The organism is Sporosarcina highlanderae (assembly GCF_030433715.1).
In the GTDB taxonomy this organism is placed as follows: domain Bacteria; phylum Bacillota; class Bacilli; order Bacillales_A; family Planococcaceae; genus Sporosarcina; species Sporosarcina highlanderae.
On the sequence record NZ_JAROCC010000003.1, the window covers coordinates 230,687 to 288,357 of the forward strand.

A 57,671-nucleotide genomic window follows, 5' to 3' on the forward strand; every position below is an offset into this window, starting at 1 on the left:
AGCTGTCATCGGTATTGGATACTCAGAAATAAAAGACCGTTTTGAAAGTTTTTTGGATCGTTATGATTACGGAGCTTCGACTACAGGAAACGAAAATGAGACAACCATACGTGTCAACGGAAAATCCGCGCATGCGATGGAGCCCAACAACGGTGTGAATGCTGCGATTGTCCTTGTATCCTTCTTGAATGAAATTTTCACAGAAGGTGCATCAAAGGATTTTACACAATTCCTTGTGGATGCATTTGGAAATGAAACGCGTGGACGTTACCTTGGCCTTGATTTTAACGATGAAATTTCGGGTGATACGACTTTGAATGCTGGCATCGTCTCTTATACTCCTGAAGAAGGAGGACGGGTTAATGTAAGCATGCGGTATTCGGTTACGTATCCGTTTGAAGAGAAAGTTAGTAATTGCAATGAACGGTTAAAGGATGCACCTTTTGAATTAGAGGTCAAATCCAATTCGAAACCGCATCATGTGGATGCAAATGATCCGTTCATTAAAACTTTGCAGGATGTTTATACGACTTATACTGGTGAAGAGGCGGAGCTTTTATCAATCGGTGGCGGTACGTACGCCCGTGTGTTAGATAAAGGAGTCGCTTTCGGAATGCTTTTCCCGGGTAGGGATGATGTCGCCCACCAAGCGGACGAATATGTATATATAGAGGACCTTATAAAAGCGACAGCTATTTACGCGGCGGCAATTAGCCGTTTAGCGTCAGATGAGGAAGGGGAAAGTTGATGATACACTTTATTGACGGGCAGTTTTTAGCAAAGGATAGTTTAACTATTTCTATTGATGACAGAGGTTATTATTTCGGAGATGGTGTTTACGAAGTCGTAAAAGTATATGATGGTGAGTTATATACGGCAGAAGAACATTTTGAGCGCCTGTCTCAAAGTGCAACAAAAGTTAAAATGACCATCCCTTATTCAGAACAGCAGTTAATCGATATTGCCAAGGAATTAGTTAAAGTAAATGGAATCGTGACAGGACATATTTATATGCAAGTGACCCGCGGTGTTTCTTCAAGGGTCCATCAGTTCCCGAACCCTGAAGTTGCTCCGGTAGTAACGGCGTATGCAGTTCATAATCAAAGGCCCATGAAAACTATCGAAAACGGAGTAGGGACAATATTTGTTGACGATATAAGATGGCTCCGTTGTGACATAAAAAGTTTGAACTTGTTGGGGAGTGTCCTTGCGAAGCAAGAAGCTTTTGAGGCGAACTGCGCGGAAGCGATTCTCGTCCGTGACGGAATAGTGACGGAAGGGTCTTCAACCAATATGTTTGGTATCAAAGATGGTATTGTTTACACACATCCTGCTTCGAATCTCATTTTAAATGGGATTACGCGCCGGGTTGTATTAAGACTATGCGAAGAAAATGGAATACCTGTCGAAGAGAAAGCATTTGCCCCCGAGGAAGCTCTCGCGATGGATGAATTTTTCATGACTTCAACGACAGCCGAAGTTACCCCAGTTATCACGATTGATGGAAAAGCGATAGGGTCCGGCGTCCCTGGGCCGTTAACGAAGAAATTGCAGGAGGCTTTTGCTCGTCAGATTCCTGTTTCTGTAGCAGGAGAATGATAATTGTTGATTGATTGGAGTTGATGGAATTGGCGCAGCTCGTCAAACTGCTTGATTATGTATCCCGGTATGAAAATGATTTATCACATTATCCGACACAATATATCAGGTTGAAAAAATCGCAGTGGGAGAGGATGAAAGTCCAGTGGGAAAACGGTGCGAATTTTTCGGAGCGGCAAGAAATTCCTCATGTGGATGAAGAGCAGCTTGAAGAGGGGAAATGGTTTACCCCTCTTTTAAGTTTGTTTGGTAAGAGAAAGGAAAGGGAATTTGAACCTGAGGAAGAGGATGCCGGAACGGATGAAAGTAATGAATTGGATATGTTTGGATTCAACCCAAACGTCCTTTCAAGCCCGGGTAATCTTGAACATCTTCGGAAGCTGTTCTTAGATCAGCTATTTCATTTTCAATTAAAATGGGCAAGCTCAACATTACGACATAGCTCTCACTTAGATGCAAGGTTCATGAAAGATACTTTGCTTAGGAGCTTCACACAACAGCTTCCCGATAGTTTTCTGCTATTCTATTATCCGATCCTCCAAGTGAAAAAAGCCCCGGTTGAAGTGGATGTTATCTTGGTAACACCGCTTGAATGCCTGTGCATCACAGTTGTCGAACAAGAAGATATTGCGGCTTTTGTTGCAAGTGGAGATCGGTTTTGGGCGAAAAAGGTTGGTACAAAGGAATCTAGAATTCTTAATCCACTTATCGGACTTAATCGAATGGAAAAAATCATTTCAGGAATTTTCGCGACTCAGGGAATTGACTTCCCTATTAAAAAAATCGTGATTTCGCGGAACGGCTATATCGATTACCCAGGAACCCCGTTTGATATAACTATCATAGACCGCAGAACGTATAATGAATGGTTCACTTCTCTCCAGAAGTCCACCTTTCCAATGAAGTTCAACCAATTCAAAGCGGCACAATCTATCTTGGATAATGTACAGACTACCGCTTTCAGCAGATTGGATTCAATGTATGAAAATGATAATAACGAATAGAAAAGAGTGTAAATAAATGAGGCTTCGCAATAAACCATGGGCAAAAGATTTCATGGAAGAACATCCGGATATCCTGATCAATGAAGATGAAGAAGTAGTGAGGGATTGGAAGGGAATATTTAACAATGAAAACCCGATTCATGTAGAAGTAGGAACAGGAAAAGGGCAATTCATCATCGGAATGGCATTAGCAAATCCAGAGATCAATTACATTGGAATCGAACATTTTGACAATGTCATCGTATCTGCGTTGGAAAAGGCCATTGAGGCGGGAAAACCTTCGAATCTTCGACTACTGCGAGGAAATGGCGCCCATATGGAGGAGTTATTTAAACAAGGAGAATTGGATCGTATCTATTTGAATTTTTCAGATCCATGGCCAAAAACCCGACATGCCAAAAGGAGACTTACTCATGAATCATTCTTGGCAAGATATGAAAGAGCTTTAAAGAAAAAAGGTGAAATCCATTTCAAAACGGATAATCGCAAGCTATTCGAATACTCGCTTGTATCTATATCGGCATACGGCATGATTCTTCAGGAGGTCTCCTTGGATTTACACGTGGAAATGCCTGAAGACAATATCATGACGGAGTACGAAGAAAAGTTTTCTGCAAAGGGACAACCAATCTACAGGTTGGAGGCAATGTTTAACAATTAGACAAGTGACAAAAGGGGGATGTTTTTTTGGATACATATACATTTCACGGTATGAAAATAACTTGGCTCGATGGCGGTGTGAACTTTCTTGACGGGGGTACCATGTTTGGGGTGGTGCCTAAGGCTTTATGGTCCCGGAAGTATGAAGTGGATGAGAATAACTTGATAGAGCTAAGAACCGATCCCATTTTGATAAGCTATGAAGGAAAAAACATCCTGATAGACAGCGGAATTGGTAAAGGGAAACTATCTGATAAGATGAAGCGTAATCTTGGGGTGCATGAAGAGACGAAGGTGGAAGAAAGCCTATCGCAACTTGGATTAAAGGTAGAGGATATCGATATCATCCTTATGACGCATCTTCATAACGACCATGCTGCTGGTTTGACCGGCTATGTAGATAATGAGCTTGTTTCGATTTTTCCGAACGCTGAAATTCATGTCTCTGAAGTCGAATGGAAGGAAATGAGGAATCCCAATATCCGCTCAAGGAACACATACTGGAAAGAGAATTGGGAACCTGTCCAGCATCAAGTGAAAACGTTTAAAGAACGATTAACGATAATGCCTAACATTGAAATGATCCATACGGGAGGACATAGTGACGGTCATAGCATTATTAAACTGACTCAAAACGATGAAACGATCCTTCATATGGGAGATATCATGCCTACACATGCGCATAGCAATCCACTTTGGGTGCTTGCGTATGATGACTACCCAATGACGTCAATCTTTGCAAAGGAGAAATTGATGAAAGAAGGATTAGCGAACGGTTATCGATTCATCTTTTATCATGACGCAGTTTACCGCCTTGTCCAATGGGATGAAAGCGGAAAAGAAATTACAGAATCGATTGCAAGGACGAGATAATAAAACCGTCACACTAAAAAACGTGTGACGGTATTTTTCACTTCTTTTTTTACTTCTGAACCAATTCAACAACAGTACCTGTCTCTGCATTCGCTGCAAATTCAAATTGTTCAAGTTCGCCATTTCGAATACGTGAAATACCGCCTCTGTATACTTCCATCGATAAAACATTGTTTGTAAATGGTTCTGGCTTCATCACAATCCAAGACCCATCAATTGGACCCTCTTTTTTGAAGGCTTCCTTCACATCACTCAAGACACGTTCTGCCGGAGTTTTCGGGTTCAACTTTTCGAATGCCTGATTGACAATTAATCCAGCAGCTACACCTGTTAAGACCCCTGACAAGAAATCCTTTACTTTCATCGTTTGAAACCCCCTCAATCAATCTCATTCAATCTCACCCAAGTGTACCATATTTTAATGATGTTTTTAAATTCGTTATGAAGGGATATGTGAATTTCGTTGTCGTGAAATTAATTCGAAAAGCTAAATATTCGGGATGGATAGTTTTTGACTCCTGCATTATACTTAAAGGAGTACATATTGAAATGGGGGAAGCTCTTTATGAACAACGAAACGTTAACAATGTTTAAAACACTAACCGAACTACCGGGAGCACCGGGGAATGAACATATGGTTCGTGCCTATATGCGTGAAGAACTTGGGAAGTACTCTGATGAACTAATTCAAGACAATCTTGGAGGAATATTCGGTGTCCGTAAAGGCCCGGAAGACGGTCCAAGAATTATGGTAGCAGGGCATATGGACGAAGTCGGATTTATGGTGTCGTCCATTACAGATAATGGAATGCTTCGTTTCCAACCGCTTGGTGGCTGGTGGAGTCAGGTGCTACTTGCGCAACGGGTTCAAATCATTACTGATGCTGGCCCAGTTGTCGGTGTCATCGGCTCAATTCCACCTCATTTGCTTAGCGATGAAGTTCGAAACAAGCCGATGGATATTAAAAATATGCTTATTGACATCGGTGCTGATGATAAAGCCGATGCAATCAAAATCGGTATTCGTCCAGGACAGCAAATTGTTCCAATCTGCCCATTTACACCGATGGCAAACGAAAAGAAAATTTTAGCGAAAGCATGGGATAATCGCTATGGCTGCGGTCTATCGATCGAACTTTTAAAAGAAGTTCATGGCGAAAAATTGCCGAACACGCTCTACTCAGGTGCGAACGTAATGGAAGAAGTCGGCCTTCGTGGTGCTCAAGCTGCAGCGCGGATGATCAACCCTGATCTATTCTTCGCATTGGATGCAAGCCCTGCGAACGACGCTTCTGGCAATAAAAATGAATTCGGCCAACTTGGAAAGGGTACACTTCTACGTATTTTTGACCGTTCGATGGTGACACATCGTGGAATGAGAGAGTTCATTCTCGATACGGCTGAAACGCATAAAATCCCTTACCAGTACTTTATTTCCCAAGGTGGAACAGATGCTGGCCAAGTACACGTTTCAAACGAAGGCGTACCAAGTGCCGTAATCGGAATTTGTTCACGCTATATCCACACAGCTGCATCGATCATCCACACTGATGACTACGCGGCCGCAAAAGAACTTCTTGTAAAACTCGTCAAAGCATGCGATAAAACAACTGTTGAGACAATTAAGAGTAACGTTTGATAATATACCTAAAGACCATCCTTCATTACGAGGATGGTCTTTCGTTTAAACTCTCGTTAAATCCCACAAGCACTCAATTAATCGTACATAGAGAGGAGTAACAGCATGAAATTCATCATTGGGTCAACGAACCAAGCTAAAGTCAAAGCGGCTCGCACAATCATTGATAAACACTTTATAGGTAGTGAACTCCACGAGGTGAAAGTACCTTCAGGAGTAAAAGATCAACCATTTGGAGATGAAGAAACACGGACAGGAGCATTAAATCGAGCGACAAATGCAGCAATGGAACAAGAAGGTGCAATTGGAGTCGGTCTCGAAGGCGGCGTCCGAATGGTAGAGAACGAAATGTTCCTCTGCAACTGGGGCGCACTTGTTTTACCTTCAGGAGAAAAATTCACAGCCGCAGGAGCACAAATCCCATTACCTGAAAGCATTGCCGCTGAATTACATAAGGGACGAGAATTAGGAGTTGTGGTCGACGAATACTTCCAAGCAAGCGGCATCCGCCACAGCGAAGGCGCAATCGGCATGTTCACAGCCCAAGCGGTAACCCGCGACCAACTCTTCGAACACATCATGCAATTATTAATAGGCCAATTAAAATTTCACCAAACAAATTGAATCGAAGGTGTGAACTACTATATTTGCATATAGCGAGTATTATCTTTAAAATAGAAATCGGCTATTTAATTAGATTGGAGGAAGCCGGATGTTCCGTTTATGGAAATTCCTATTCCTGACACTACTTTCGATAACAGTACTTAGCGCTTGTGGAAAAACGCTTGAAGAACAGGCTGCGGACGGAATTGCTGCGGCTAAAACTGCTTTCGAATTAAACGACAAAGTTGTAAATGATGAAGTCGAAGATATTTCATTATATAAGCCAGCCGGTTTTACGATTTCAAAGAGTTCCAATGGACAAAATATTATTATGAAAAAAGGCGATGAGACATTTCTTCTTTTCATCAATCCTAATGAAAAAAAAGATAGCCGCCTATTCTACGACCTAATGGAACGAAACGACCAATCAGTCCATTTTGAGAAAGTATTCACTGATGATGGCTATTTCAGCTTTGCATCTGTTCTGAAAAAAGGCGAAGATCAAGTCGAACTCATTACAAGTGTCGGTGGGATTAAGATGACAACAATTACGAAGAAAAAGAACATAGAAAGCAATATGGCCCATATGATGGAAATTGTACGTTCCATCGAACAAGGTCAGCGATAATTTCATAACTTAGGCGGTCACACGGCGCAATATGAAGCGACGAGCGGCCGCTTGTTTTTAGAAAGGATGAGGAACATGAATTCTTCAAAGTTAGTGGAGCTGTTGAAAGAACGTCTTCCATCTGAAAACTTGCAATGGCGTTTTGACAGAAAAACAGATAAAGTCCGTTTAGAACACCTTGTATTGAAAAAAGGTATGGATATTTCATTGCCGGAAATTTTGGCGAAATACGAGACGAAAAAAGAAACAGCCATTAATGAAGTGATTTACACCATTAAAGAAACGTTTAATGCAATGGAACTAGAACAGTCGGAAGGCTTCAAAAAAGAAGGCGCGATTTACCCGGTTATCCGTTCAACCTCTTTTCCAAAAACGTCCAAGGCCGGAGATCGATTCATCGTGAAGGACCATACGGCTGAAACAAGAATCTTTTATGCATTGGATTTGGGGACGACATATCGGCTTATAGATGAAACAATGTTGGACGCCCTCGGCATGTCAGAACATGAAATAATGGAATCTGCACTGTTCAAAGTAAGATCATTGCCAACTAATATGAAAAAAGATGAAGTGGCCGGTAATATTTTTTACTTTGTTAATAACAATGATGGTTATGACGCAAGCCGAATATTGAACCAGGCTTTTTTGAAAGAGATGGAAGAGGAAATTGAAGGGCATATGACAGTATCTGTCCCCCATCAAGACGTACTAATCATCGGCGACATTAGAAACGACACAGGTTATGATGTGCTTGCACAAATGACAATGCAGTTCTTCACAGTAGGGGCAGTTCCAGTCACATCATTGTCTTTCATTTATGAAGCTGGTAAATTAGAACCAATCTTTATAATGGCAAAAAATCGGGTCGCGAGAAAGGAAAGAAAAAAGAAATGAATATCTTTTACAATCGAAAAAGTGTTGGGGACGTTCTTCTTGTACAATTGACGACTGATCGTCCAAAGGAAACAGAAATAACAACTGTCAATGAAATCACGTTAATAAAAGACGCAACTTCAAAAGAAATCGTTGCATTCAACGTTTTCAATGCTTCAAACTATGTGGAGATCAAATCAAATGGACAAGTTGAAACGACAGAGGAAATTGTCAGCAAGTTGAACGATGCATTAAAATCCAATGGTGTAGAATTGGAATTGGATGTGGACTTTTCTCCGAAATTTGTGGTCGGTTATGTAATGGAGAAGGATAAGCATCCAAATGCCGATAAATTAAGTGTTTGCACAGTGGATGTTGGAAGCGAAAAACTCCAAATCGTCTGCGGCGCACCAAATGTCGATGCGGGTCAAAAAGTGGTCGTGGCAAAAGTAGGAGCTGTAATGCCTTCTGGTATGGTGATTCGCGACGCGGAGTTAAGAGGAATTGCTTCATCGGGTATGATTTGTTCTGCAAAAGAACTTAATCTTTTAGATGCGCCTACTGAAAAAGGAATCTTGGTCCTTCCCGAGGACTCTCGCATCGGTGAGCCATTCACTATCTAACTTTTAGTAGTTGGCAGTCATTCCAATTAACTAACCGTCAACATCAGTCCAACGTACTGTGAAAAACAGTACGTTTTTCTTATTTTGGCCCTCCAATTGATTTAAACGGTAAAAACCTGCTAAAATAGAATGATCGACTTGAAAAGAGTGATAGTATTGACTTGGTTTAAAAAACTTATGAACAGATTAATTGATTCGGAAAAAGATGAAAGTAATGAAGATACATATACTATGGATAGTGATGTTGATGATAAAGAGGAAGACTTGATTGATAAACCTGTTTTTCGATTTCCAATCATAACTGATGCTGAAATCTATGGTTGGGAACCAGATTCTGATAATGCAAGAAAGGAAACAGAAAAACTGGTAACAATATTGGATGATGAAGAGGATTTCACGCCTGTTCCTTTGTATAAAAATGAAAGATGGCCAGGTGAAAAAGAAACAGGGAATATTTATAGGGCAACATCATCATCGAAGTACAATTCGAATCCAATGAATGAACCCAAATTGAATCTTGCAAACACAACCGACAAAAAAGAAGATAGTAGTTTGACTGTACGAAAGCAAAATAAGCGTCCATTCACACCAACACAAGTTCCCTCACCTGTGTACGGCTTTATGAAACAAGGTCAACGGATGGAAAGTATAAGTAAAGTTGAGGTTGTCGATACGAATCTATCCTCAAATAAAACAGTGGTCGAAAAAAATGAACCGAATTTGGATGAAAACATACAGGTTACTGCTAAACTTGACCGCATTGATTCAGAAAATCATGCACATACTTCCAATAATGATATTCAAATAAGTGTACGTAGTCGTAGTGATTTACCGGAGCTTAGTGACAGTGACGAAAAAGTTGAGAAATCAATAGATGATAATGACCATTTGCGGGAACATCAAGAAACTATTGTTTCAAACGTAAAAGACACTGTTGTTGATGGTGCAAGTGAAGCAATTGAAGCAAATGAAATTAATGTCAGTGATGAACCAACTTCTGAGCTTGAATCTATTGAAACAGAAGAACCAATTGAAACAGAAGACCCAATTGCACCTCAAGGAATTTCAGAGTCAGAAGAAAAGCCACGGGAAAAAGAACGAATTGTCCCTTTCAATGTATTGATGTTGAAAAATGATAAACAGAAGCTAATGGAACGTAAAACAAATGAAAGTGTTCAAAATAAGGAAATAGAGATTGTTCGTAACAATAATGAGCAGGAAATTAATATGGATGAAGAAATGAATCCTCCCTATTATGCACTTCCGTCTAAAGATTACCTTATTCAACCTGAAGCGCATATCGAGGATACCGAATGGCTTCAGGCTCAGTCGACTAAACTCGAAGAGGCACTTTCCTACTTTTCCATTCAAGCCAACGTTATCGAAGCAGTGCAAGGTCCCACAGTAACGAGATTTGAATTGACGGTCGGACATGGAACGAAAGTAAGTAAAGTCCGAAATCTAACCGACGATTTGAAATTAGCTCTTGCAGCTGAGGATATCCGTATCCAGGCACCAATCCCTGGAACCAGCTCGATTGGTATTGAAATTCCAAACCGAAAGCCAAGGGCAGTCAGAATTTCAGAGGTAATAGAAACAAAAAGATTTCAAGAGTCTGAATCGCCTTTGGAAGCAGTACTTGGACTTAGCCTAACTGGGGAACCGGTTACGCTTGACCTTCGCAAAATGCCGCATGGAATGATAGCGGGGGCGACAGGGTCTGGTAAATCGGTATGCATAAATTCCATACTGATAAGTTTACTGTATAAATCTTCACCGACCGATTTGAAAATGCTTTTGATTGACCCTAAAATGGTTGAACTTGCACCATTTAACGGTATTCCTCATTTAATTAGCCCTGTAATAACAGATGTTAAGGCGGCTACTGCTGCTTTGAAATGGGCTGTTGGGGAAATGGAAAGACGGTATGAATTATTTGCCCATGTTGGAGCAAGAAATATTGAACGATACAACGACATGGTCGAAAAGGATCGTAAATTTTCGCTTAAACTTCCATACTTGCTAATCGTAATTGACGAGCTCGCAGACTTGATGATGATGGCGCCAGCGGATGTTGAAGTTTCAATAGGTAGGATAACTCAAAAGGCAAGAGCCTGCGGTATCCATCTAATCATCGCAACACAACGGCCATCCGTTGATGTCATTACTGGTACAATCAAGGCGAATGTACCGACGCGAATTGCATTTTCAGTTTCATCCCAAATTGATTCCCGGACAATCATTGATACGCCTGGGGCGGAAAGGCTTTTAGGAAAAGGTGACATGCTCTATCTTGGAAATGGCCAATCATCTGCGGTCCGATTACAAGGTACATTTGTCACGGATGCCGAAATTGAACGTATAATAGAACACGTTCAGAACGAGGCGGATCCTGATTACCTATTTGGTCAGGATGATCTTTTAGCCAATTCAATTGAAGAAGAGGAATCCGACCCACTATTTGCAGATGCATGCCTTTTCATTATAAATCAAGGAAGTGCGTCGACATCCCTGTTGCAACGGAACTTTAGCATTGGCTACAACCGTGCTGCAAAATTGATGGACCGCATGGAAGAATTAGGTTTCATCTCCGAGCAAAAGGGAAGTAAACCACGTGATGTGTTTTTAACGGAAAACGAATTCGAGCAATACCTTAATAGAACTGATAAATCCTTGGAAATTTTTTAGAACCTTGGATTTACAATGAAGGAACAGAAACGATCTCGGGAGGTTACAATATGACATTGTTCCATTTTACGGGAATCAAAGGATCAGGGATGAGCTCCCTTGCACAGATTCTTCATGATTCCTCTCATGCTGTACAAGGTTCGGATATAGAGAAGTATTTCTTTCCGGAAGACCCATTGCATGAAAGAAAAATTACGATTTTACCTTTCGATGAAAATAATATTGATTACGGAATGACTGTAATTGCTGGTAATGCTTACCCGGATAGTCATCCCGAAATTGCAAAAGCCCGTGAAATGGGTGTTGAGGTAATCCGCTATCATGAATTCTTAGCTGAATATATGAAAAAATTCATTTCAATCGGTATAGCCGGCTCTCACGGAAAGACGTCGACAACTGGACTATTGGCCCATGTTTTGTCAGGGAATGCCCCTACCTCCTATCTAATTGGTGACGGCACGGGGAAAGGTGTCGAAAATAGTACGTATTTCGCATTTGAAGCTTGCGAATACAAACGTCATTTCCTTGCTTATGAACCAGATTACGCCATCATGACAAATATTGACTTTGACCATCCAGATTATTTTAAAGACCTTGATGACGTCATGGACGCTTTTGGAGAAATGGCAAAGCATGTGAAAAAGGCAATTATCGCTTGTGGGGATGACATCCATTTACAACAAATACAAGCGAATGTCCCTGTAGTTTACTACGGCTTTGATGAAGGAAATGATTTCTCTGCAAAAAATATTAAAAAATCCGAAAAGGGTAGTACTTTTGATGTGTATGTAAGAAATGAGTTTTACGAGACATTCACAATAGCATTACCTGGAGACCATGCGATCTTAAATGCACTTGGTGTCATTGCTCTTTGCCATTATGAAGGAATTGCAGTTTTAGGTATTAAGGAAAGACTTGCAACCTTTAATGGAGTGAAAAGGCGCTTTTCTGTAACGGAATCTCATGGAAGGGTTATTGTAGATGACTATGCACATCATCCAACTGAGATAAAAGCAACATTGCAATCCGCAAGGCAGAAATACCCGGGCAAGGAAATTATTGCGATATTCCAGCCCCATACATTCACACGAACCGCGGCATTACTCCAACAATTTGCCGATAGCTTACAGACAGCGGATCATGTGTATTTATGTGATATTTTTGGTTCTGCACGTGAGCAATCCGGAAATTTATCCATTAATGATTTAGTTGATAAAGTTCCTGGAGCCAAGCATATAACTTTAGAGAATATTGATGCACTCGATGTGCATGGGAATGCGGTTTATCTATTCATGGGCGCTGGTGATATTCAAAAGTATATGAATACTTTCACTGAACATACTGAAAAAGAGGAAACAGCCTGATCCCGATGGGTCGGCTGTTTTTATTTTATTTCTTTCAAGAAAAATAAAGGGAATTTGAGAAATATGTCGAAAAAGGTAAAGAGGGCTGAGTTTATTTACCTACTTTAAAGGGTAGAAATTATTTATGTATGTATATCGGAAGGAGGAAATACCATGCAAGTGTTATTGTATATTGCAGCCTTCGTCGCTGCAGTGGCTTTTTTGATTTTATGTATCAGCCTGGCGATGACATTAGGGTCATTAAAAAGGACATTACGAAGCGTTTCAGAAACTATGGATGGCTTAACAAATCAATTGGAGGGTATTACATCGGAGACAACTGAACTTCTTCATAAGACAAATGCCCTTGCGGAAGATATTCAGCAGAAAGCCGAGAAACTGAACACTGTTGTCGATGCAGTAAAAGGGGTGGGCGATTCCGTCAGTAACCTGAACAGCTCAGTTCACCGTATTACGAACTCAATTACTGTTGAAGCTGAAAAGAACAGTGATAAAATAGCCCAAGCTGTACAATGGGGCAATGTTGCTTTTGGAATCATCGGTAAAGTGAAGGAAATGAAAGAAGAAAGATCATCAGGTTGGACAGTCTATAAAGCGGATTCAAAACAAAAAAGACTGCCAAGCCCAAAAGGCAGTAATTGAATAAAGGCTCAGTGAGCATAACAGGAATTTATTGTTAACATTAATAAGAAAAATATTTGGGAGGAATTCAAATGACTGAACATAAGCCGAACTATAAGGACTCACAAAACCACCAATACTATGGTAATCAGGAATATAAAAACACTTTCGGAGAACCATCACATCTACCTGTAAATTATTCTTATCGCTCCAATACAGATGATTTTTATGACGATGATAATTCAGGAGCAGGAAGCTTCCTCCTTGGCGCATTGGTTGGTGGAGTAATTGGTGCAGCTGCAGCATTATTCCTTGCACCTAAAACCGGTAAAGAGATGCGGGATGATTTTTCTGAACAAGCCGTGCAAATTAAAAACAAAAGTATTGAATTAAGTGCGGTTGCAAAGGATAAAGCAAACGAGATCTCTTCTGTCGCAAAAGAGAAGACAGACGAATTAGCGAAAACAATCCAAGAGCAATCAGGTCAAATTGTTGATAAAGTAAAATCGATGACAAATAAAACATCCGTTCCGATGCATGATGGCACAGCCTCATCAGAAGGCGAAGAGCCAATTGAGTTTGTTGATAACAAAACCGATGAAAACAAGGAATCAGCTGAACATCAATCAACAAATAATAGCGGTGTTGCGTATGATAATAGCGAAAATTTCGGTGAAGAAAAGAATGTAAATCAAAATCATATCTCAGTTGAAAAAGAAAAATGATCTATAATTATTAAAACGTAGAGGGGATTTTAGTATTCCCCTCTATTTTTTCGTCAAAAACCGTGAATTAGTGACAATTTACAGAAATGACGTGACATTTCAAATGCTTTTCATTATACTTGGACTATTATATAAAAATGCAGCATAGAATTCCCTTTTAAATAGGGACTGATGTGTTCGGGGAGGAGACAGAATGATGAGACAAAATGAGTTGGATGAACTGCGCAGACAGGTAGATGGACTGAATAACCAAATACTGGACTTGATCAATGAACGTACAGCTGTTGTACAGGAAATTGGCAGAGTCAAGGAGAAGCAAGGTGTTAACAGATATGATCCAGTTCGTGAGAGAGAGATGTTAAACGCATTAGTCCAATCAAACAAAGGTCCGATCCCGAATGGAGTTTTAGAACAGATTTTCAAAGGAATTTTCATGTCAGCTTTAGAAATACAGGAAGACGAGCAACGTAATGCTCTGTTAGTTTCACGTAAAAGGAAACCCGAGGATACGATTGTAAATGTAAACGGCGAGGAAGTTGGTACCGGTTCACCTACTTTCGTATTTGGACCTTGTGCTGTAGAATCATATGAGCAGGTTTTGGCAGTCGCTCAATCCATTAAATCCAAGGGATTGAAGATGCTTAGAGGCGGGGCATATAAACCGCGAACTTCCCCTTACGACTTCCAAGGTCTCGGTCTTGAAGGATTGAAAATCTTAAAGCGGGTATCAGATGAAACGGGATTGTCAATTGTAACAGAAATCATCACTCCATCTCATTTGGAAGAGGCTTTGGATTATATTGACGTTATTCAAATAGGTGCCCGTAACATGCAGAACTTCGAATTATTGAAGGAAGCGGGAATGGCGAATAAGCCAGTTCTATTGAAGCGTGGATTAGCTGCAACGATTGATGAATTCATCAATGCGGCCGAATATATCATTTCCAAAGGGAATAGCCAAATTATGCTATGTGAACGTGGTATCCGTACGTATGAACGTGCGACACGTAATACATTGGACATTTCAGCTGTTCCGATTTTAAAACAAGAAACCCATTTACCGGTGTTCGTGGATGTTACCCATTCAACGGGAAGGAAGGACTTGTTACTTCCAACCGCAAAAGCGGCAATTGCCGTAGGTGCCGATGGGGTCATGGCAGAAGTGCATCCTGATCCGGCAGTTGCATTATCCGATGCAGCACAGCAAATGGATATTAAACAGTTCGACGAGTTCTATGCAGAGCTACAAAGGTTTATGAATACGCACCAAACTATTTGATAAGTGAAAGTGCATTAAAAACTTTCTGTGAAAAGCGCCGGACCTTTTAAGGTTCCGGTGCTTTGATTATAATAGGAGTAAGCGAATACATAATTAGAATGAAGGGAAGGAGATTCGATAATGTCTGTAACAATTTATGATGTAGCCCGAGAAGCGAATGTTTCTATGGCGACAGTATCTCGTGTTGTAAACGGCAACCAAAATGTTAAGCCGGCAACACGTAAAAAGGTGTTAGATTGCATCGAGCGTCTCGGTTATCGTCCAAACGCTGTAGCGAGGGGACTCGCCAGTAAAAAAACAACTACTATTGGAGTCATCGTCCCGGATATTTCGAAAAGCTATTATGCGGAACTTTCACGGGGGATTGCAGATGTTGCCACGATGTATGAATACAATATTATCCTATCCAATTCGGATAAACGTCCTCAAAGGGAAGTTGAACTTTTTGAAGATCACCTTGGTAAACAAGTCGATGGGGTAATATTCATGAGCGACTCACTTTCTGAAGAAATCCGGAAAGAAATGGCGACCGCAAATGTTCCAATTGTATTGGCTGGTACACTTGACGCGGGTACTAATTTGCCTACAGTGAACATCGATCACGAAGAGGCGGCCTACCAAGCTGTTAAGAAATTGATTGAAAATGGACATGAACGAATTGTACACGTGTCTGGACCTCTTTCCAGGGATATCAATCGTCTTTGTAAGAAGGTGGGTTACGAAAAAGCGTTGAAGGAAGCTAATTTGCCGATCATTGATGACTTTTTCATTGAAACAGATAATACGTACGATGATGCTTACGAGAAATGGAAGCTTATTCGCGATTTAGAGGAGAAGCCAACAGGGATTTTCGCAGGTAATGATGAAATTGCTGTAGGGATTTTGAATGGGCTGAGGGATGATGGTCTTTCGGTGCCTGATGATATGGAGGTAATTTGTTTCCAGCATACTCTGTTGACAAGGGTAGTGAGACCGCAGCTGTCTGCAGTTATTGTCCCGTTATATGATTTAGGGGCGGTTTCGATGCGGTTGTTGACGAAGTTGATGAATGGTGAAGAGGTTGAAGATGTAGGTGTTATTTTGCCTTATCATATGGAGGAGCGTCAATCGACTAAGTGATAAAAGCTGTTCTGGGAATAAATCCGGAACAGCTTTTGTTTATTTAACTATGGAAATAAAAACTGTTGTTGATTTGCGCTTCAGACGGCACGCTTTCCGGAGGGCGTGCGGTGAACCAACCCGTTCGCTTCGCTACCGTTGGTTGTTTCACCTGTCCCGCTGATCCTCCCGGAGTCGGCCGTCTTCCGCTCCAATCAACAAAAACGCCAAATAATAATAAAACCTATATACCAAGTCAAAGGAGAAATGAGTAACCCCTATTTGTTCCGAATTATATGTAGTGCTTTGTTAAGCATTTGGGTGTTTTTTTCGGTTATTTCGGCCTTTCTTGGAATGGGTTCGTATAATGGGTTTGGGTCTTGCCATGTTTTGATGAATGGGACAGGGGATTGGTCCTGCCAAGCAGTGAGCCACTCATCGGGTAGATTTCCGGTTGGGATTGGAATTTGTTTCATGGATAGCCATATATGTGACCATGCTCTTGGCACGACTCGCCATATATCGTATCCGCCACCACCCACGGCAATCCATCGGCCTTCACAATAACGCTCCGCAATTTCTCTTGCAATCCTTGGTATTTGTTCAAAGCTTTTCATTGTTCCATATAAATGTGTTAATGGATCAAAGTAATGCGCATCGGCGCCGTTTTGTGTCAAGATGACATCGGGTTTGAAAAAGGCTGCTACTTCTTCGATAGCGGTTTTATAAATTTCAAGAAAAGATTCATCTTCAGTGAATGCATCAATTGGGAAGTTGAAAGATGTCCCGTACCCTTTACCATTCCCGCGTTCCGTTATGCTACCGGTACCGGGAAAAAGATATCTACCGGTTTCGTGGATGGAAAGTGTGCAAACGTCAGGGTCATCATAAAAAGTCCATTGCACACCGTCACCATGGTGAGCATCGGTATCGATATAAAGGACCCTTGCCCCGTATTTCTTTTGCATATATTTGATAGCAACCGAGCTGTCATTATAGACGCAAAAACCTGATGCTTTTCCACTGAAACCATGATGAAGTCCGCCGCCAAGATTCACTGCATATCTTGATCTGCCTTCCATCACTTCATCGACAGCTGTCAACGTTCCCCCGACAAGCATCGCGCTTGCTTCGTGCATATTTGGAAAGATGGGAGTGTCTTCCGTGCCGATTCCGTATACAGAGCCGACCTCATTGCTGACTTGTCCCTTTCCAGCCCTTTTTACAATGTCAATAAATCTTGAGTCATGCACCAGAAGGAGCTCTTCGTCTGTTGCAATTCTTGGAGTAATAATCTCATCATCGGTGATAGCGTTTATCTTCTTTAAAAGGTCCAGGGTTAGTACAATCCTTTTTTGATTGAACGGGTGTGTTTCAGAAAATGAATATCCAAGTTGTTTTTCAGAAAAGATAAATACGGCTTCTTTTTTCATAGGTCAATGCCGGGAACATTCGGCCATAAGACTTCAAATCCACTATTGCGTAATCCTTTGATTACATTTAGCGGATTCATCGTTCTAAGGCGAATAACAAGAATTTTATTATCCTCATTTTCCTTGTCTGGATAAACAAGAACACTTTGGACATTCAATTTATGTTGATAAAACACTTTGGATACTTCATATAGGATGCCTGGTATATTGGGTACACGAACTTCGATTTGAGAGCCTGGTTGATGGGCACCGGTCAACTCAATATATTTATACAGAAGATCGGTTTCTGTTAAGATTCCGACCAACTTGTTATTGGATACTATTGGAAGGCAACCGATTTGATTATCATAAAAGACGACCGCTGCTTCCTCCACGAAATCCATTGGGTGGCCGATGATTGGATTGCTTGTCATTATTTCGGATAATGGCTTTTTGTAAACGGTTACATCTGTCGTGTCAGAATAAAGGGAAGGTAACACTTCCTTTAAATCTCGATCCGTTATGATGCCAAGCAACTCTTTTGTCTCGGAAACGATGGGCAAATGCCGGATTTTCTTTTCCTGCATGATGGACAAAGCATCTTTGACGGTGTGATGTGGTGAAAGGGCAATTACATCCCTCTTCATTATTTCTTCAATAAGCATTTTTTGACTACCCCCTGTCAGTACATGAAACGATTCATAAAACGTAAACTATCGAACTGCTGGATTGATGCCTGATCGACCCTTTTTCCGATCTTGGCCATTAAGCAATTGGCTGGATGCGAACTTATCTCGGGATCATCCGTTGCATAGTATACCAAGCCGCCGTGATTCATCATTTTTTCCATCACTTTTCGATATTCCCATACATTCAGTTTTGTTCCTTTTAAATCCCAGTGCCAATAGTACTCGGTTGTCAGGATTATATAGTCTTCCATTGCATCATCCATCATGGACACTTCAAGTAGTGCCTTCCCTACCCCACCGCTTCGATATTTTGGAATGACTTCAATTGCGCCTAATTCGATGAGGTTTTCCATTTTCCCATGTGACCATCTTTCGAGAGGATCTGGATATAAATAGGTCACGTACCCGACGATCTCATTATTATCGCGTGCAATAATGATTCTGCCTTCCTGGAGGTCAGCAATTTCAATTAATGCCTTGTGTTGCTGTTCCGGGGTTCTGAACGCGACGAGGTGCTCATGAAAATCCAAGTTCGCCAGTTCCTTTCCAGGAATTGGCCCTTCGATTATAAGATTGCCGTTTTTATGTTTGATCTCCATTGCATTATACGTTTTTACATGTTCCAAATTAATCACCGTCCTTGTCAATAGACCTTATTTAAGTATACAACAAATAATGACTGGGGGAAGTTGGAATTCAGTAAGAAGACTAATAGTGAATGATCAGACACTCTAATTTATGTTTCTGAATATGTATTTTCGAAAGATTTAGTCGAATTTATGGTAAAATCAGTTAAAAGGTTGTTTTGTCTGTTGAAGAATGGGATCCTAAACCATTAAAAAACAAAGGCAAATGACGGTTAATATTTGTGGGAAATTATATTAAATGGGGGTAATGATAATGCAAATGCCAGTACATATTGTTGCTGCGGGAGGCTTAGTTGAGAATAGCAAAGGTGAGATATTATTAGTAAAGGAACGACGAGGTGGTCATTGGGTGTTTCCAGGCGGCCAAGTGGAAGTCGGAGAAAATTTAATGGATGGGGTAATTAGGGAAGTAAAAGAGGAAAGTGGAATTGATGTTATCGTATCTCATTTGGTAGGAGTTTATTCTAATACTGCAACGTATGAGGGACATAGCGGTGTAAAGATAGTACCTACAAAAGTGATGTTTGATTTTGTATGCCAACCCATAGGTGGAGCATTGACGACATCGGATGAAACATCGGACAGTCGTTGGGTTAATAAAGAAGATGTTTTAGATATGGTAACCGCCCCTGCTCTACGTACAAGATACCAGGCGTATTTGGATTATAACGGAAGTGTTCAATATATGGACTATATAACAAAGCCAAAGTTTGAAATAAAAATGGAGAGAACTATATAGGAAAACTACTCGTCGTATTCAACAATAGGGCCAGATTCCTGGGCTGTCTACTGCCAAAGGGCGCGTTTGCAGAAAAGTAGTATGCCGGAGTGGGATACGATTCTCATAAAGGAGATGAACCATTTCACATTTAAAGGCCATTATATAGAATAATTATTTTTGGGGTGATGTAGTTGTTAGTAAAGGGACTTAATCATTTTTTGTTTTCGGTTTCTGATTTAGATAAATCTATTAAGTTTTATCAAGATGTATTTGATGCTAAATTGCTGGTTAAAGCGAGAAGCACTGCTTACTTTGATATGAATGGAATGTGGTTGGCGTTAAATTTAGAGAAAGATATTCCTCGTAATGAAATAAATCAGTCATATACTCACGTTGCCTTTACGATAGAAGATGCCGAGTATAATAATGCATATGATAAATTGGAGGAGTTGGGGGTAAATATCTTAACTGGACGTCATAGGGATGAAAAAGATAAGAAGTCTATTTACTTTACTGATCCCGATGGACATAAGTTTGAATTTCACACGGGTACATTGAAGGATAGGTTAGATTATTATAAGCAGGATAAACCGCATATGGAATTTTATAATTAATATTCTGCTGCATTCTGGCGCGGAAATTTATTTGGTTACAAAATAGTAAATGGCACGATTCAAACGGAAAATATTTATGTATGGAACCACGAAGATGATAGCAGAACGTGGGTTGCTCCATCTTTGGAAGTATTTATTAAAGGCTGGATTACCGGGGAGATTACAACGTAAGACAGACATCTTCCTTGAAAGAACTTGCATCTGTTTAGTAGAAAGATTATTTAGCATCTTCGGGGTGAGCAGTGAATGACGAAAGAAATTGTTAATGTTGAATTTATACAGAAGACATATGATACAAATAAAATGGATTCGTGGTCTAAAGAACAGTGGAAAGAGTGGCGTGGGGAGTCAGATGACAATACAGGTATCAAAATACCGTTAATTAATGATAATAGATTTTATTTGAAAATAATGGGGATTTATTATAATGAAGAAACCAAAGAAATGTTTTTTGGCTTTGACACACAAAATAAACTTGACCGAGCCATAAATATTCAATTCGGTGAGTGGAAAATTGATGAGAGTACTTTTAATTTGTCTCAAGAAAAACCTTACTATTTGAAAAGTTGTTCCGAAGTAAGAGGTTTTCAAAAATCAGTGGAACGAACTTATTTAGAAAGCTGGGACTTCATAACAATTGAAATCAACCTTCTTGATGCTGAAACGAACCAATTGATAAGAGAATTTGAATTCCGAATTGAAAAGCGTTTAGTTCAGGTTTTTTAGTAAAGTTAAATGCTACAAATGAGCGCAGTAGTGAAGTAATTGCGTTTCAATCAGGCCAATTAGTTGGATAGTAGGGAGGGAATAAGTTGTACGTTGATTTTTACGGTAGTTTCAATTTTATCTTTATTTCTTTCTTATGTTGGTGGATTGTTTTGTTTGTGTTTCAAAGATTAGCAAATCGTTACCCAGAAAAAAAGACTTGGCGTAGAGATATTATTTTGACATTCATTCAAAGTGTAATTGTTGTAGTTACACTTCCTATCCTATTTTATTTTTTCAAGCCTTAATGTTAATAGTTTTCCGGAAAAACGCGAGGTAGGAGATGTATTAAATGGGAATATTACTTCCAATATTAATGGCGATTTCAGTGTTTTTAATGTTCTTTTCTCTTTTCTTCTCTATTCTTAAACGTTCGTGGAGGGCTATGTTAATTTCTTTTATTGCCAGCCTGCCTACTTCAATGTACTTTGCAAGCGTTAATCCACCTTTGTCTTACTTGGGTCTAACACCAATTCTGTTATTAACCCTAACGATTATTTTTAGAAGGCATGTTCAAAAAGAAATTGTTTAATAGATGCTTTGACAGACTTTCAAATGACTAACACGTGGGAAATTAATGAAACCAACATTCCAAATTACACAAAACAATTCCTTAATCGATACAAAAATGGAAATCCTAATCACCAATCTACCACCATGTGGGATTGTAACGTTAAAAGCTGAAATGTGCGATAACCTGGGCATGACTTGGGAATCGTTTGCGGAATTTATGTCAGATGACGAAGGTGAAATTAACTTAGCGAATGCAAAGCCTATATCGGGAACTTATTCAACTCCAGATGTAATGGGCCTTTTTTGGTCAATGAAGCCTATTCCAAATGATAAACCAAAGGCTAAGACTCCCTTAAAACCTTTAAAAACAAAGTTGACTCTAATGAGGGAGCAAGAAGCTTTGGCAGCCACTTCTATCATTCGTGATGTTGTTTCACCTGTGGTGGATAGATTTACTATTCGTGAATGTGGACTAGTTGGTACATTCTTTTGCCATACCAAGAATGTACCATTGCCAACCATCATTGTATTAGGTGGATCTGAAGGTGGATTGCGGGAGAATAATGCAGCTTTATTGGCTTCGTATGGGTTTAATACATTGGCTTTGGCGTATTTTGGTATTGAAGGTTTACCAAAAGAATTAGTGACTATCCCATTAGATTATATAGAGAAAGCAATTGAATGGCTACGCAATAATCCAAATGTGGACTTCACAAAACTCGGCGTATTAGGAACTTCTAAAGGCGGAGAATTAGCCCTATTAAGTGCATCACTGTTCCCGGAAATCAAGGCAGTAGTAGGTTATGTGCCTAGTGGGGTTGTTTACCCGGGCATTGGTCAATCAGCACTTGGTAAATCTTCATGGCAATATAGAGGGGAGTCGTTACCGTTTGCTTATGGTGAAATTCCGAAAGAAGTTACTTTGGAGATTAATCAGGCAAGAGATGTAGGAGAACCAATATCTTGGCGAAAGACCTACCAATGGTGGGCAGAAGGGGAAAAACAAGCAGAAATAGCAGTCGAAAATATAAAAGGACCTGTTCTTTTGATTTCAGGAGGCGATGACCAGTTATGGCCGGCTGATTTATTATCTGAAAAAGTGATAGACCGATTGAAAGAACACAATCACGCCTATCACTATGAACATATCAATTTTCCTAAAGCGGGACATTCTTTTTCAGTTCCTGGATATCCGACCACACAATCAGTCGTGTCCCCCTTTGGGAATGGCAAGTTATCACTTGGTGGAACGCCAAAAGAAAACTCTCATGCTCAATTTGAGGCGTGGGAAAATGTGAAAGATTTTTTTATTACATACTTGGCGTGACTGTGTAAAAACATACATGATAATTCAACCAAAATGAATAAAAATAGATAATAAAATGTTTAACGTTGTCTTTTTTGCTTCTGATTTTTATTAATATGCAATTGAAGTGTATTGTCGGAATAGTTTCACGCACAGGTACCGAAACAATCTAAATATATCAAAATGTTAGCGAATATAGAGGAGTTACTGTAAAATAGTAAGGGTTAAATGTTGTTTGAAAGGGTGATAGGAATGGAGAGTAAAACGTTACCTGTAATGCAAGGGAATTATCAATTGCAGGATTATGACCAAACAGTTAGGGAGTTTCAGTGGTCAGACGCAGAGAAGGAGTTCAGCTGGCATAAGACCGGGCTTATTAACATCGCATATGAGGCCGTGGATCGACATGCCGATTCCTATCGGAAAAACAAAGTGGCCCTCTATTACAAGGATGCAAATCGTAAAGAGGCTTATACGTTTAATGAGCTGAAAAAAATGTCAAATAAAGCTGCAAATGTGTTAAGAAATCATTCTACATTGGAAAAAGGAGACCGTCTTTTTGTATTTATGCCAAGATCTCCGGAATTGTATTTTTCATTACTTGGTGCACTGAAGATGGGGACAATCGTAGGGCCATTGTTTGAAGCATTCATGGAAGGGGCTGTATACGATCGTCTATCTGATAGTGAAGCCAAAGCGATTATTACAACTCCTGAATTGCTCAACAGGATTCCTGTTGCGAAATTGCCCCATTTAAAAACAATCTTCCTGGTGGGAGAAAATATTGATGAGGATTCAATGCATGTTGATTTCAATAAACATCTGAAAGAGGCATCTCCATACTTCCAGGTCGAATGGATGGAGCGGGAATCTCCAACGTTGCTTCATTACACTTCGGGTTCAACAGGCAAGCCGAAGGGTGTACTGCATGTGCAAGAGGCAATGGTGCAACAATTGCAGACAACAAGATGGGTTCTGGATTTAAAGGATGAAGATATCTTCTGGTGCACGGCGGATCCGGGATGGGTTACAGGGACAGCCTATGGAATATTCGGTCCTATGCTTGCTGGGGCGACATCGCTGATTTTAGGGGGAAGGTTTTCCACGGAAAGCTGGTATGAGGCAATTCAAGACTACGGCGTAACTGTATGGTACAGCGCGCCTACAGCGTTTCGAATGCTCATGGGTGCGGGTGCAGGTCCATTGGAAGAGTATGATCTATCTTCATTGCGCCATATTTTATCAGTTGGGGAGCCCCTTAATCCGGAAGTTATCCGTTGGGGGATGGAAGTTTTCAAACTGAGAATCCATGATACATGGTGGATGACAGAAACTGGAGCTCAAACTATCTGTAATTTTGGATCTTTGCCAATCAAGCCTGGCTCGATGGGTAAACCGGTTCCAGGAATTGAAGCTGCAATTGTAGATGATCGTGGACAAGTATTGCCACCAAATCGGATGGGGAACTTGGCGATTAAAAAAGGTTGGCCAGCTATGATGCGTGCTATCTGGAATAATCCGGAGAAGTATGATTCATATTTCATGAATAATGAATGGTATGTATCCGGCGACTCTGCGTATATGGATGAGGATGGATATTTCTTCTTCCAAGGCCGTGTCGATGATGTCATCATGACAAGTGGGGAGCGCGTCGGTCCGTTTGAAGTTGAAAGCAAGTTGTTAGAGCATCCTGCGATTGTCGAGGCTGGAGTAATTGGGAAGCCGGATCCTGTTCGAGGCGAGATCATTAAAGCGTTTGTTGCACTTCATGAAGGATATGAACCATCCGAAGAACTTTCTGATGATATTAAGCAGTTTGTCAAGAAAGAGCTTGCAGCACATGCGGCTCCTCGCGAGATTGAATTTAAAGATAAACTCCCTAAAACAAGAAGTGGTAAAATCATGCGCCGTGTGTTGAAGGCGTGGGAGCTAAATTTGCCTGAAGGCGATTTGTCGACAATGGAAGATTAATAACATAAATAGAAAAGGGACCCTAAGTTCAGGGTCCCTTTTCTTAATCATCGCCATCATCATCGGAAGGTGGTTTTTTATTGCCTCCGTTATTTCCGTTGTTATTTCCGTTATTTCCATTGTTGCCGTTATTACCTTTGTTTCCGTCATTTCCATTATTCCCTTTATCTCCATCGTCATTTCCGCTACCGTTTCCGTCATTTCCTGGCGGAGTGGTCGGTTCGGTTTTGTCATCATCAGCTTCATCATCATTTCCATCATCAGGTTTAGTTGAAGGTGGAGGATTCGGCCTTTCGACTGTCACTGTATTTGATGCTCCAGATAACAGACCAGTGATATCGACGGCTTGGACATAATAGTTACCAGGACCTACAGTCAGAGAATTCGGTGAGCCATCGTGTATTGTAGCTATCCGATTATTATTATGATATACATAATAACCGATTACATCGTTGGATGAGGATTCTGTCCATACTAAATTAGAACCTTCAATAGATGCGCTAACTCCGGCTGGTGCAACATCGTCAGCTAAGAATTCTGCACCTGATACAACACTGGATGAAAATACGGACATGGATGGGAATAGTTTGGATGCATCGCCACCCCAAGATCCAAGCATCCGGTCTATAAAGCTTTGGCTTACGCCAGTACCACCTGAAACTATGAACTCAGCTGGGGTCGAAGGAAGTGCCATATACCGGCTGCCTTTGACTGAAACATACGATGCGTCGATTATGCTGTCATCGGGCTCCGTCGGTAGCATTACCTTCGAGTTGAATAAATCAGATCTGATTAAACCTGCTCCTGAACAAGCTGCAGATGGTGCCAGTCCTGAAATCCCGCAGAAAGGTTTGGAAACAACTCCTTCAGGTTGTTTGAATGAGTCGCCCGCCCCTATTATGTCAGGTTTAACTTCATTTGCTTTGTTTAGCAACCTACTAAATAGCATTGTCGTTCGAGTAGTCGGATGCATTTGACCGGTTCCCCTTGTGTACAATTTTCGCGTATGGTCTTTATATCCAAACCATAGACCAAGCGAAACATTAGGATTATAACCGACCAACCAAGCGTCACCGTATCCATTTGTTGTTCCTGTTTTTGCAGCAAGATCTGTCTTGAAGTTCATAAAACCGGGTACTTGTTGTCCTGTTCCTCCAGGCTTTATCACGTCTCTCAGCATATCGGTGATGATATAGGAAGTTTCAGGGCTAAATACATCAACTGGTTTTACTTCATGTTGATAAACGATGTTGCCATTCATATCTTCGATTCTTTCAATGATATACGATTGGATAAACTTCCCGCCATTTGCAAAAGTGGCGAATGCGTTAGTATTTTGTTCTACACTTACTCCAATCTTCATGCCGCCGTACGATGTGGAATAGTTCACATAGTCTTCAGCATGTAGCTTTGTGAAATTCATTTTCTTAAGAAATTCGGCTGGTCTTCTATCGATGATTTCATTGTATAACCGTGCTGTAGGAAGGTTCAGTGATTCAGCAAGTGCTTGTCTTGCCGGAATAATCCCATTTTCCAAATCGGCGTAATAGTTGGAAGGACTCCACGGTTCAGTTCCCACTGTTATATCAAATTTGACATCGACTACTGGGCTGCCTGCACCAATAAATCCATATTCAATTGCAGGAGCATAAACAAGAAGCGGCTTCATAGAAGAACCGTTTTGTCTGAATGCTTGGGTGGCATGGTTTAGGGCAATTAACTGGTGATCACGTCCGCCTACGAAGGATAGTATTCGGCCGGTGCTATTTTCAAGCATGATGGCACCAACTTGAACAGGATCATCCTTCAATACGGTTTCACCTGTACTAAAATCCTTTTCTTCGCGGGTATACGTGAAGCCATAATACTCAAATTCCTCTGCGACTTTATTCATTTCATCATACAAAGTCTTGTCGATCGTCGAATAGATTCGATATCCGCCTGTACGCATCTCGCGTTCTGCAAGAATCTTATATTTTCCTTTGACTTTATCATCTTCTTCAAAACGTTCAGGATCGATTCCGTCTTTTTCAGCGAGCATTTTCGCAAGTATTTCTTTTGTTCTTTCTTGAATCTCCTGAGTTAGGTAAGGGTATCTTTCAGTTGCTCGCTGTGTTTTTTCTCTAAAGTCCTTCGTAATATCGTAAGCGATTGCTTCCTCATATTGAGCTTCAGATATATAACCAGTTTCTTTCATCCTGAAAAGGACAGTTTTCATCCTATCAATTCCGGGCTTGATGTTTTTTTCGTTCTTCAAACCTCCGCCATAATAATTACTGAGGAATGGCGTGTAGGCAAAAGGCGCTTGCGGTATACCCGCAATGTAGGCTGCTTGGGGTAAATTAAGATCTTTAGCCTTAATTCCGAAAATTCCTTCTGCAGCAGTTTCGATGCCCGCAATATTTTGTCCCATTGCATTTCTACCATATGGAATGATATTTAAATAGGCTTCAAGGATTTCATTTTTATCCATAAAATGCTCAATTCGCATCGCAAGGAGAATTTCTTTTGCCTTTCGTTCATACGAAACTTCATTTGTCAAAATTTGGTTTTTTATCAATTGCTGCGTTAAGGTTGAACCACCTGTCTGACTTGATGAGTTAGTAACATCTTGGAAAAGTCCACGGAATATCGCTTTTGGAACAATTCCATTATGTGTTTCAAAGTATTCATCTTCTGTTGCCATAACAGCATCGATGACAAATGGGGAAACATCCTTTAAAGTAGTTTGTTTACGTTCAATATCAGAGTTCACTTTTCCTAAGTAAATGTCATTTGCAAAATAGATTTCTGAGGTCTCTTCATAGTTGAAAATGGCATCACGCATTTCGGTCTTTGAACGTAAAGGTTCTTTCGCAACAAGTGACGCGAAGTAACCAGCACCGACAGAAGCTGCAAAAACACCAAGCGTTAACCCGAAGATAAGGAATAAAAGGAATAGGTTCCAAATAACCCCCGAAGTAATTCGGACGCCTTTCGCCCAGCCTTTATTCTTCATCGCATCAAATTTTTCTTCTATTAGATCTATCCTGTTTTTACGTCGTTTGTTCAAAATTTCATCCCGTTGTCAAAACTTCATAAAACTCTACAAAGTATGTTTAATTCTTGCTTCATTCTGTCCGATTTTGCCGAAGCTACTTTCGTTTGGTCTAACAGTCCACAAGCGTAAATTCGGGTACAACGAACCCTACACATTAACAGTGTCTTGTTGGTGACTAAACTGTTAATCTTCCATAGCCCGCCAAATTCAATGCTGCGTTCATATCCCGATCTATCTTCAATCCACATTCACACGAATACACACGATCAGATAGTTTCAAATCTTTCTTAATCGTTCCGCATGAGGAACATATTTTAGAAGAGGGGTAAAAACGGTCCGCCTTAGTGAATCCAATTCCATATTTTTCGCATTTATATTCCATTTGGCGTGAGAATTCTTTAAGCTTTTGGTTAGCAATTGCTTTTGAAAGATGGCGATTTTTCATCATCCCAATCACATTCAAATCCTCCATCACAACTTTGCTTGGTTTGGTTTTCACGATAGCGTTCGTTGATTGGTGGATATGATTGATTCGGATGTTAGTTAATCGTCTGTGTAGGTGTTGTATTTTTTGTTCGAGTTTTATAATGTTGCTCGTTTTGACGAAACGAGTTCCCTCCTTATTCATTTCGTATTTGCGGGAAACACTTCGTTGCAACCTACGCAAGCGTTTCTCGGTCTTTATTATTTTTTCCGTTTTGTTAATGTTCTTGAATTCTTGACCGTTGGAACAAATCGCTAACTCTTTAATCCCCAAGTCAATTCCAACAACTTCATCTGTCAGTTTAGGCTGTTCAAATTCCTGTTCGATCCCAACGGATATATACCAATATTTATTGTCAAAGCTGATTCTCGGATTGATGTATGCAACACCAATTGGAATCTGTTCACTTGTTTTTATCCAACCCACTTTTTCAATTAAAACAAGTTTCTTTTTCACCTTCAATTTAGAGGTATCATTATAAAAGGATAGCTTTGATTTTTTGCGACTTTTAAATTTAGGATACTTTGCTTGCCCTTTGAAAAAGTTTTTATAGGCATTGCAAGCATCCTTTATTGCTTGCTTTGTAACATTGTTTGATACATCAAATAACCAGCTAAACGCTTCCGATTGTTTCAGTTCTGTTAGTTCTTTCCTTAAAACATTATTAGAAATAAACTTGTTTCCCTGCTTGAAGTTTTCCTGTTGTCTGTTTAATGCCCAATTATATGCCCATCTGGCAGTTCCTACAGACTTCCATAACTGTTCATCCTGTAGCTTAGTCGGTCGGAGTCTGATTTTCATCGAAAGAATCAATCTCTAACAACTCCCTAATCATCTTTTTAGCTTTATTCGTCCGCTATCCTTGGAGTATTCAACTAAACACGATAATTAATCGATACCTCTGTAATTACAACACATCAAACATTATATGAAACGACAGTGTTTTACATTATTATATAGCTGAATAACTGCCACCATCTCATCTAAATCCTTCCTATTATAGCACATTTTACGACAATCAATATAAAATGTTTGACAATCGGATATTTTAGATTACAATAGGGATTACATATTTTTTTGCATGTTGAAGAAGCCGAAGTAGTGGCGATGAATCCGTTTAGAGAGGCAGCGGTTGGTGAAAGTTGCTCGGAATATCGTTTGCGAATTACAGCTTTGGAGTGCGACGCGTACGCGGCGATAATGCGTCTTTGAGCGGAGAATTATTTTGATATTCTCAAGCTGGGTGGTACCGCGTTAATTGACTAAGTTCATAACGTCCCTGCATGATTCAGTTGAATCATGTAGGGGCTTTTTTATTTTTATTGGAGGGATTAGGATGACGAACGAGTTACTTGAGGATTTGAAATGGAGAGGCCTCTTATACCAATCGACTGATGAAGAAGGTCTTGAAAAGGTATTGAATGAGGAAAAGATTTCATTATATTGCGGAACAGACCCAACGGCAGATAGCTTGCACATTGGGCATATCGTTCCGTTTTTGACGCTTCGTCGTTTTCAAAAACATGGCCACCGACCGATTGTTCTTGTCGGCGGGGCTACAGGAATGATCGGGGACCCATCATTCAAAGCTGACGAGCGCCAACTTCTTTCCGAAGAACAAATTGCCAAAAACGTAGCTGGAATCCAGAAGCAATTAGAGAATATCTTTGATTTCGGTAATGAAAACGGGGCTATTTTAGTCGACAATAAAGACTGGTTTGGGGAAATGTCCGCAATTAGTTTCCTCCGCGACTATGGAAAGCTGTTAAGCGTTAACTATATGTTAGCGAAAGAAAACGTTGCATCCCGTCTTGAGACAGGGATTTCCTTTACGGAATTCACCTACATGCTTATTCAAGGGGCTGACTTCAGCCATTTATACGATAAATACAATTGCCGTTTGCAAATCGGTGGTTCTGACCAATGGGGCAATATTACAACAGGGCTCGAAATTATTAGAAAAACACATCATGATGAAGCGAAAGCATTCGGAATCACAATGCCGCTTGTAACAAAAGCGGATGGTACGAAATTCGGTAAAACAGCGGGAGGATCTATTTGGTTGGATCCAGCAAAAACATCCCCTTACGAATTCTATCAGTTCTGGATCAACACAGCCGATTCGGATGTCATCAAGTATTTGAAAATCTTCACTTTCATGGAAAGGGAAGAGATTGAAGCTATGGAGGTTTCCGTACAGGAAGAACCGCATCTTCGCAAGGCGCAACAAGCATTGGCTGAAGAAATGACACGTCTTATCCATGGTCAGGATGCTTTGGATCAAGCGATTCGTATTTCGAAAGCTTTGTTCAGTGGGGACTTGAAGGCGTTGACGGTTGAAGAAATGAGAGATGCATTCAAGGATGTTCCGACATTTGAAATGGAGTTGGCTGATAAAAATATCGTCGATTTCATCGTCGAAGCAGGCGTATCTCCATCAAAACGCCAAGCAAGGGAAGACGTAACGAATGGTGCGATTTCGTTGAATGGTGAGAAGGTGACGGATACGGCATATGAAGTGACGGCTGCTGATCGTCTTGACAATACGTTCACAATCGTCCGCCGCGGTAAGAAGAATTATAAAATGGTGAAGTTTATTTAATGCAAAAAGGCCAATCCTGTGATGGGATTGGCCTTTTTGATGGTGTTTTGGCCTGGAAAAGTGCGAGTCGGTGGTAAAGTGTAAAGAGTCGGTGGTAAATCCCCGAAGCGGTGATAAACTCCAAAAAGTCGGTGACAACCCACCGCTCCGCCGATTTTCATGCATTCTTCTTCGCAGTCGTCCGTTTCCTTGTTGCGGATTTCTTCTTTTTAGTCTTATCAAGAGATGCTTGCAATGCCGCCATTAAATCGGTTGTATTCGATGGCGAAATTGGTTGTTTTTCTTTCGCAGCAACAGTAGCATTGCCTGATTTTTTCTCTTCGATTAATTCCATCAAAGCTGTCCTATATTCATCCGTGTACTTCGTAGGATCAAAAGCGGTTGTCAATTGATCGACCAATAAAAGTGCGGTATCCAGTTCTTTTTGCACGACTGTATCCTCGCTTGGAATATTCCCGACATCCTCTACATTTCTGACCTCATCCGGAAAGTGGATTGTATTCATCAATAATGCCCCTTCATAAACCCTCACTACGGCCAATTGCTCTTTCGAACGGATAATGATTTTGGCTACACCGATTTTTCCGGAGTCCTTTAAGGCCTTGCGCAATAATGCATATGCCTTTCCGCCGTTCGCATCGGGTGCCATGAAATAGCTTTTTTCAAAATAAATTGGATCAATTTCCACCAACTTCACAAAATCAATAATTTCCACAGCTTTCTCTTCATTTTCCTTCTTCAAATTTTCAAGCTCTTCGTCATCTAAAACGACGAACTTATTTTTTGTATACTCATATGCCTTCACGATATCTTCATTCTGCACTTCCCTATCACAAACGGGGCATACTTTTTGATAACTAATCGGTGAATTGCACTCCTTGTGAAGTTGGCGCAATTTAATATCATTATTTTCCGTAGCTGCATGGAGTTTGATCGGGATATTGACTAATCCGAAACTGATGCTGCCTTTCCATACTGTGTGCATGAAGTTTCACCTGCTTTTATTTTTTAGTATGAGAGCATCCTTCATTCCTATGTATACGAAATGAAATCGGTCTAACACTAAGAAAAACAGTGGAGAGCGATTTAATGAAACCAATGTTAATGTCCGATGCAAATGAAATACCCGTAGGGAAAGAATGGATATATGAAACGAAATACGACGGTTTCCGAACAATTCTTCATTGGAATAAAGAAGGGATCCAACTATTCAGTAGAAATGAAAAACTGTTAAATGAAATGTTTCCAGAAATTATAGAAGCTTGCCGACGAATGGAACATTTAATCAAACCATTCCTGCCAATTGTTTTTGACGGGGAATTGGTCTATTTGCAAAACGATTTCAGAAGTGAATTTTCCATCGTGCAAACGAGGGGACGGATGCGGAAGAAAGAAGTGATCGCCGAACATTCAATAGCCTTCCCATGCCAATATATAGTCTTCGATCTTATCACTTTCAAGGGTAAGGATATGGCAAATTCCGCACTTGAAAAGAGGAAAATGGAACTTGAAAAGTGTTTTGAAAAATTGGGGCTGCCATGCCACGTCAAGTATCGACACGAAAGCTTACTTCAAATGATAGAAACATTTACTGATGGGAAGGAATTGTGGAATCACATCCGAATCAGCAATGGGGAAGGGATCATTGCAAAGCAGAAGAGAAGTATCTGGAGCAATGAAAAACGGACAAATCAATGGCTGAAAGTGAAAAACTGGCGGCAAGTCACAATTATTATAACGAAATATGAACAGGTGAATGGATTCTTTACGGGTTCGGTCTATCACGAACGTGAGATCATTGAAGTGGTAACCTTCAAGCATGGTATGACAGATGAGGAAATGAAAACGCTGAGCGAATTGTTCCTTGCAAATGGGAAAAGCATTGGAAATTCCATTTATGAAATTGCACCTTCCATCTGTGCGAATATAAATTGCATCAGCTTTGACGGGAAGCATTTGCGCGAGCCAAGGTTCCATTCTTTTGCATTTGAAATGAACCCTGAAGAATGTGAGTGGCGGCAGATGTTAAGGCAGTTGAATCCGATTCCGGAGAACGTCCAAGTCACGCATCCTGACAAGCCGGTCTGGCCGAAAAGTGGAATAGAGAAGGAAGACTACCTGTTGTATTTGCAAATGGCGGCACCATTCATGCTTCCATTCCTTAAAGAACGCCATCTCACACTAATCCGATTTCCTCACGGGGTTCCCGGCGAAAAATTCTATCAGAAAAGTGTTCCTGATTATGCTCCCGATTTTGTCAAAACATCAAGGGATGATGATATTGACTATATTGTGTGCAATGACATCATGACATTACTCTGGTTAGGGAACCAGCTTGCGCTTGAATTCCATATTCCTTTTCAAACAATAGATACAAAAATGCCAACAGAAATCGTCTTCGATTTGGATCCGCCTTCCGTCGATGAATTTTCCCTCTCCATTGAGGCTGCAGTACGTTTAAAAGCGATATTCGATCAATTTCAATTAGAATCATTTATCAAAACATCTGGCGGGAAAGGGTTGCAATTATATATTCCACTTCCATACAACACATTCACATATGATGAAACACGCATTTTTACAAAATTTGTCTCCGACTTCCTATGCGACCAAGAACCGCAATGGTTTACGACGGAGCGGCTGAAGAAAAACAGGGGAAACAAACTCTACCTGGACTACGTCCAACATCACGAAGGAAAAACAATCGTAGCACCATATTCTCCAAGGGGTACAGAAATAGGTACAATTGCAACACCGTTGAAGTGGGAAGAGGTAGGGGATTCATTACGACCCGAGCAATTTACAATACACACCGTAATGGAGCGGATGAAAACCATTGGGGATCCATTTAGGGAATTTAGGAAAGTGGGGGAGGCCCAACCATTCTCAGTAGTCCTTGAGCAGTTGAAGGAGCTGTTATAAGATAAGTAAAAACCCCGAAATTACACTACAATCTCGGGGTTTTCGTAAAGAAAGCGTTCAATGAAAGCGCAAAAGGAGAATTTCCCCAATCGCAGTTTTAGTCTGTCATATATTCATTAACCAATTCATAACATCTATTCTTTGTTGATTCGTATAAGGAAATATAATAGGCAACATATTCAAAAGTTCCGCCATCATACTTTTTTCTTTCCTCTTCCGCTGCAATCTCTTTCTGTTTTATCCACTTAATTTGTTTGGTTTTTAATTCATTCATTGTCTTTGGCGATAGCGATTTCTTTAACAAAGCATAAATCTCATTTAATTCCTTGTCATATCTTTCATAGGAAACTCCATAGTAGCTTTTCATAGCGTTTGTTACACCTTTATCGGAATCCTCTTTTTCTGGTAATGCATCAAGTTCCTTTTGGATGTTGTCTAATCTTTCTATAAACCCTGTTCGTCCTTCTATTTTTGTTACTATGTCGGTCGTATGATCTTCTTGGACATCATTTTCTTTTGTTTCAGCTGCGGTTTCAGTTAACGTGTTATTGTCGGAAAAGGCTTCAGTTGATTGAGATGAATCATCTGAAATGTTACAAGCGGACATTACGACTAATAATAGGACCATTAAGCTTACTACAATGAGGGCATTTTTTGTCTTCATCTTGACGCCTCCATTCTATTTCAAAATTATTACTTATTGCTAATCTTAACACAAACAAAATAAACAAAAACGAAAAAACCCTTGAAACGTTGATATAACAACATTTCAAGGGTTTTATTAGCATTTATGCTACTATTAACGTGAGTAGAACTCAACGATAAGAGCTTCGTTAATTTCAGCAGCAAGTTCGCTACGCTCAGGAAGACGTACGAATGTACCGACTTTAGTGTCTGCATTGAATGTAACGAACTCAGGAACGTAGTTGTTCACTTCAAGAGCTTCGTTAACAGCAGTAAGGTTTTGAGATTTTTCACGAAGAGAGATCTCTTGTCCAGGTTTTACGCTGTAAGATGGGATGTCAACGCGCTTTCCGTCAACCAAGATGTGGCCATGGTTAACAAGTTGGCGTGCAGCACGACGAGTACGTGCAAGACCCATGCGGTATACTAGGTTGTCAAGGCGAGTTTCAAGAAGGATCATGAAGTTTTCACCATGTTTACCAGGCATTTTACCAGCTTTGTTGAATACTGTTTTAAATTGACGTTCGTTTACGCCAAACATAAAACGAAGTTTTTGTTTTTCTTGTAATTGCAATCCGTATTCGGAAAGTTTTTTACGTTGTGTAGGACCGTGTTGTCCTGGTGCGTAAGGGCGTTTTTCGATTTCTTTTCCTGTGCCGCTCAACGAAACGCCAAGACGACGGGAAATTTTCCAAGATGGACCTGTATAACGAGCCATGAAAGACTCCTCCTCTAATTTGGTTTTATTTTGTTGTAAAATAAGAACCAGATGTATTCAATCCTTGTGCCATTCTATTTCTTGCATCCTCGCCTCAGCAGCCTCAAGGTTACACGATGCACCTTATATGAAAGGAATAGACTGGACAGCATGAATCATACAACTGCTGCAACTATTTTACACAAGTTCCATCTTAACAAATATTAGAATGACAATCAAGTTTTTTATTAGAAAATACCTATTTGGATCTAAAGTAAACACTGGTTAATAAAGGATAGTTGAATTACAATAAGGTATATAGATATCGGAGGACAGTAGATGAGGGTGATAGAATGTGTAATCATGAAATAGTTGTAGTCGACTTGAAATGTGCTGTTTTCGATTTGTTATCAAGTAAGGTCGATGAACTGTCGATGGAAGAAATGCTTGTAGAATGCAAGAAATTGTTTATGAGTTATTTTGAAATTATTGATGCTGAAATCCTTATATATGATAATAACCGTTTTCTACCAATTTTATCCTTAGTGGATTTGGAAAATGGATCTAAAGTCGGAATTCGCAAGATGGATGATTACCCCATGATTAACCTTTCACTTTTAGCACATTCGGGTGATATTAACGATGATTCGCTTATTATTCGTGATAATAAACTGAATCCGCTGGCAGCAATAATCTTTAAGGTAACTGATAAATGGCATGCTTTTGCTGAATCTGCTTATTTAAGGGATTTAAAGAAGGTATTAGGCACTTTTGTTGGTCAAGTTGTGAAAGTCCATCAGCTTTCAGAGAATGAATTGATGTATAGACGTCTGTTTGAAGTGACGGAGCACTTTAATTCAACGATGGACAGGGATGTCATTATTGAGGAAATGATGAAAGCAGTATTCAAGTCCTTTTCAGGTTGTGATGTGCATCTCCTACTATCCCAAGAATATAAGGACAAGACAATGGGGTACCGGTTATTCGATTATGTGAATGAACGTGCCTCTGCTGTTGACGCTTTTCTTTCAGGAGATTTGACAATCGAGAAAAATGCGGAGGATTTTAAGGGTACATTGATGAATGCTCCAATTGGCGGAAGACAAGGGACCTATGGGGTTTTACAGATTGTGACGACCAAAGACGCTGCGTTTTCATCTACTCAAAAAAACTTTGTGAAATTGATAACGAATGTTGCTGGAAGTGCACTTGAAAATGCAACTTTATACGAACAATCCCATCAGCTTGTAAGTGATTTGCAATTGGTCGATGAAACGTCAAGGGAATTGAACAGTAATTTGGATTTAGGCGATATGTACGCATATCTTAACGCGCAGTTCATGAAAGCCTTTAATCCAGATGAAATTGCGTTTGTTGCGTTTCAAGAAGAAAGTGATTCAATTATTTTACCTTCTACCACATCGTTTTTTGAAAAAGAAGCGGGCATGAAAGTAGTTGACTCCATTTTATCACGTTTAAAGAATGGGGAAGAATATATTTTTGATGTAAATAGTAAGAACAACATAGTTAAAATCTCTGGTTTTAATTCGCTTGTAGCACTTCCAATCACCAATAATGATAATATGATCGGGTTTGTCATCCTATTGCATAAGGGTGATAATTTCTCTTTTGATAATTTTAAGCTTTTGCGCTCTTTAATAAGCCATTCATCATTAGCGATTTCCAACGTAATGCTACGAGATCAATTACAAACTCTCGTCAATAAAGATAGTCTAACAAAGCTGTTCACTAGAACGTATTTTGACAAGTATGTGGTTTCAACAATTGAAAATAGGGAATCAGGCATATTTTTGTTGATGGATATTGATGATTTCAAATTGGTGAATGATACATACGGTCACTATATTGGTGACACTGTCTTACAGCAGATCGCTTCGTTCATCATTTCAAAAGTGGATAATATAGGTTTTGCAAGCAGATGGGGTGGAGAAGAGATAGCTATTTTATTGCCAGCCGCTTCAGTAGAAAAAGGTGTTGAATTAGCGGAGTTACTCGTCAAAGAAATCCCCACAGTTACTGAACCGAGTGTTACAGTGTCTATTGGAATGGGAAATTGGATTCCTGATGAAGGAATTCCATTCCATGAACTATTTCAATCAATCGATCAAGCCTTATACAATGCTAAGGGTAATGGAAAAAATCAATTCATTATACATGGAGTGGCTTCGGCAAATGGACCTTGCTGAAGTTACTCTTTTTCTTTTTGGATAAAAAGTGTAGAATGAAATCAAGGAATGTAAGTGCTTACAAATGAGGAAAGGCGGGATTGGGATGAAAAAGAACACGTTACACAAAGATACGCTTGTGATTCATGAAGGCTATGACGATACGAAACACCATGGTAGTCTAACTGTACCTCTCTATCAGACTTCAACATTTTCATTTGAACAGGCGGAACAAGGGGAAAAAAGGTTTTCGGGGGAAGAAGCGGGAAATATCTATTCTAGACTTGGAAATCCGACCGTCCGTGTTTTAGAGGAAAGAATGACTGCACTTGAAGATGGGGCGGGTGCACTCGCATTTGGTTCCGGAATGGCTGCTGTTAGCTCTATACTCGTTCACTTGACAAAGGCTGGGGATCATATACTTTGCTCGAGGGGAATTTACGGATGCACATTCGGCTTGTTGAGAATAATGGAAGAAAAATATAACATTACACATAGTTTGATCAGTATGACTACTGAAGAGGAAATTGAGAAGGCGATTACACCTGAAACGGTTTGTATCTACGTAGAAACGCCTATTAATCCGACAATGGAATTGGTAGACTTGCATTTAATCGTGAAGGTTGCAAGGAAACATGGTCTTCGAGTTGTTGTTGATAATACATTCACGTCTCCATATTTGCAAAATCCACTTGCGATAGGAGCCGACTTCGTTCTCCATAGTGCAACGAAATATATCAATGGGCATGGGGATGTTATTGCAGGATTGCTTGTTGGAAAAGATGCGGACGAAATGGAAAGGCTACGATTTACCATTCAAAAAGATTATGGAGCAATCATGTCGCCATTTGATGCATGGTTATTGATCCGTGGGTTAAAAACATTACCTGTCCGAATGGAAAGACATACAGCCAATGCGGAAAAACTTTTAGATTTTTTAAAGGGTCAAAAATTAGTAGAAGACATTTATTACCCATTCGATAAAGGAAATCCACAATATGAAATTGCTGAACGTCAAATGAAAGCAGGCGGCGGTTTAATATCATTCACAGTAAAAGGTGGTAAAAAGGGTGCTCAGTTATTCATGGATAGCCTTTCATTGATCAAAATTGCTGTGAGTCTTGGAGATGCTGAGACGCTAATTCAACATCCTGCTACAATGACACATTCATCAGTACCAGCAGAAGAGCGTGAAAAAATGGGTATATCAGATTCCTTACTCCGTCTATCAGTAGGACTGGAACACGTAGAAGATTTGATTGCCGACCTTGAATCAGCTTTTACCATTTTGGAGAAAAATAATTCTGCGCATGCAAAATAAAAACATGGCCCGATGCTTTTTTTCGGGCCATGTTTTTTCATATATGTTTAACTAATACTTCTACAAGTTCTTCCAAACCTTGGCGGTCTTCATCGCTAAAACGATCAAGTTCAGGGCTATCGATGTCAAGTACACCAAGGAGTTTACCGTCTTTAATGAGTGGAACGACAATTTCTGAACGTGACGCCGAGTCGCAAGCGATATGGCCAGGGAACTGGTCGACGTCCGGAACAACAATACTTTCCCGTTTCAATGCGGAAGTTCCGCAAACACCTTTTCCAAGTGGAATTCGGATACAAGCGGGAAGCCCTTGAAAAGGTCCAAGAACGAGTTCATTCTCACCGTCTAACAAGTAAAAGCCTACCCAATTGATGCGGTCAAAAAATTGATTCAATAAAGCTGATGCATTGCTTAAATTCGCATAACGGTTTGGTTCCCCTGAAAGCAAGGCGTCAAGCTGACTTGTCAATTGGCTGTATTTTTCTTTCGGTTTGTCGGAATAAGTAATAGAAGTAAACAAAATAACACCCCCAAAAATTATATTTTAAGTATACGTTTCTTTCATACTTTCTACAAATTCCGCGCTTTTAGACGAAAAAACACCTTTTTCCCTATAATTCGCTCGTTTTCGATACGAAAACACTTTAAACATGTTACTATATAAGATAATATTATTTTACAGTAGTTGAAAATTAGTAGTACATCGATATGAAAATTTACGTTATTAAACTTTATATATAAGTGACTTCGGAATAGGGGGATCACAATGGTGAAATACTTCATCATTCCAATAATAGTTTTAGTTGTTCTTATGAGTATCGCCTTTTTATTCAGACGCAAACATATACGAGAAATCGGTAGGCTCGAACATGAAAAAATGCAAATCCAAAACAAACCGATTTTTGAAGAAATGATGAAAGTTAAACAATTGAATATGACGGGTGAAACAGAGGAGAAATTTGAACGGTGGCGTAGTGAATGGACAGAGGTCATCGATGTACATATGCCTAAAATCGATTCATTGCTATTTGACGCTGAAGATATGATCGATCGGTTTCGATTTAAAAAGGCAACAACTCTTGAAAAGGAAATCCAGGGGAAAATCCGACAATGTGATAGGAAAAAGAATGAGATTTTAGATGAGTTGAATGAATTGATAGGCAGCGAGGAAAAGAACCGCATTGAAATAGAGAAGCTTCGTGAACAATATCGCTCGGCGCGTAAGACAATATTGGCTCATCAACACGCATTCGGGATGACTGTAGAACCTTTGGAGAAAGAGCTTGAATCATTTACTCCAAAATTCAAAGAATATGATGAGTTGACCGAAAACGGGAATTATTTATTGGCCCGTGAAATTGTATTATTGCTTACTTCAAAAGGCGAGCAACTTTCTATGCTACTTCATGATATCCCTTCATTGCTGATTGAACTGCAAAGTAAGATTCCGACAGCTATACGGGAATTACGGAACGGAATTAGGGAAATGGAAAGTCAATCCTATTCATTGAAGCATCTTGAGTTGTCTAAGCAGCTATCTGAAATTGAAGAAGGCATTGAAGAGCAGTTAGCAAAAATGTCTAGTTTGGAAATCGACTCAGTAAGACAGCAAGTAACAGAAATGCATGACCGAATCGACTCGTTCTACGATGCATTGGAAAATGAAGTGAATGCAAGACATTATGTGGATTTATATTTCAATGACGTTGAAGAAAGTCTTACTCAAACTATCCATTCGACAATGGAAACTTCTGATGAAGCAATATACGTTCAGCAAAGTTACCGCTTAGACGAAAAGGAAGCGAAATTACCACAGTTAAGTTTAAAAAAGCTTGAAGGTTTACAGAACCGCTTTGATATATTGAAAGTTTTGCTGCAGGATGAAGAGTCTGCCTATTCTTCATTGCAAACCGAGCTTAAAGAAATATCGGATGAACTTGAAGGAATCGAAGAGGAACGGGAAAGGCTTGCGAACCGTATGAAAAACTTGCGGATTGACGAAAATAACGTTAGAAACAAATTGAATGATCTTTCTAAAGAACTTCAAAATGTGGATCGGAAATTACATCGCGGGAATATTCCTGGTATTCCTGATGAGATGGATGCACGTCTTGAGGAAGCGGAAGAGCAACTGTATTTAGTCAGTCAGAGCCTACAGGAAGTGCCATTAAATATGGCGGTTGTAGACAGCTATTTGGCAAATGCCACAATGGTTGTGGAAGAAGTAAAGGATAAGGTTGAGGAGCTTTTGGAGAATGTTATGCTTATCGAACGAATTATCCAATACGGAAATAGATATCGTGCTGCAAATCCTGCTATGAATGAGCGTTTGCTTATGGCGGAGGAATCATTTAGGCAATTCCGTTATGCGAAGGCATTGGAGGAAGCGGCGACGGCTGTTGAGGAAGTGGAGCCTGGTTCGATGAGGCGTATTGAAGAGATGTTGAAAGAGCATGTGTAATGGAACGAAGCCACCGGCATTAGTGCAGGTGGCTTTGTCACGTAAAAGTTGATTTCCGCTTCAGGCGGGCGCTTTCCGCGGGCATGGCTTCAGCCTCCTCACTACGCTACGCTTCGTTGCGGGGTCTTCAGCTCATGCTATTCCCGCAGGAGTCGCCGCCTTTCGCTTCAATCAACGATATAGTAATTGCTAATTCAAATTCAGTTGTTTTTATATAGAAAGGATAATTTTAATGATTTATTTTGATAATAGTGCAACGACGCAGCCTGATGAAAGTGTGCTTGAATCTTTTATTGCAGCCAATTTACGATTTTATGCGAATCCGGCATCTATTCATCAAATGGGCAGAGAGGCAGAGGTTTTGCTGAAACGCTCGAAGGAACAGATGTTAGAACTTGTTGACAATGAAGATGGAGAAGTTGTTATAACATCCGGTGGCACGGAAGCGAATAACTTGGCGATACACGGATTTGCACAAGCTTATAAATCGAGAGGCAATCATATCATTACAACGCAAATTGAGCATCCATCAATCTTGAATGCATGTCGCGAGTTGGAAAAGGACGGATTTGAAGTCGACTATCTCTCAGTGGATGAACAAGGTCTGATTTCGCTTCAAGAATTGGAAAGTAAGTTGAAAAAAGAAACAATTCTTGTCAGTATTATGCATGTGAATAATGAAATTGGTACTATACAACCGATTCAGCAATGTGCAGAATTGATAAAGAGAAGTGGACGTACTATTTTTCATTCGGATTGTGTGCAAAGCTATGGAAAATTATCTGTAAGTATGAGATCGCTTGGTGTTGACGCCATTACAATTTCTGCCCATAAAATCAATGGCCTAAAAGGTTCTGGTGCATTGTTTTTCAAAAATAATGTTAAACCGAATGCTATAAATTTCGGTGGTGGTCAGGAAAATGGTCTTAGAAGCGGGACAGTATCAGTTCCAAATGCTGTATCTATGGCGAAAGCGATGAGAATTAGTGCTGAACAGCACGAAAGAAAAAATTATAGAAATTGGAAAAAGAAGATTATCGACGCGTGTGCTGAAATCGAACTCGTCAAAGTCGTTTCTCCTGATAATGCGGCTCCTCATATAATTTCATTAGCATTCAAGTCGATCAATGGTGAAGTTGCTATCAATTACTTTCAAGAGAAAGGCATCATCATTTCAACTTCAAGTGCCTGTTTTTCGAAAAGCAAAAATGCAAGTCATGTCGTGGAAGCGATCGATTTGGATAAAAAGTTTAAAAATGGTGTCATCCGCATTAGTTTCGGCAACACTAATACAGAAGAAGAAGTAGATACATTTATTACAGTTTTACGCGAATTTGTGGAATTGATTGAGAGGGGAAAATAAGAAATGGAATGGAATGAAGTTTTAATACGATACGGTGAATTGTCTTTAAAAGGCCGGAACCGGAATGTATTTGTACGTAAATTGAAAAATAATATTAAAGATGCGATGCGGGATCTACAATCAATTCGAATTAATGCTGAACGGGATCGGATGTTTTTAATCGCAGATGACCAGGAAGATATGCAAAAAGCTATGGAAAGACTTCCTGCTATTTTTGGCATCCAATCATTTAGCCCAGTCGCAAAGTGTGAAGCGGATTTAGATGCTATAAAATCAAAAGCTTTGGAAGTAATCGGTTCCGGTGAAACGGCCGGACAGACGTTTAAAGTGGAGATTAAACGAGCAGACAAAACATTTCCATATGTTACTGGCGAATTGCAACAAGAAATAGGTGGACATGTATTGCGCCATTATCCTGAGCTTGTTGTTCAAATGAAAAAGCCGGATATCATTTTGTTGGTCGATATCCGAAAGGATGGAGCGTTCCTTACTTCCAAAGTATATAAAGGTGCTGGTGGAATGCCAGTTGGTTCGAACGGACATTCATTGTTAATGCTGTCTGGTGGGATAGATAGTCCGGTCGCCGGTTATCAACTCATGAAGCGCGGCGTCTCTCTTGACGCAATCCATTTTGCAAGCCCGCCTTATACGAGTGAATTGGCAAAAAGAAAAGTAATGGATTTGACAGAACGCCTTGGTTTGTTTGGTGCTTCCGTACGCTTGCATATAATACCTTTTACGGAGCTGCAACAAGCTGTTGTTCAACAAGTTCCGGATAATTTGTCTATGACAACTACAAGAAGAATGATGCTTCAAATCGCGGATAAAGTACGGGAAGAGATTGGGGCGTTGGCAATTGTTACAGGAGAAAGTCTTGGACAGGTGGCGAGTCAGACGCTTGAAAGTTTAACGGCTATTAATGAAGTAACGACAACTCCAATTCTAAGACCGCTTATCGCAATGGATAAGCTTGAAATAATCGACATCTCCCAAAAAATCGGAACATACGATATTTCAATTAGACCATACGAGGATTGCTGCACAATCTTTACACCTTCAAATCCTAAGACAAAACCTAAATTAGAAAAAGTTCATCATTATGAAAGCTTTTTTGATTTTCAACCTTTGATTGATGAAGCAGTTAAAAATAGAACGGTAATTGAAGCCTCTTCACAGGCGAAAAACCGAAATGACTTCGAAGATCTGCTTTGATAAAGGATTAAATTACCATTAAAACCTCCTGCATGAATTTCCGGATACGGTCCATTCTATAGTCACAAGGAGGTGACAACAACATGGCTAACAACAACAGCGGCAACTCAAACCAACTTCTTGTTCCAGGAGTACAACAAGCTATTGACCAAATGAAGAATGAAATCGCAGCTGAATTTGGTGTAAACCTTGGACCGGACTCCACATCGCGTGCCAACGGATCCGTCGGCGGAGAAATCACTAAGCGATTGGTGCGTCAAGCCCAACAACAAATGCAAGGCTACCAACAACAATAACGTTTTATGAAACTGTCCCGGAAACATTCCGGGGCAGTTTTTTATCGTATTTTTTCACACTTTTTTTCTTGCATTTAAAAATTTCCTGCATGATTTTCCGGATACGGCACATTCTATAGTCACAAGGAGGTGACAACATCATGGCTAACAACAACAGCGGTAACTCAAACCAACTTTTAGTTCCAGGAGTACAACAAGCAATCGACCAAATGAAGAACGAAATCGCAGCAGAATTTGGTGTAAACCTTGGACCGGACTCCACATCGCGTGCCAACGGATCCGTCGGCGGAGAAATCACAAAGCGATTAGTGCGTCAAGCCCAATCACAAATGAAAGGCTTCTAATATAATGGCTGTCCTGGATAATTCCAGGACAGTTTTTTTCTTTCTATGGGAAGTCGTCAAGATCAATGGGAAGCGGCTTAACTCACACCAAGTCTTCTCAATAGGATAAGCAATTATTCAAATGTCTTGTATGAAAAGTAAATATGTTTTGAACTCTCGTCATTGAGTTTGTATAATTGAACTAATACAAAAAGGGGGAGAAACAAATGATCCGCGAGCAATTAGTGGCACCTGAGATGTATAATCTTGTTTCTGAATTTGAAAAGTACGCAACCGGGGAAGGTAAGCCCGCGCTCATTTATGTAAATTCAAATGGCGATGAAAAAGAAATTACATACGATGAATTGATGGCATCAGCGAATAAGGCCGCAAATGTTTTCGTTGAAAACGGTCTTCGAAAAGGTGATGTGATTCTTGTCATGGTTCCTCGCTTAATCGATGCATATGTTACATACATTGGCGCTCTGAAGGCAGGGATTGTTGTCATTCCGAGTTCCGAAATGCTACGTTCCTCCGATATTGAATACAGGTTAGAGCATAGTGGTGCAAAAGCAATTGTTGCTTATGAAGCATTTATGGATCAATTTGAAACCGTTACTAATATGGATGATGTTGAATTATTCGTGATTGGTAAATCGGAAAAAGGGCAGAAGTCTTTGACTGAATTAATGGATAATGCATCTTCAGATTTCGTGGCTTCGAAAACGAAAGGAACCGATATGGCGTTCCTTTCATATACTTCGGGCACGACCGGGAAGCCAAAGGGAGTCGTTCATACCCACGCTTGGGGTTACGCTCATTTAAGAACAGCAGGTCCTAACTGGTTGGGTATTAACGAAGGCGACGTAGTGTGGGCCACAGCAGCTCCGGGGTGGCAGAAGTGGATTTGGACGCCATTCCTATCAGTTCTTGGAAGTGGAGCTACAGGACTTGTATATAACGGACGATTCGAAGTGAAAACATATTTGGAAGCAATTAAAAAATATGAAGTAAATGTTTTATGCTGTACACCTACAGAATACCGCTTCATGGCCAAAGCTGAAAACTTACAGGACTTTGACTTGTCATCTTTAAAAAGTGCAGTATCCGCTGGTGAACCTTTAAACAGAGAAGTGATTGATACTTTCAGCAAAGTATTCAATCTTCAAGTAAGGGACGGATATGGCCAAACCGAAAATACATTACTTGTAGGAACTATGCTTGGCATGGAAGCAAGGCCGGGGTCTATGGGAAAACCGACTCCAGGTAACCAGGTCGACATCATTAATGATGAAGGGGTCCCTGTTTCAGCAGGGGAGGTCGGAGATATTGCCGTACATATTTCCACTCCAGCTCTCTTCAAGGAATATTTGAACGATCCTGAACGAACAAAGATGCAGTTCAGAGGAGAATATTATGTAACAGGAGACCGTGCGAAACTTGATGAAGACGGATATTTCTGGTTTGAGGGCCGCGGTGACGATATTATAATCAGCTCAGGCTATACAATAGGACCATTTGAGGTGGAGGATGCGTTGACTAAGCATCCCGCTGTTCGAGAATGTGCTGTTGTCGGTAGTCCCGATGAAGTTCGGGGGGCAATCGTCAAAGCATTTATCGTATTACGTGACCCAAAAATGAAACATGATGAAAGTTTAACTAAGGAATTGCAGGAGCATGTAAAATCACTAACTGCACCTTACAAATATCCACGTAAAATAGAATTCATTAATGAATTGCCAAAAACGGCATCCGGGAAAATCATGCGTGTTGAGTTAAGAAAAGCAGAGCAGAATAAAGGGTGAACAAAAACCGGCCATCCATATGGAGGCCGGTTTTATTCTAATAAGGGGGCGTCGTTATGCAGACAGAAAAAAGCGGTGTCCTTTGGGTTGCCGGATCCTTTGTATTATGGGGAGTTATGCCGATTTATTGGAAACACCTATCGCATGTGCAAAGTGATGAAATCCTTACGGGGCGAATCATGTGGGCATTCTTTTCTACACTTTTATTAATCGTCATTTTAAGAAATGGTAAACAATTGGTTCAGGATGTACGGGAACTTTGGAAAAAACAGTTCCAATTCTGGAGTCTCTTCATAGCATCGGTATTGGTAACGTCGAATTGGTTCATCTACATATGGGCGGTTAATAATAATTATATAGTACAAACTAGTTTGGGGTATTATATCAATCCACTTGTATCTGTATTATTAGGCATTTTTTTTCTGAAAGAGAAATTATCTTCGATGCAAAAGATTGCCTTCCTATTAGCAACGTCGGCTGTTATTATACTGACAATTTCATATGGGAAGTTTCCTTGGATTTCGCTAAGTCTTGCGATCACTTTTGCAGTATATGGTTTCATCAAGAAAAGAATTCAGTTGGATTCACTCCGTGGACTGGCAATTGAGACTCTATTCATGACACCTTTTGCAATAGGATATTATATTTTATTATTTACGAAAGGACAGGCTGTCTTTTTGCATTTGGATAGTAAGACAGACATACTTCTTATTTTGACAGGTATCGCAACTGCGTTGCCGTTAGTCATGTATGCGAAAGGCGTTCAAATGATACCACTTTACGTGTCTGGGTTCTTCCAATATATCGCTCCTACGATGATGCTGTTTTTAGGTGTTGTTGTTTATAAGGAAGCATTTTCAGTAATCGAAATGCTTTCGTTTTCAATAATCTGGGCGGCGCTGATCCTTTTCACAATCTCCAAAGTATATGAGTCAATATCAATGAAAAGGAATGCACACTAACTATGTAATAATAATAAATGAAACAATTTGTGAAGTTATACGTATATAGTAGTGGAGAAGAGAAGGAGGAACTAATCTTATGACGATTAAACGGTGGATTGCAATCATAGTTGCGGCGGTTCTGATCTTTATTTCAGTGGGCGTCAATTCGCTATCGTACATATTCACAAGAGATCTTAACGGTTTCTTGGAACAGATGGGTGCTGCAAACAATGCATATAGTGAAAAGGTTATCGAGCAAGGCAGAAGCAGAGACCGAATTGCTGTCCTGAAATTAGACGGCGTCATTCAGGACGTTGGAAGCTCCCTATTCGCATCAGGGGGATACAATCATCAATTTTTCATGTCCCAGCTGAATGATGTACTTAATGATCAATCGGTTAAAGGCGTAGTCCTTTCCGTCAATACACCAGGTGGCGGAGTAGTTGAATCATCCGATATTTATGATTCAATCCGGGCAATTCAAATTGAAAGGGAAATTCCAATCTACGTCGCGATGGGTGGCATGGCAGCATCGGGTGGATATTATGTATCCGCACCTGCTGAAAAAATCTTTGTCCACCCTGAAACAATTACAGGTTCCATCGGTGTCATTATGGAAAGTGTGAATTACGCAAAATTGGCCGAGAAATACGGTATTGATTTTAATACGATAAAGACAGGTCCATATAAGGACATTATGAGTGGATCACGTGAAATGACAAAAGAAGAACATAATATGCTTCAGGAAATGATTAATGACTCATATGAACGTTTTGTGGATATTGTGGTTGAAGGGCGCAATATGTCCCCAGAAGCTGTGAAAAAAGTGGCGGATGGCCGGATCATGAATGGCAGACAGGCGATTGAATCCGGTCTCGCGGACGAAGTCGGCAAAATGGGTGACGTCATTGATGCTTTAAAGGCGGATTACAAATTGGAGAATGCAACAGTTTTTGAATATGCACCAATGGACAGCTTTGCCTCAATTTTCGGGGTGAATGTCGGTAACCTATTTGGTAGGAATGTGGAGTCGGAACTGATTGGCAAGTTACTTTCAGATTATGATGCCCCACGGATGATGTATTTGTATGGTGAAAAATAAGGGAGGAGATAATAATGACGGATGATATAAATCAAAATCAAACGATGACGGACGTTGCTGGGCAAAGTCGCCTTCCTCAATATGAAATACTAAAAACAGAACAATTTAGACCGAAGTTAGCGGGTTTCTGGACCCGGTTCTGGGCATATTTAATTGACCTGACTATGGTATCCGCGGTTAGTGGAATTCTCATCAAACCGATATTTAGAGTTTTTGACATTAAAATTTCCAATCCGGGCTTTCTGCTTTTCAGTTCGTACAAGGTAGTAATCTTATTGCTACTCCTTGTATATTTTGCCCTTATGACGAAATTTTTCAGTCAAACAATCGGGAAAATGATAATGGGCATTAAAGTTGTTCAAAAAGACGGTGGGGGGCTTTCCTGGGGGACAATTCTTTTTAGAGAGGTTATCGGTCGTTTCATATCAAGACTTTTGACGCTTCCATATCTACTTGTTATTTTCATGCCTAAAAAAGAAGCGCTGCATGATCTGTTTGCGGACACATATGTCATTCATGAGCAGTCCTTTGAAAAAGAAGTAGTTGAAACAAGGCGTGAGAAGGTCGAAGAGTTGCAAGCGGGAACAATTGTTTAGTAGAATGAAATGAAATGATAGAGGAGGCGTCTTCATGGTTAGTGTTACTTTCAAACAAAATCCGGTTACATTGCTGGGTAAAGAAGTTACGGTTGGCGACAAAGCTCCAGATTTCACAGTTCTTTCAAATGGTTTGAAACCTGTCACGTTGGACGATTCAAAAGGAAAGGTCCGATTGATCAGCGTTGTACCATCACTTGATACGGGTGTATGTTCATTGCAAACAAAAAAATTCAACGAAGAAGCGTCTTCACTTGGTGATGATGTTGAAGTACTCACAATCTCTGTTGACCTTCCATTTGCTCAAGCAAGATGGGTTAAGGCCGAGGATGCCAATAACGTCAAAACATTATCAGACCATCGTGATCTGTCATTCGGAGAAGCATTTGGCGTTGCTATCAATGAATTACGACTGTTAGCGCGTTCCATCTTCGTCGTTGATAAGGATGACAATATCGCTTACGTAGAATATGTAAAAGAAGTAACGGATCATCCGGATTACGATAAGGCGATTGAAGCTGTAAAAAAGTTAACTGAATAATAATTGGCCCACTCGGAAACGGGTGGGCTTTTCACAGCATTACATTTTTTAGAATTGATAAGAGGGATAAAACATGGTTACAAATACTGAACATATCTTTAAGTTTTTAGACGAGTTTGCAACTTCGAATCAGGAGAATCTTTATTTAGAGTCAATCATTGATGCATGCAATCAATGGTTATCCGGCGAAAGTATGCCCAGGTTGAGTCCTTCGGTTACAAAGGAAGAAATACGAAGAGGAATACAGCTTGCGGTTTTAAAAGGAATGAAAGAGCATGCGCAACCAAATCATCAGATGACACCGGATGCAATTGGCATGCTTATCGGCCATTTTGCAAATAGGCTTATGGATAAAAAGGATCAAGTGACCTTATTAGATCCTGCTGCTGGTACAGGCAACCTTCTGTTTACTGTCATGAACACTATGGGGGAGAAAGCCGTGGCTACATCCGTGGAAATCGATGAGCTATTGGTGAGACTTTCCGCTGTTTCTGCAGACCTACTTGAGCAGCCTGTACAGTTTTTTGTACAAGATGCGTTGCGTCCGTTAATGGTCGACCCGGTGGATTTAGTTATTTGTGATTTACCTGTTGGTTTTTATCCAGATGATGAAAATGCCATCAATTTTGAAATGATGCCTGCAGAAGGACATGCCTATTCGCATCATTTATTCATCGAACAATCGATGAATCATTTAAAGGGTGGGGGATATGGAATCTTCCTTGTTCCGGCTTCCATTTTTGAGTCGGATCAATCTTCCTTGCTCCATCGCTATGTGAAAAAGAATGCGCTTGTACGTGCGGTTATACAATTGCCGGAATCCCTATTTAGAAGTTCGGTACATGAGAAAAGCATCCTTGTGCTTCAGAAACCTGAACCGAATATGAAAGGGACACCTGATGTCCTTTTAACGAAAGTACCGAATATGTCAGATAAAAACGCAATGGCATCATTCTTACGTAAGATTGATGAGTGGGTTGATGAACAATAATATAATGAAAAAAGGCGATACGTCATTCAATCGAATGATGTGTCGCTTTTTGAATTGTGTACTTACGCGGGAATAGAAGCTCTATGGGAAGTCTTATGCGTTCTATGGGAAGTATCGGCGGCTCTATGGGAAGTTTCGACGGTTCTATGGGAAGTCGGACGAGTTCTATGGGAAGTTGCGGCGACTCTATGGGAAGATCGATATGATTTATGGGAAGTCGAGTCGCGGAACAGACTTATTAACATCTTATTTTTTAAAAAACTGTCCCGAAAGTCAGTTTTTTGACTTTCGGGACAGCTCCTTCTTAAAATATGACTTACTTTAGACAGTTACTTCCTCATGTGCATTCAAGGCGTTTTGTACTGTAAGCAGTTGTTCGTCATTTAATGGAATCATCGGTAAGCGGACTCCGCCCACATGCGTTCCTGTTAAATTCAATGCGGCTTTTACACCGGAAGGGTTTGGTGCCACAAAGAGTGCCTTTATCATTGGCAATAGTCTACGGTGGTCTTTTGCCGCCTGTTGAACATTGCCAAGTTTAAAGTTTCGAATCATTGATTGCATTTCGTTTCCGATAATATGTGATGAAACAGAAACAACGCCTACTCCTCCTATAGACAAGACTGGAATTGTCAAAGCATCATCTCCACTATATAGTGAAAAGCTTGCAGGCGTCCGGTCGATGATTTCGGCCATCGCGTCTAAATTACCGTTAGCTTCCTTGAGCGCTACAATATTTGGAATTTCAGCAAGGCGGACGATTGTGTCTACCGTCATGTTGACGACGCTGCGTCCAGGAATATTGTAAAGCATGACAGGTAAAGAAGTAGCGTTCGCAATTGATTTGAAGTGCAAATATAAGCCTTCTTGAGAAGGGTTATTATAATAAGGTGCCACAAGCATAACTGCATCTACCCCAACGTTTTCCGCTTGTATGGTCATATCGACGGATTCCTTCGTATTATTCGAACCAGTTCCTGCAATAACCGGAACTCGTCCTGCGACGACGTCTACTGTAAACCTGAATAACTCTAATTTTTCTTCGTTTGTTAATGTAGGGGATTCTCCAGTTGTGCCTGCCACGACTAAAGCGTCAGTTCCGTTTGCGAGTAAATGATTGATCAAGTTTCTTGTTGCTGGGAAGTCAATATCTCCGTGTTCGTTAAAAGGTGTCACCATTGCTGTTACGATTTGTCCGAAATTCATAAATTCTCCACGTCCTATCATTTATTTTTTTATAAAATAAATAGAGGAGAGGGGCATTTTGTAAATGAACGCAAAAAGCAACAACGAGGGCTCGTTGTTGCTTGAAATAAAATAAATTATTTCATTGCATAAGATAGCCCTCCATATAGTTTCCTATATGACAATCCTGGACTTATTCAACCCAGAACCAGCTTCGAGAAGAATGAGATTCTCTACACTTCGGCAAATTCCCCTTTCCACAAACATCACAGGATCTCATTATCCTCCGATTGTGTACTGATGGTCTTTGCGCCTCTATCCTTACTTCAAAACTTTCGAAATAAGATAATATTGAATTACTAAAACTTTAACCCTTATTGGTCCGAATTGCAAGTAAAACTTAATAAAGCGTATAAAAGTAATGAATTTTTTAGAAATTAATTTGCAATAAGGTTGATTTCCGCTTCGGTTGGTCGCTTTCCTTGGGGCGCGGGCATCCGTTTTGGCAGAAAGGGACCATTTAACGGAATAAATCTGTAACCAGTATCGTTTTAACCGTCTGATAGTGAAAGGGAGTGACATAGTAATGAAAAGAATCTATATGTTTGTTTTTGCTATCTTGGTTAGCACCTTATTAATAGGATGTGGTGCAGAAGATAAAACCAGCGGTAATTTGGCAGATGATAGTAATCAAGTCATTGAATTTGAAATAATAGCGAGTGCGAAAGCCTTACCTTCCAACTTTAATGATCTTGCGTTCGAAAGAAAGGAAACACCATTTTTTCAGTATTTAGTGAAAAAAGTTGAAAATCACTCTGAATATGGCGATATATGGAGCTTATATGAATTTGAAAATGCAAAACCAAACGTCGACTTTAACAAGAAAGCCGTTGTTTTCGTTGGTGTTCACGAATCCGGAAGTTGTCCCTACAAGATAAACAATGTTGAGTTAAACTCTGGAAAAACTATTTCAGTATCTTTATTCGAACCAGACGGAGCTTGCGATGCCAGTGCAACTCCGAGAACATTTGTACTTAAGATTGATAAAGAAGTATCTAAAGAAATAAAGAAGGTGAGTATTGTTCAAAGTGGAGTGGAAACGGTCATACCGTTTGAATAATAAGTAAACAAATGGAAAAGTGGAAAGACAAAGGCTTTCTGACAGACGAACATTAATTCGACCTTTAAATTCAAGTAGGAGATCAAAGTACGATTTTTTGTGATTTTCTATTCAATAATGGTTGAACATTTTATTATTAACATATACCTAATGAGATATCGGCGCAATTCAGTGTCATAAAGTGGTATGCTACTCTTCGAAAATGGAGAGTAGCTTTTTTCTTTTAGTAAATAAATTCCCCGCAGACGTTAGATAGTAGAATTTGGTGTTTAAATATTTTTTTCATTATATTGTATACCTTTTTAAAGAAATTGACTCTTTATTAATGAGGGGCGTTAGAAAGGAGGAACTATGGATTCACAGTTTTTGTTGAAAATATATAATGAACAGGCAAAAATGATTTATTTCTACTTAAAAAAGAATGGCTGTAGTCATGAAGATGCGGAAGATATTGTTCAAGAAAGCTATATGAAGTATATCGCTTATAGTAGCGGTGTTCCATCCGATAAAGCCCTCTCATATATTTTCACCATTTCGATGAATGAATTTAAAAAGATGTTGGGAAGGAAGGGAAAAGAGCAGGTATTTTCAATTGATGATCATCATTTCTGGAATAATTTTGCGAATGACCAAGATACGGAATCCAGTATTTTACGTCTTGAAATGAGTCAAGAAATTGACCTTACATTAAAGCATATTAAAGAAGTGTATAGGCAGTTGCTTTTATTAAAATATGAGCTTGAGCTTAGTTATAAAGATATTGCTCTGTTGTTAGGAATGAAGGTAGAAACTGTAAGAACTTATTTATTTCGTGCAAGAAAAGAATTTCAAGAAACATGGAGGAATTTACATGGATGATTTCAGAGAGGATATTTTTGACGAGCAGAAGATAAAGAAAGCGATAAAAAAGGGTAAAAGAAAATCAATTATAATGATTGTTTTTGTCTCAGTCATTGTATTTGTCGTTCTCAATGCAATCAATTTTGCCGCTTATTCCTACTTTAGCCAAAGCGCATTTAAACAATGGGATGCTTATATCAAACTTAGTACTCCAAATGGTTATATTAGCGAAACTGTGGATACAAAAGGTATTTTAGGTGGAGAAAGCCAATTTAAAGTCTCCAAAAATATGAAAATCAAGTCGCTAGTAATCGAACAAAAACAATACAAGTTTGGTGTACTGCCATCACTCTCCTATTCAAGAATAGCAGGTAACAGCATTGGGTTCACTGGAGAGGATTGGCAGGTTACTTATAAGGAGAATGGTTGGCGGAACTTACTGTTTTTCCATCCGGATGTTACGTACCAAGAATACAAACACGATGAAGATTTGATTAACCAGATGCAGGGGGAACAAATATATGAAGTAGCGCTCTCTTTTGATAAACCATATAAACAGAGAGAACTGCCCTTATATGAACTCCCTACAATTACTTGGTTTTGGATAAACACGTATAGTGATAGCCAATTGAAAACATTTCAAGAAAAAGCGAGAAAAAACGATTGGTCTTCGACTTTTATAAGAGAGAATGAAGCATTAGGTTTTTCCGTTAACTACTCTATTTACTCAACTATTAAATTGGATAATGAGTATGAAGACTTTTTAAATCTTTTACAAACGAGTTTTTATCATGAACATCATAGGGCTTATGACTTTATGAAAGATGTGGATGCAAAGGACGTGGAAATATTAGGCATCGTCGTTTATGGTACAAAGGAAGAATTAACAAATATCATTCAACAACCCTTTATTAAGGCTGTTTCACTAGGAGGAGTTATAAATAATTATTAGGTTATTTTCTGTTAAGGAAAATGTTTCTTCCAAGTATGAAGTAATATGTGTTTTTTCGCTGTTGGTGTTCGCTGCAGAATATTTCTTGTAAAATAATTTGCCAGTTCAGAAAAGGGTGATTTAGCTAAGTGAAAGGGGGGGAGGAATTGTTTTCGTTTATATCAAGTATATTGCTTCTTATCTATGTTTTGGTTGTTATTTTCGTCGCTTACTTTTTAATCACTGTAGTATTGTTTATGAAAAAGAAAAATCGTAGTGATGAATTACTACTTCAAAAAATTGATGAATTATCCCAGAGGTTAAATGAACTGAAAGAAGATAAAAGAAGCTAATCGTTTATTACCTTTCTTTCACAAACGGGCGCGATTGACGATAGAAACAGACACCTAAGTTGATTGAGTGGAAGGCGACCGACTTCGGCTGGAGCGTGAAAACTAACTAGTTTACTTCAATCACAAGCCTCAACACAAAGGCGCATTTCCAGAGTATGGATCTGCGTTTTTTTGCGTGACAGGGCCAAAGATTTCTATGATGAAGATTGACAGCAATATAACCCCAGATGAAAATTAGTTTAATGAATAAAAAAAGACTGAAAGTTCTTTGAGAATAAACTCTTAGACAGTTCGTTGTACTTTATGAAAAAGCTTTTTCAATCACATAAGGAGCGAAATAAATGAAAAGTTCATCAACAAATTTTGTCAATAGATTAAAAAAACAAAAAGAAGATGCACTGGAGTACATCATTGATGCTTATATGCCACTTGTGAAAACAATCGCGACGAAAATTTTGCACAATATGAAGCGACCAGATATCGATGAATGTATCAACGATGTTTTTCTAACCGTTTGGCAAAATGCTCATCAATTTCAAGGTGATATACAAGACTTTAAGAAATGGATTGGCATAATTACAAAATACAAAGCAATTGATCGTTATCGGCAGGTTAAAAAACAAAACGAACATGAACAATCGGATGCACCACTTGAACATAAAGCGAGTACTTTGCGAACAGACACATCCGTCTTGAAACGGGAAGAAAAAAACGAATTATTATTTGCGATTAGTCGATTAAAGGAAATCGACCGCGATATTTTTATGATGAAATATTATTTGGAGCTTTCAAATAGCGAAATTGCTGACAATTTAGGTATATCTAAAGCCGCGGTAGATAATCGTTTGTATCGAGGCAAGAAAGAATTAGCCGCAAATACAAAGTTAAAGGAGCTATTTGTATGAGTATGAAGGATTGGATAGATATGGATATCGATCAACTTGTATTATTAGATGTAACAGATATCGAAAAGGCACGCGTCAAACAACATATACTCAAAAAACACAAAAAAGCACCGATTTGGCGTGATATTGCCGTCGCTGCAGTTATCATTGGTGGAGCAAGTACAGCAACAGGTTTTGCATTCCCATCCCTTGCTGCACAAATACCGTTTATGAATAATGTCATTAATTATTTTGATGATGAAGAACAACGTTATAAGAATTTTGAGGCCTACTCTACCGATATTGACCTTTCGCAGACGAGTAATGGTATTACGGTCATGATTGATAATGCTGTATATGACGGAACAAACATTACTGTGTCGTTTGCGATTGAAACTGATCATGATTTTGGCGAAACGATGCGTATAAGTGCACCAAATTGGTTTGGTGTAGTTGGTGCAAGTGGTAGTGGTGGTAGTAGTGATATTACTAAGATAAGTGATAGGCGATATGTCGGCTTGTCAACATTCAGACCACATTTTAAGAACGATCAATATCCAGAAACAGTGGAAATCACTTGGTCTCCGCAGGCCTTTAATAGTATGTCAAATGATTTAGAGATTAGGGGGAATTGGTCATTCGGCTTTTCATTAGATCGTTTAGAAGGAGATATACAGCTCGTGAATGAAACTGTACAGAGTAAAGATGTGAAGTTCACTTTGAAATCGGTTGAATTCACTGATGTTTCGACGGTTATTGCCTATGAACAAGTAGTGACGGACGAACTCCTTGAACAATGGCCAAGTATAACACCAGTATTTCAAGTCACAGACGATCTCGGTCATGTGTACATGGATGGAGGCGGTGGTGGTGGCGTTTCTACTAATAACGGGAAGAACTTCAAAGGAACGACAACATTCGGTACAATCCATGAAGGCGCCAGTCAGCTCTTTATCCAACCAGTTGAAATCGCAAGTCTTATGTCTGGTCAAGGTCACACCGAAATCAAACTAGATCCGATTGTCATTGAGTTAAAAAAGTAATATTTATATCCCCTGTAGAAGTTTTAACGTGCATGTTGAATAAATTAGTGCTCTTCGCGATAATTCAAATTACTCAGACAATAAAACGATTGACAATAATGTTTTTCTCAGATATGATGATTTCAAATTATACGGAATATAAAGGCTGAGAAGAGAACAGTAATTTTGATTAATTATTTTCAGAGAGCTCCGGTAGGTGGGAAGGAGCAATAATGATCTTAATGAAAAAAGGCTCTGAGCTGCGCACGGATCTAAGAACGTACTTAGTGATACTGCGACGGGATCTCCCGTTATAGAGATAGGGTATACTCAATTATTATAATTGACGTACCCGAAGAGGTTGATATGATGACATATCAATAAACTGGGGTGGTACCACGGAGCTTAAACTCTCGTCCTCAAGATGGATAATCTTGGGGGTGGGAGTTTTTTTGTTGTCTAAATAATTATTTTGAAATAAATAACAGTCAAACTAATAAAGAATGGAGCGAGCAGTATGGGAAATGACCAAAGAGACTTCAGAATAGAAAAATTAAGGACTTTAAAATCAGAGGGGGTTACAGCTTATCCTGAAAAGTTTTCTTTAAACTATGAACTTAATGAGGCAACACAACTTGAAGATGGAACTTCCGGAGTTCGGGTTGCCGGAAGAATAATGAGCATTAGAAACTTCAGCAAGTTAAGTTTCATAACGATTTCAAATATCCAAGGAAGCTTACAACTTCTTTTGAAAAAGGATGAAATTGGTGATGTGCCTTATGATCAATTTCATAATTTATTGGATATAGGAGATTTTATCGGTGCAGAAGGGCGTATCTACAGTACCAAAA

General features: G+C 39.7%; 54 protein-coding genes, 1 pseudogene, 1 riboswitch and 2 other annotated features (2 of these 58 running past the window's edge). Of the genes and pseudogenes, 44 read left to right on the top strand and 11 right to left on the bottom strand.

Features of this window, described 5'->3' with window-relative positions:
• The 5 genes in view from pepV to P5G49_RS05740 are tightly spaced (at most 29 nt apart) and all read left to right on the top strand, a layout consistent with a single transcriptional unit that may run on beyond the window.
• On the top strand, window positions 1-748 hold the 3' portion of the coding sequence (gene pepV / locus P5G49_RS05720; RefSeq protein WP_301242520.1) for a dipeptidase PepV. The gene continues 659 nt to the left of window position 1, outside the view; 748 of the gene's 1,407 nt are visible here — the last part of the coding sequence; its start codon lies off the left edge, out of view; it ends in the stop codon at window positions 746-748.
• Complete coding sequence (dat, locus tag P5G49_RS05725) at window positions 748-1,599, top strand: D-amino-acid transaminase (RefSeq protein ID WP_301242521.1); 852 nt, start codon at window positions 748-750, stop codon at window positions 1,597-1,599. Before pepV ends, dat begins: the two co-directional genes overlap by 1 nt.
• Before the next feature lie 29 nt (window positions 1,600-1,628).
• Window positions 1,629-2,603, top strand: a complete 975-nt coding sequence (locus tag P5G49_RS05730) for an NERD domain-containing protein (RefSeq protein WP_301242522.1) — start codon at window positions 1,629-1,631, stop codon at window positions 2,601-2,603.
• Window positions 2,604-2,619: 16 nt separating this feature from the next.
• Entirely contained in the window at window positions 2,620-3,264 is a 645-nt protein-coding gene (trmB, locus tag P5G49_RS05735) for a tRNA (guanosine(46)-N7)-methyltransferase TrmB (protein WP_301242523.1), read from the top strand.
• A 26-nt stretch (window positions 3,265-3,290) separates the two neighbouring features.
• A complete protein-coding gene (locus P5G49_RS05740) occupies window positions 3,291-4,136 on the top strand; it encodes a YtnP family quorum-quenching lactonase (RefSeq protein ID WP_301242524.1) in 846 nt (281 codons plus the stop codon).
• A 49-nt stretch (window positions 4,137-4,185) separates the two neighbouring features.
• On the opposite strand, the gene P5G49_RS05745 is transcribed toward P5G49_RS05740, so the two are convergent.
• Window positions 4,186-4,500, bottom strand: coding sequence for a hypothetical protein (locus tag P5G49_RS05745; protein WP_301242525.1), 315 nt, complete (start codon window positions 4,498-4,500; stop codon window positions 4,186-4,188).
• A gap of 201 nt (window positions 4,501-4,701) precedes the next feature.
• Between P5G49_RS05745 and P5G49_RS05750 the strand changes: the two genes are divergently transcribed.
• The 11 genes from P5G49_RS05750 (at window position 4,702) to ccpA (ending at window position 16,298) form a co-directional block, all read left to right on the top strand.
• The gene (locus P5G49_RS05750) at window positions 4,702-5,775 is read left to right on the top strand and encodes a M42 family metallopeptidase (protein ID WP_301242526.1); all 1,074 of its coding nucleotides are present in this window, start codon (window positions 4,702-4,704) and stop codon (window positions 5,773-5,775) included.
• 105 nt (window positions 5,776-5,880) lie between these two features.
• Window positions 5,881-6,399, top strand: a complete 519-nt coding sequence (locus tag P5G49_RS05755) for a DUF84 family protein (protein WP_301242527.1) — start codon at window positions 5,881-5,883, stop codon at window positions 6,397-6,399.
• Between the two features lie 88 nt (window positions 6,400-6,487).
• Window positions 6,488-7,006 (top strand): hypothetical protein, encoded by a 519-nt coding sequence (locus tag P5G49_RS05760; protein WP_301242528.1) that lies wholly within the window; start codon window positions 6,488-6,490, stop codon window positions 7,004-7,006.
• 75 nt (window positions 7,007-7,081) lie between these two features.
• The gene (locus P5G49_RS05765) at window positions 7,082-7,900 is read left to right on the top strand and encodes a DUF1444 domain-containing protein (protein ID WP_301242529.1); all 819 of its coding nucleotides are present in this window, start codon (window positions 7,082-7,084) and stop codon (window positions 7,898-7,900) included.
• Entirely contained in the window at window positions 7,897-8,502 is a 606-nt protein-coding gene (gene ytpR / locus P5G49_RS05770; protein WP_301242530.1) for a YtpR family tRNA-binding protein, read from the top strand. The genes P5G49_RS05765 and ytpR overlap by 4 nt, the downstream gene beginning before the upstream one ends.
• Window positions 8,503-8,997: 495 nt before the next feature.
• Window positions 8,998-11,190, top strand: coding sequence for a DNA translocase FtsK (locus P5G49_RS05775; RefSeq protein WP_435877192.1), 2,193 nt, complete (start codon window positions 8,998-9,000; stop codon window positions 11,188-11,190).
• Between the two features lie 50 nt (window positions 11,191-11,240).
• Entirely contained in the window at window positions 11,241-12,554 is a 1,314-nt protein-coding gene (murC, locus tag P5G49_RS05780) for a UDP-N-acetylmuramate--L-alanine ligase (protein WP_301242532.1), read from the top strand.
• Between the two features lie 153 nt (window positions 12,555-12,707).
• Window positions 12,708-13,196, top strand: coding sequence for a DUF948 domain-containing protein (locus P5G49_RS05785; protein ID WP_301242533.1), 489 nt, complete (start codon window positions 12,708-12,710; stop codon window positions 13,194-13,196).
• A 71-nt stretch (window positions 13,197-13,267) separates the two neighbouring features.
• Complete coding sequence (locus P5G49_RS05790; protein ID WP_301242534.1) at window positions 13,268-13,900, top strand: YtxH domain-containing protein; 633 nt, start codon at window positions 13,268-13,270, stop codon at window positions 13,898-13,900.
• A gap of 196 nt (window positions 13,901-14,096) precedes the next feature.
• Entirely contained in the window at window positions 14,097-15,179 is a 1,083-nt protein-coding gene (locus P5G49_RS05795; protein WP_301242587.1) for a bifunctional 3-deoxy-7-phosphoheptulonate synthase/chorismate mutase, read from the top strand.
• 120 nt (window positions 15,180-15,299) lie between these two features.
• The gene (gene ccpA / locus P5G49_RS05800) at window positions 15,300-16,298 is read left to right on the top strand and encodes a catabolite control protein A (protein WP_301242535.1); all 999 of its coding nucleotides are present in this window, start codon (window positions 15,300-15,302) and stop codon (window positions 16,296-16,298) included.
• Between the two features lie 257 nt (window positions 16,299-16,555).
• On the opposite strand, the gene P5G49_RS05805 is transcribed toward ccpA, so the two are convergent.
• Genes P5G49_RS05805 through P5G49_RS05815 form a run of 3 tightly spaced genes read right to left on the bottom strand, consistent with a single transcriptional unit; the run spans window position 16,556 to window position 19,004 of the window.
• The gene (locus P5G49_RS05805) at window positions 16,556-17,710 is read right to left on the bottom strand and encodes an acetoin utilization protein AcuC (protein ID WP_301242536.1); all 1,155 of its coding nucleotides are present in this window, start codon (window positions 17,708-17,710) and stop codon (window positions 16,556-16,558) included.
• Window positions 17,707-18,354 carry an acetoin utilization AcuB family protein gene (locus P5G49_RS05810; protein WP_301242537.1) on the bottom strand — a complete coding sequence of 216 codons (648 nt, stop codon included), beginning with the start codon at window positions 18,352-18,354 and terminating at the stop codon, window positions 17,707-17,709. Before P5G49_RS05810 ends, P5G49_RS05805 begins: the two co-directional genes overlap by 4 nt.
• 17 nt (window positions 18,355-18,371) lie before the next feature.
• Complete coding sequence (locus P5G49_RS05815; protein ID WP_301242538.1) at window positions 18,372-19,004, bottom strand: GNAT family N-acetyltransferase; 633 nt, start codon at window positions 19,002-19,004, stop codon at window positions 18,372-18,374.
• A 274-nt stretch (window positions 19,005-19,278) separates the two neighbouring features.
• Here P5G49_RS05815 and P5G49_RS05820 point away from each other — a divergent pair, with 274 nt between their 5' ends.
• The 7 genes and pseudogenes from P5G49_RS05820 (at window position 19,279) to acsA (ending at window position 24,915) form a co-directional block, all read left to right on the top strand.
• Complete coding sequence (locus tag P5G49_RS05820) at window positions 19,279-19,764, top strand: NUDIX hydrolase (protein WP_301242539.1); 486 nt, start codon at window positions 19,279-19,281, stop codon at window positions 19,762-19,764.
• Between the two features lie 173 nt (window positions 19,765-19,937).
• Window positions 19,938-20,360 carry a FosM family fosfomycin resistance protein gene (gene fosM / locus P5G49_RS05825; RefSeq protein WP_301242540.1) on the top strand — a complete coding sequence of 141 codons (423 nt, stop codon included), beginning with the start codon at window positions 19,938-19,940 and terminating at the stop codon, window positions 20,358-20,360.
• Between the two features lie 21 nt (window positions 20,361-20,381).
• Window positions 20,382-20,531, top strand: a pseudogene (locus P5G49_RS05830) (SMI1/KNR4 family protein); the annotation flags it as partial.
• 75 nt (window positions 20,532-20,606) lie between these two features.
• A complete protein-coding gene (locus P5G49_RS05835; protein WP_301242541.1) occupies window positions 20,607-21,086 on the top strand; it encodes a hypothetical protein in 480 nt (159 codons plus the stop codon).
• A 331-nt stretch (window positions 21,087-21,417) separates the two neighbouring features.
• Window positions 21,418-21,657: a hypothetical protein gene (locus tag P5G49_RS05840; RefSeq protein WP_301242542.1), complete on the top strand. Its 240-nt coding sequence runs from the start codon at window positions 21,418-21,420 to the stop codon at window positions 21,655-21,657.
• Window positions 21,658-21,702: 45 nt separating this feature from the next.
• Complete coding sequence (locus P5G49_RS05845) at window positions 21,703-22,965, top strand: acyl-CoA thioesterase/bile acid-CoA:amino acid N-acyltransferase family protein (RefSeq protein ID WP_301242543.1); 1,263 nt, start codon at window positions 21,703-21,705, stop codon at window positions 22,963-22,965.
• 231 nt (window positions 22,966-23,196) lie between these two features.
• Window positions 23,197-24,915, top strand: a complete 1,719-nt coding sequence (acsA, locus tag P5G49_RS05850; protein ID WP_301242544.1) for an acetate--CoA ligase — start codon at window positions 23,197-23,199, stop codon at window positions 24,913-24,915.
• A 43-nt stretch (window positions 24,916-24,958) separates the two neighbouring features.
• On the opposite strand, the gene P5G49_RS05855 is transcribed toward acsA, so the two are convergent.
• Both P5G49_RS05855 and P5G49_RS05860 read right to left on the bottom strand, forming a co-directional pair.
• On the bottom strand, window positions 24,959-27,913 hold the full coding sequence (locus P5G49_RS05855; RefSeq protein WP_301242588.1) for a transglycosylase domain-containing protein: 2,955 nt from the start codon (window positions 27,911-27,913) through the stop codon (window positions 24,959-24,961).
• 217 nt (window positions 27,914-28,130) lie between these two features.
• Window positions 28,131-29,252, bottom strand: a complete 1,122-nt coding sequence (locus P5G49_RS05860) for an RNA-guided endonuclease InsQ/TnpB family protein (protein WP_301242545.1) — start codon at window positions 29,250-29,252, stop codon at window positions 28,131-28,133.
• 262 nt (window positions 29,253-29,514) lie between these two features.
• Window positions 29,515-29,723 (top strand) — a binding site (T-box leader).
• A 52-nt stretch (window positions 29,724-29,775) separates the two neighbouring features.
• On the opposite strand from P5G49_RS05860, the gene tyrS reads away from it, so the two are divergent.
• The gene (gene tyrS, locus P5G49_RS05865; RefSeq protein ID WP_301242546.1) at window positions 29,776-31,041 is read left to right on the top strand and encodes a tyrosine--tRNA ligase; all 1,266 of its coding nucleotides are present in this window, start codon (window positions 29,776-29,778) and stop codon (window positions 31,039-31,041) included.
• Between the two features lie 157 nt (window positions 31,042-31,198).
• Here tyrS and ku read toward each other — a convergent pair whose 3' ends face one another.
• The gene (gene ku / locus P5G49_RS05870; RefSeq protein WP_301242547.1) at window positions 31,199-32,026 is read right to left on the bottom strand and encodes a non-homologous end joining protein Ku; all 828 of its coding nucleotides are present in this window, start codon (window positions 32,024-32,026) and stop codon (window positions 31,199-31,201) included.
• 104 nt (window positions 32,027-32,130) lie between these two features.
• Here ku and P5G49_RS05875 point away from each other — a divergent pair, with 104 nt between their 5' ends.
• Window positions 32,131-33,963 (top strand): DNA ligase D, encoded by a 1,833-nt coding sequence (locus P5G49_RS05875; RefSeq protein ID WP_301242548.1) that lies wholly within the window; start codon window positions 32,131-32,133, stop codon window positions 33,961-33,963.
• Between the two features lie 97 nt (window positions 33,964-34,060).
• Here P5G49_RS05875 and P5G49_RS05880 read toward each other — a convergent pair whose 3' ends face one another.
• Together P5G49_RS05880 and rpsD are read right to left on the bottom strand one after the other, a co-directional pair.
• On the bottom strand, window positions 34,061-34,627 hold the full coding sequence (locus P5G49_RS05880) for a lysozyme inhibitor LprI family protein (RefSeq protein WP_301242549.1): 567 nt from the start codon (window positions 34,625-34,627) through the stop codon (window positions 34,061-34,063).
• 135 nt (window positions 34,628-34,762) lie between these two features.
• Complete coding sequence (rpsD, locus tag P5G49_RS05885) at window positions 34,763-35,365, bottom strand: 30S ribosomal protein S4 (protein WP_301242550.1); 603 nt, start codon at window positions 35,363-35,365, stop codon at window positions 34,763-34,765.
• Between the two features lie 332 nt (window positions 35,366-35,697).
• Between rpsD and P5G49_RS05890 the strand changes: the two genes are divergently transcribed.
• A complete protein-coding gene (locus P5G49_RS05890; protein WP_301242551.1) occupies window positions 35,698-37,551 on the top strand; it encodes a sensor domain-containing diguanylate cyclase in 1,854 nt (617 codons plus the stop codon).
• Between the two features lie 85 nt (window positions 37,552-37,636).
• Window positions 37,637-38,851 (top strand): methionine gamma-lyase, encoded by a 1,215-nt coding sequence (gene megL, locus P5G49_RS05895; protein WP_301242552.1) that lies wholly within the window; start codon window positions 37,637-37,639, stop codon window positions 38,849-38,851.
• A 37-nt stretch (window positions 38,852-38,888) separates the two neighbouring features.
• Here megL and P5G49_RS05900 read toward each other — a convergent pair whose 3' ends face one another.
• Complete coding sequence (locus P5G49_RS05900; protein ID WP_301242553.1) at window positions 38,889-39,371, bottom strand: GAF domain-containing protein; 483 nt, start codon at window positions 39,369-39,371, stop codon at window positions 38,889-38,891.
• Window positions 39,372-39,617: 246 nt separating this feature from the next.
• On the opposite strand from P5G49_RS05900, the gene ezrA reads away from it, so the two are divergent.
• From ezrA to P5G49_RS05955, 11 genes are all read left to right on the top strand, one after another.
• Window positions 39,618-41,312, top strand: a complete 1,695-nt coding sequence (gene ezrA, locus P5G49_RS05905; RefSeq protein WP_301242554.1) for a septation ring formation regulator EzrA — start codon at window positions 39,618-39,620, stop codon at window positions 41,310-41,312.
• Between the two features lie 232 nt (window positions 41,313-41,544).
• Window positions 41,545-42,675: a cysteine desulfurase family protein gene (locus P5G49_RS05910; protein WP_301242555.1), complete on the top strand. Its 1,131-nt coding sequence runs from the start codon at window positions 41,545-41,547 to the stop codon at window positions 42,673-42,675.
• A 3-nt stretch (window positions 42,676-42,678) separates the two neighbouring features.
• A complete protein-coding gene (gene thiI, locus P5G49_RS05915; RefSeq protein WP_301242556.1) occupies window positions 42,679-43,887 on the top strand; it encodes a tRNA uracil 4-sulfurtransferase ThiI in 1,209 nt (402 codons plus the stop codon).
• Between the two features lie 83 nt (window positions 43,888-43,970).
• Window positions 43,971-44,183 (top strand): alpha/beta-type small acid-soluble spore protein, encoded by a 213-nt coding sequence (locus P5G49_RS05920; RefSeq protein ID WP_301242557.1) that lies wholly within the window; start codon window positions 43,971-43,973, stop codon window positions 44,181-44,183.
• A gap of 140 nt (window positions 44,184-44,323) precedes the next feature.
• The gene (locus P5G49_RS05925; RefSeq protein ID WP_301242558.1) at window positions 44,324-44,527 is read left to right on the top strand and encodes an alpha/beta-type small acid-soluble spore protein; all 204 of its coding nucleotides are present in this window, start codon (window positions 44,324-44,326) and stop codon (window positions 44,525-44,527) included.
• A gap of 206 nt (window positions 44,528-44,733) precedes the next feature.
• Complete coding sequence (mbcS, locus tag P5G49_RS05930; protein ID WP_301242559.1) at window positions 44,734-46,311, top strand: acyl-CoA synthetase MbcS; 1,578 nt, start codon at window positions 44,734-44,736, stop codon at window positions 46,309-46,311.
• Between the two features lie 56 nt (window positions 46,312-46,367).
• Complete coding sequence (rarD, locus tag P5G49_RS05935) at window positions 46,368-47,273, top strand: EamA family transporter RarD (RefSeq protein ID WP_301242560.1); 906 nt, start codon at window positions 46,368-46,370, stop codon at window positions 47,271-47,273.
• A gap of 79 nt (window positions 47,274-47,352) precedes the next feature.
• Entirely contained in the window at window positions 47,353-48,357 is a 1,005-nt protein-coding gene (gene sppA / locus P5G49_RS05940; RefSeq protein WP_301242561.1) for a signal peptide peptidase SppA, read from the top strand.
• Window positions 48,358-48,371: 14 nt separating this feature from the next.
• Window positions 48,372-48,953: an RDD family protein gene (locus tag P5G49_RS05945; RefSeq protein WP_301242562.1), complete on the top strand. Its 582-nt coding sequence runs from the start codon at window positions 48,372-48,374 to the stop codon at window positions 48,951-48,953.
• A gap of 34 nt (window positions 48,954-48,987) precedes the next feature.
• Window positions 48,988-49,494: a thiol peroxidase gene (gene tpx, locus P5G49_RS05950; protein ID WP_301242563.1), complete on the top strand. Its 507-nt coding sequence runs from the start codon at window positions 48,988-48,990 to the stop codon at window positions 49,492-49,494.
• Window positions 49,495-49,567: 73 nt separating this feature from the next.
• Window positions 49,568-50,485, top strand: a complete 918-nt coding sequence (locus tag P5G49_RS05955; protein WP_301242564.1) for a class I SAM-dependent methyltransferase — start codon at window positions 49,568-49,570, stop codon at window positions 50,483-50,485.
• 321 nt (window positions 50,486-50,806) lie between these two features.
• On the opposite strand, the gene dapA is transcribed toward P5G49_RS05955, so the two are convergent.
• Window positions 50,807-51,691 carry a 4-hydroxy-tetrahydrodipicolinate synthase gene (dapA, locus tag P5G49_RS05960; protein WP_301242565.1) on the bottom strand — a complete coding sequence of 295 codons (885 nt, stop codon included), beginning with the start codon at window positions 51,689-51,691 and terminating at the stop codon, window positions 50,807-50,809.
• 126 nt (window positions 51,692-51,817) lie between these two features.
• A riboswitch (Lysine riboswitch) is annotated at window positions 51,818-51,996 on the bottom strand.
• A gap of 260 nt (window positions 51,997-52,256) precedes the next feature.
• On the opposite strand from dapA, the gene P5G49_RS05965 reads away from it, so the two are divergent.
• The 6 genes from P5G49_RS05965 to lysS all read left to right on the top strand — a co-directional run.
• On the top strand, window positions 52,257-52,790 hold the full coding sequence (locus tag P5G49_RS05965) for a hypothetical protein (RefSeq protein WP_301242566.1): 534 nt from the start codon (window positions 52,257-52,259) through the stop codon (window positions 52,788-52,790).
• 351 nt (window positions 52,791-53,141) lie between these two features.
• Entirely contained in the window at window positions 53,142-53,648 is a 507-nt protein-coding gene (locus P5G49_RS05970; protein WP_301242567.1) for an RNA polymerase sigma factor, read from the top strand.
• Entirely contained in the window at window positions 53,641-54,582 is a 942-nt protein-coding gene (locus P5G49_RS05975) for an anti sigma factor C-terminal domain-containing protein (RefSeq protein ID WP_301242568.1), read from the top strand. The genes P5G49_RS05970 and P5G49_RS05975 overlap by 8 nt, the downstream gene beginning before the upstream one ends.
• Window positions 54,583-55,255: 673 nt before the next feature.
• Window positions 55,256-55,819: a sigma-70 family RNA polymerase sigma factor gene (locus P5G49_RS05980; protein WP_301242569.1), complete on the top strand. Its 564-nt coding sequence runs from the start codon at window positions 55,256-55,258 to the stop codon at window positions 55,817-55,819.
• Window positions 55,816-56,841: a DUF4179 domain-containing protein gene (locus P5G49_RS05985; RefSeq protein ID WP_301242570.1), complete on the top strand. Its 1,026-nt coding sequence runs from the start codon at window positions 55,816-55,818 to the stop codon at window positions 56,839-56,841. The genes P5G49_RS05980 and P5G49_RS05985 overlap by 4 nt, the downstream gene beginning before the upstream one ends.
• A 138-nt stretch (window positions 56,842-56,979) precedes the next feature.
• Window positions 56,980-57,244 (top strand) — a binding site (T-box leader).
• A gap of 93 nt (window positions 57,245-57,337) precedes the next feature.
• Window positions 57,338-57,671, top strand: partial view of a lysine--tRNA ligase gene (gene lysS / locus P5G49_RS05990; RefSeq protein WP_301242571.1) — the 5' portion only. The gene runs 1,127 nt beyond the window's last position; the window shows 334 of its 1,461 coding nt (coding positions 1-334); its start codon is at window positions 57,338-57,340; its stop codon lies off the right edge, out of view.

Bases quoted from the DNA above. Each gene is read 5' to 3' on its own strand.
- tyrS (WP_301242546.1), top strand. From the start codon at position 29,776: ATGACGAACGAGTTACTTGAGGATTTGAAATGGAGAGGCCTCTTATAC.
- acsA (WP_301242544.1), top strand. From the start codon at position 23,197: ATGGAGAGTAAAACGTTACCTGTAATGCAAGGGAATTATCAATTGCAG.
- P5G49_RS05745 (WP_301242525.1), bottom strand. From the start codon at position 4,500: ATGAAAGTAAAGGATTTCTTGTCAGGGGTCTTAACAGGTGTAGCTGCT.
- tpx (WP_301242563.1), top strand. From the start codon at position 48,988: ATGGTTAGTGTTACTTTCAAACAAAATCCGGTTACATTGCTGGGTAAA.
- P5G49_RS05945 (WP_301242562.1), top strand. From the start codon at position 48,372: ATGACGGATGATATAAATCAAAATCAAACGATGACGGACGTTGCTGGG.
- P5G49_RS05805 (WP_301242536.1), bottom strand. From the start codon at position 17,710: ATGAAAAAAGAAGCCGTATTTATCTTTTCTGAAAAACAACTTGGATAT.
- mbcS (WP_301242559.1), top strand. From the start codon at position 44,734: ATGATCCGCGAGCAATTAGTGGCACCTGAGATGTATAATCTTGTTTCT.
- P5G49_RS05820 (WP_301242539.1), top strand. From the start codon at position 19,279: ATGCAAATGCCAGTACATATTGTTGCTGCGGGAGGCTTAGTTGAGAAT.
- rpsD (WP_301242550.1), bottom strand. From the start codon at position 35,365: ATGGCTCGTTATACAGGTCCATCTTGGAAAATTTCCCGTCGTCTTGGC.
- P5G49_RS05760 (WP_301242528.1), top strand. From the start codon at position 6,488: ATGTTCCGTTTATGGAAATTCCTATTCCTGACACTACTTTCGATAACA.
- P5G49_RS05985 (WP_301242570.1), top strand. From the start codon at position 55,816: ATGAGTATGAAGGATTGGATAGATATGGATATCGATCAACTTGTATTA.
- P5G49_RS05980 (WP_301242569.1), top strand. From the start codon at position 55,256: ATGAAAAGTTCATCAACAAATTTTGTCAATAGATTAAAAAAACAAAAA.
- murC (WP_301242532.1), top strand. From the start codon at position 11,241: ATGACATTGTTCCATTTTACGGGAATCAAAGGATCAGGGATGAGCTCC.
- P5G49_RS05970 (WP_301242567.1), top strand. From the start codon at position 53,142: ATGGATTCACAGTTTTTGTTGAAAATATATAATGAACAGGCAAAAATG.
- P5G49_RS05840 (WP_301242542.1), top strand. From the start codon at position 21,418: ATGGGAATATTACTTCCAATATTAATGGCGATTTCAGTGTTTTTAATG.
- P5G49_RS05855 (WP_301242588.1), bottom strand. From the start codon at position 27,913: ATGAAGAATAAAGGCTGGGCGAAAGGCGTCCGAATTACTTCGGGGGTT.
- dapA (WP_301242565.1), bottom strand. From the start codon at position 51,691: ATGAATTTCGGACAAATCGTAACAGCAATGGTGACACCTTTTAACGAA.
- P5G49_RS05845 (WP_301242543.1), top strand. From the start codon at position 21,703: ATGAAACCAACATTCCAAATTACACAAAACAATTCCTTAATCGATACA.
- dat (WP_301242521.1), top strand. From the start codon at position 748: ATGATACACTTTATTGACGGGCAGTTTTTAGCAAAGGATAGTTTAACT.
- P5G49_RS05955 (WP_301242564.1), top strand. From the start codon at position 49,568: ATGGTTACAAATACTGAACATATCTTTAAGTTTTTAGACGAGTTTGCA.
- P5G49_RS05775 (WP_435877192.1), top strand. From the start codon at position 8,998: ATGAATGAACCCAAATTGAATCTTGCAAACACAACCGACAAAAAAGAA.
- P5G49_RS05835 (WP_301242541.1), top strand. From the start codon at position 20,607: ATGACGAAAGAAATTGTTAATGTTGAATTTATACAGAAGACATATGAT.
- sppA (WP_301242561.1), top strand. From the start codon at position 47,353: ATGACGATTAAACGGTGGATTGCAATCATAGTTGCGGCGGTTCTGATC.
- ccpA (WP_301242535.1), top strand. From the start codon at position 15,300: ATGTCTGTAACAATTTATGATGTAGCCCGAGAAGCGAATGTTTCTATG.
- P5G49_RS05925 (WP_301242558.1), top strand. From the start codon at position 44,324: ATGGCTAACAACAACAGCGGTAACTCAAACCAACTTTTAGTTCCAGGA.
- rarD (WP_301242560.1), top strand. From the start codon at position 46,368: ATGCAGACAGAAAAAAGCGGTGTCCTTTGGGTTGCCGGATCCTTTGTA.
- P5G49_RS05810 (WP_301242537.1), bottom strand. From the start codon at position 18,354: ATGCTTATTGAAGAAATAATGAAGAGGGATGTAATTGCCCTTTCACCA.
- P5G49_RS05765 (WP_301242529.1), top strand. From the start codon at position 7,082: ATGAATTCTTCAAAGTTAGTGGAGCTGTTGAAAGAACGTCTTCCATCT.
- P5G49_RS05795 (WP_301242587.1), top strand. From the start codon at position 14,097: ATGAGACAAAATGAGTTGGATGAACTGCGCAGACAGGTAGATGGACTG.
- P5G49_RS05790 (WP_301242534.1), top strand. From the start codon at position 13,268: ATGACTGAACATAAGCCGAACTATAAGGACTCACAAAACCACCAATAC.
- ytpR (WP_301242530.1), top strand. From the start codon at position 7,897: ATGAATATCTTTTACAATCGAAAAAGTGTTGGGGACGTTCTTCTTGTA.
- P5G49_RS05890 (WP_301242551.1), top strand. From the start codon at position 35,698: ATGTGTAATCATGAAATAGTTGTAGTCGACTTGAAATGTGCTGTTTTC.
- P5G49_RS05910 (WP_301242555.1), top strand. From the start codon at position 41,545: ATGATTTATTTTGATAATAGTGCAACGACGCAGCCTGATGAAAGTGTG.
- P5G49_RS05920 (WP_301242557.1), top strand. From the start codon at position 43,971: ATGGCTAACAACAACAGCGGCAACTCAAACCAACTTCTTGTTCCAGGA.
- P5G49_RS05750 (WP_301242526.1), top strand. From the start codon at position 4,702: ATGAACAACGAAACGTTAACAATGTTTAAAACACTAACCGAACTACCG.
- P5G49_RS05785 (WP_301242533.1), top strand. From the start codon at position 12,708: ATGCAAGTGTTATTGTATATTGCAGCCTTCGTCGCTGCAGTGGCTTTT.
- P5G49_RS05875 (WP_301242548.1), top strand. From the start codon at position 32,131: ATGAAACCAATGTTAATGTCCGATGCAAATGAAATACCCGTAGGGAAA.
- trmB (WP_301242523.1), top strand. From the start codon at position 2,620: ATGAGGCTTCGCAATAAACCATGGGCAAAAGATTTCATGGAAGAACAT.
- P5G49_RS05975 (WP_301242568.1), top strand. From the start codon at position 53,641: ATGGATGATTTCAGAGAGGATATTTTTGACGAGCAGAAGATAAAGAAA.
- P5G49_RS05755 (WP_301242527.1), top strand. From the start codon at position 5,881: ATGAAATTCATCATTGGGTCAACGAACCAAGCTAAAGTCAAAGCGGCT.
- megL (WP_301242552.1), top strand. From the start codon at position 37,637: ATGAAAAAGAACACGTTACACAAAGATACGCTTGTGATTCATGAAGGC.
- ezrA (WP_301242554.1), top strand. From the start codon at position 39,618: ATGGTGAAATACTTCATCATTCCAATAATAGTTTTAGTTGTTCTTATG.
- P5G49_RS05880 (WP_301242549.1), bottom strand. From the start codon at position 34,627: ATGAAGACAAAAAATGCCCTCATTGTAGTAAGCTTAATGGTCCTATTA.
- thiI (WP_301242556.1), top strand. From the start codon at position 42,679: ATGGAATGGAATGAAGTTTTAATACGATACGGTGAATTGTCTTTAAAA.
- ku (WP_301242547.1), bottom strand. From the start codon at position 32,026: ATGCACACAGTATGGAAAGGCAGCATCAGTTTCGGATTAGTCAATATC.
- P5G49_RS05965 (WP_301242566.1), top strand. From the start codon at position 52,257: ATGAAAAGAATCTATATGTTTGTTTTTGCTATCTTGGTTAGCACCTTA.